51 protein-coding genes and 1 tRNA gene (1 of these 52 running past the window's edge) are annotated in these 57,671 nt (G+C 33.9%); 31 read left to right on the top strand and 21 right to left on the bottom strand.

The window, feature by feature from the left end; genetic code table 11:
• A protein-coding gene (locus C4S35_RS14385) for a T9SS type B sorting domain-containing protein (protein ID WP_104000847.1) crosses the window boundary here: on the top strand, nucleotides 1-3,379 show its 3' portion. The gene continues 908 nt to the left of window position 1, outside the view; the window shows 3,379 of its 4,287 coding nt (coding positions 909-4,287); the start codon falls outside the window, past its left edge; the stop codon is at nucleotides 3,377-3,379.
• A 227-nt stretch (nucleotides 3,380-3,606) separates the two neighbouring features.
• A complete protein-coding gene (locus C4S35_RS14380; protein WP_104000846.1) occupies nucleotides 3,607-5,997 on the top strand; it encodes a TonB-dependent receptor in 2,391 nt (796 codons plus the stop codon).
• A gap of 84 nt (nucleotides 5,998-6,081) precedes the next feature.
• Here C4S35_RS14380 and C4S35_RS14375 read toward each other — a convergent pair whose 3' ends face one another.
• Nucleotides 6,082-7,089: a 3-oxoacyl-ACP synthase III family protein gene (locus tag C4S35_RS14375; protein WP_104000845.1), complete on the bottom strand. Its 1,008-nt coding sequence runs from the start codon at nucleotides 7,087-7,089 to the stop codon at nucleotides 6,082-6,084.
• 303 nt (nucleotides 7,090-7,392) lie between these two features.
• Between C4S35_RS14375 and C4S35_RS14365 the strand changes: the two genes are divergently transcribed.
• Nucleotides 7,393-9,849, top strand: a complete 2,457-nt coding sequence (locus C4S35_RS14365; protein WP_104000843.1) for a S9 family peptidase — start codon at nucleotides 7,393-7,395, stop codon at nucleotides 9,847-9,849.
• Between the two features lie 215 nt (nucleotides 9,850-10,064).
• On the opposite strand, the gene C4S35_RS14360 is transcribed toward C4S35_RS14365, so the two are convergent.
• The 3 genes from C4S35_RS14360 to C4S35_RS14350 form a co-directional block, all read right to left on the bottom strand.
• The gene (locus tag C4S35_RS14360; protein ID WP_104000842.1) at nucleotides 10,065-11,012 is read right to left on the bottom strand and encodes an ABC transporter ATP-binding protein; all 948 of its coding nucleotides are present in this window, start codon (nucleotides 11,010-11,012) and stop codon (nucleotides 10,065-10,067) included.
• Nucleotides 11,013-11,117: 105 nt separating this feature from the next.
• Nucleotides 11,118-11,813, bottom strand: a complete 696-nt coding sequence (locus C4S35_RS14355) for a YiaD family glycine zipper/OmpA-like lipoprotein (RefSeq protein ID WP_104000841.1) — start codon at nucleotides 11,811-11,813, stop codon at nucleotides 11,118-11,120.
• An 18-nt stretch (nucleotides 11,814-11,831) separates the two neighbouring features.
• Entirely contained in the window at nucleotides 11,832-12,305 is a 474-nt protein-coding gene (locus C4S35_RS14350) for a lipocalin family protein (protein WP_104000840.1), read from the bottom strand.
• 185 nt (nucleotides 12,306-12,490) lie between these two features.
• Here C4S35_RS14350 and htpG point away from each other — a divergent pair, with 185 nt between their 5' ends.
• The 3 genes from htpG (at nucleotide 12,491) to C4S35_RS14330 (ending at nucleotide 16,472) form a co-directional block, all read left to right on the top strand.
• Entirely contained in the window at nucleotides 12,491-14,392 is a 1,902-nt protein-coding gene (gene htpG / locus C4S35_RS14345) for a molecular chaperone HtpG (RefSeq protein ID WP_104000839.1), read from the top strand.
• A 537-nt stretch (nucleotides 14,393-14,929) separates the two neighbouring features.
• Nucleotides 14,930-15,367, top strand: a complete 438-nt coding sequence (locus tag C4S35_RS14335) for a MarR family winged helix-turn-helix transcriptional regulator (protein ID WP_104000837.1) — start codon at nucleotides 14,930-14,932, stop codon at nucleotides 15,365-15,367.
• A gap of 1 nt (nucleotide 15,368) precedes the next feature.
• Nucleotides 15,369-16,472: a S41 family peptidase gene (locus C4S35_RS14330; RefSeq protein WP_104000836.1), complete on the top strand. Its 1,104-nt coding sequence runs from the start codon at nucleotides 15,369-15,371 to the stop codon at nucleotides 16,470-16,472.
• A 924-nt stretch (nucleotides 16,473-17,396) separates the two neighbouring features.
• Here C4S35_RS14330 and C4S35_RS14325 read toward each other — a convergent pair.
• The 6 genes from C4S35_RS14325 to C4S35_RS14295 all read right to left on the bottom strand — a co-directional run bounded on the left by C4S35_RS14325 (nucleotide 17,397) and on the right by C4S35_RS14295 (nucleotide 23,568).
• The gene (locus tag C4S35_RS14325) at nucleotides 17,397-18,362 is read right to left on the bottom strand and encodes a sodium-dependent bicarbonate transport family permease (RefSeq protein ID WP_104000835.1); all 966 of its coding nucleotides are present in this window, start codon (nucleotides 18,360-18,362) and stop codon (nucleotides 17,397-17,399) included.
• 36 nt (nucleotides 18,363-18,398) lie between these two features.
• Nucleotides 18,399-19,751: a dihydroorotase gene (locus C4S35_RS14320; protein WP_104000834.1), complete on the bottom strand. Its 1,353-nt coding sequence runs from the start codon at nucleotides 19,749-19,751 to the stop codon at nucleotides 18,399-18,401.
• A 3-nt stretch (nucleotides 19,752-19,754) separates the two neighbouring features.
• Nucleotides 19,755-20,714 (bottom strand): L-threonylcarbamoyladenylate synthase, encoded by a 960-nt coding sequence (locus tag C4S35_RS14315; RefSeq protein WP_104000833.1) that lies wholly within the window; start codon nucleotides 20,712-20,714, stop codon nucleotides 19,755-19,757.
• A gap of 3 nt (nucleotides 20,715-20,717) precedes the next feature.
• Nucleotides 20,718-21,554 (bottom strand): DUF6671 family protein, encoded by an 837-nt coding sequence (locus C4S35_RS14310; protein WP_104000832.1) that lies wholly within the window; start codon nucleotides 21,552-21,554, stop codon nucleotides 20,718-20,720.
• Nucleotides 21,547-21,849 (bottom strand): hypothetical protein, encoded by a 303-nt coding sequence (locus C4S35_RS14305; RefSeq protein ID WP_104000831.1) that lies wholly within the window; start codon nucleotides 21,847-21,849, stop codon nucleotides 21,547-21,549. Before C4S35_RS14305 ends, C4S35_RS14310 begins: the two co-directional genes overlap by 8 nt.
• Nucleotides 21,850-22,131: 282 nt before the next feature.
• On the bottom strand, nucleotides 22,132-23,568 hold the full coding sequence (locus tag C4S35_RS14295) for an NADP-dependent isocitrate dehydrogenase (RefSeq protein WP_104000829.1): 1,437 nt from the start codon (nucleotides 23,566-23,568) through the stop codon (nucleotides 22,132-22,134).
• 87 nt (nucleotides 23,569-23,655) lie between these two features.
• On the opposite strand from C4S35_RS14295, the gene C4S35_RS14290 reads away from it, so the two are divergent.
• Entirely contained in the window at nucleotides 23,656-24,573 is a 918-nt protein-coding gene (locus C4S35_RS14290; RefSeq protein ID WP_104000828.1) for a LysR family transcriptional regulator, read from the top strand.
• Nucleotides 24,574-24,774: 201 nt separating this feature from the next.
• Here C4S35_RS14290 and C4S35_RS14285 read toward each other — a convergent pair whose 3' ends face one another.
• Complete coding sequence (locus tag C4S35_RS14285) at nucleotides 24,775-26,325, bottom strand: DUF2254 family protein (protein WP_104000827.1); 1,551 nt, start codon at nucleotides 26,323-26,325, stop codon at nucleotides 24,775-24,777.
• Nucleotides 26,326-26,611: 286 nt separating this feature from the next.
• Between C4S35_RS14285 and C4S35_RS14280 the strand changes: the two genes are divergently transcribed.
• From C4S35_RS14280 to C4S35_RS14235, 10 genes are all read left to right on the top strand, one after another.
• Complete coding sequence (locus C4S35_RS14280; RefSeq protein WP_104000826.1) at nucleotides 26,612-27,013, top strand: DUF2721 domain-containing protein; 402 nt, start codon at nucleotides 26,612-26,614, stop codon at nucleotides 27,011-27,013.
• A gap of 117 nt (nucleotides 27,014-27,130) precedes the next feature.
• The gene (locus tag C4S35_RS14275; protein WP_104000825.1) at nucleotides 27,131-28,027 is read left to right on the top strand and encodes an EamA family transporter; all 897 of its coding nucleotides are present in this window, start codon (nucleotides 27,131-27,133) and stop codon (nucleotides 28,025-28,027) included.
• Nucleotides 28,028-28,094: 67 nt separating this feature from the next.
• Nucleotides 28,095-28,448: a DoxX family protein gene (locus tag C4S35_RS14270; protein WP_104000824.1), complete on the top strand. Its 354-nt coding sequence runs from the start codon at nucleotides 28,095-28,097 to the stop codon at nucleotides 28,446-28,448.
• Between the two features lie 3 nt (nucleotides 28,449-28,451).
• On the top strand, nucleotides 28,452-29,060 hold the full coding sequence (locus tag C4S35_RS14265; RefSeq protein ID WP_104000823.1) for an alpha-ketoglutarate-dependent dioxygenase AlkB family protein: 609 nt from the start codon (nucleotides 28,452-28,454) through the stop codon (nucleotides 29,058-29,060).
• 47 nt (nucleotides 29,061-29,107) lie between these two features.
• Entirely contained in the window at nucleotides 29,108-29,935 is an 828-nt protein-coding gene (locus tag C4S35_RS14260) for a sterol desaturase family protein (protein WP_104000822.1), read from the top strand.
• Between the two features lie 119 nt (nucleotides 29,936-30,054).
• A complete protein-coding gene (locus C4S35_RS14255) occupies nucleotides 30,055-30,333 on the top strand; it encodes a DUF2805 domain-containing protein (RefSeq protein ID WP_073210045.1) in 279 nt (92 codons plus the stop codon).
• A gap of 65 nt (nucleotides 30,334-30,398) precedes the next feature.
• Entirely contained in the window at nucleotides 30,399-30,743 is a 345-nt protein-coding gene (locus C4S35_RS14250; RefSeq protein WP_104000821.1) for a hypothetical protein, read from the top strand.
• A gap of 1 nt (nucleotide 30,744) precedes the next feature.
• Nucleotides 30,745-31,692 (top strand): alpha/beta hydrolase, encoded by a 948-nt coding sequence (locus tag C4S35_RS14245; protein ID WP_104000820.1) that lies wholly within the window; start codon nucleotides 30,745-30,747, stop codon nucleotides 31,690-31,692.
• A gap of 49 nt (nucleotides 31,693-31,741) precedes the next feature.
• Nucleotides 31,742-33,604 carry a M61 family metallopeptidase gene (locus tag C4S35_RS14240; RefSeq protein ID WP_104000819.1) on the top strand — a complete coding sequence of 621 codons (1,863 nt, stop codon included), beginning with the start codon at nucleotides 31,742-31,744 and terminating at the stop codon, nucleotides 33,602-33,604.
• Nucleotides 33,605-33,798: 194 nt separating this feature from the next.
• Nucleotides 33,799-34,509: a DUF4369 domain-containing protein gene (locus tag C4S35_RS14235; protein ID WP_104000818.1), complete on the top strand. Its 711-nt coding sequence runs from the start codon at nucleotides 33,799-33,801 to the stop codon at nucleotides 34,507-34,509.
• A gap of 149 nt (nucleotides 34,510-34,658) precedes the next feature.
• Here the strand turns inward: C4S35_RS14235 and C4S35_RS14230 are convergent.
• The 6 genes from C4S35_RS14230 to idi form a co-directional block, all read right to left on the bottom strand.
• Nucleotides 34,659-34,732, bottom strand: a tRNA-Thr gene (locus C4S35_RS14230).
• Between the two features lie 78 nt (nucleotides 34,733-34,810).
• Nucleotides 34,811-35,077, bottom strand: a complete 267-nt coding sequence (locus tag C4S35_RS14225; protein WP_029286506.1) for a hypothetical protein — start codon at nucleotides 35,075-35,077, stop codon at nucleotides 34,811-34,813.
• Nucleotides 35,078-35,145: 68 nt separating this feature from the next.
• Nucleotides 35,146-36,108 carry a type I phosphomannose isomerase catalytic subunit gene (locus C4S35_RS14220; RefSeq protein WP_104000817.1) on the bottom strand — a complete coding sequence of 321 codons (963 nt, stop codon included), beginning with the start codon at nucleotides 36,106-36,108 and terminating at the stop codon, nucleotides 35,146-35,148.
• A gap of 160 nt (nucleotides 36,109-36,268) precedes the next feature.
• Nucleotides 36,269-36,724 carry a peroxiredoxin gene (locus C4S35_RS14215; protein WP_104000816.1) on the bottom strand — a complete coding sequence of 152 codons (456 nt, stop codon included), beginning with the start codon at nucleotides 36,722-36,724 and terminating at the stop codon, nucleotides 36,269-36,271.
• Nucleotides 36,724-37,134 carry a 6-pyruvoyl trahydropterin synthase family protein gene (locus C4S35_RS14210; RefSeq protein WP_104000815.1) on the bottom strand — a complete coding sequence of 137 codons (411 nt, stop codon included), beginning with the start codon at nucleotides 37,132-37,134 and terminating at the stop codon, nucleotides 36,724-36,726. Before C4S35_RS14210 ends, C4S35_RS14215 begins: the two co-directional genes overlap by 1 nt.
• A gap of 73 nt (nucleotides 37,135-37,207) precedes the next feature.
• Nucleotides 37,208-37,735, bottom strand: a complete 528-nt coding sequence (gene idi / locus C4S35_RS14205; RefSeq protein WP_104000814.1) for an isopentenyl-diphosphate Delta-isomerase — start codon at nucleotides 37,733-37,735, stop codon at nucleotides 37,208-37,210.
• 168 nt (nucleotides 37,736-37,903) lie between these two features.
• On the opposite strand from idi, the gene C4S35_RS16230 reads away from it, so the two are divergent.
• The 7 genes from C4S35_RS16230 to C4S35_RS14175 all read left to right on the top strand — a co-directional run bounded on the left by C4S35_RS16230 (nucleotide 37,904) and on the right by C4S35_RS14175 (nucleotide 44,149).
• Nucleotides 37,904-38,032, top strand: a complete 129-nt coding sequence (locus tag C4S35_RS16230) for a hypothetical protein (RefSeq protein WP_279627802.1) — start codon at nucleotides 37,904-37,906, stop codon at nucleotides 38,030-38,032.
• A 152-nt stretch (nucleotides 38,033-38,184) separates the two neighbouring features.
• A complete protein-coding gene (locus tag C4S35_RS16155) occupies nucleotides 38,185-38,364 on the top strand; it encodes a GNAT family N-acetyltransferase (protein WP_244175294.1) in 180 nt (59 codons plus the stop codon).
• A 153-nt stretch (nucleotides 38,365-38,517) separates the two neighbouring features.
• Entirely contained in the window at nucleotides 38,518-39,078 is a 561-nt protein-coding gene (gene msrB / locus C4S35_RS14195) for a peptide-methionine (R)-S-oxide reductase MsrB (RefSeq protein WP_104000813.1), read from the top strand.
• Between the two features lies 1 nt (nucleotide 39,079).
• Nucleotides 39,080-39,700, top strand: a complete 621-nt coding sequence (gene msrA / locus C4S35_RS14190; RefSeq protein WP_104000812.1) for a peptide-methionine (S)-S-oxide reductase MsrA — start codon at nucleotides 39,080-39,082, stop codon at nucleotides 39,698-39,700.
• Nucleotides 39,701-39,842: 142 nt separating this feature from the next.
• A complete protein-coding gene (locus tag C4S35_RS14185) occupies nucleotides 39,843-40,055 on the top strand; it encodes an SHOCT domain-containing protein (protein ID WP_104000811.1) in 213 nt (70 codons plus the stop codon).
• Between the two features lie 798 nt (nucleotides 40,056-40,853).
• Nucleotides 40,854-41,105, top strand: coding sequence for a hypothetical protein (locus tag C4S35_RS14180; protein WP_104000810.1), 252 nt, complete (start codon nucleotides 40,854-40,856; stop codon nucleotides 41,103-41,105).
• Between the two features lie 557 nt (nucleotides 41,106-41,662).
• Nucleotides 41,663-44,149 carry a PAS domain-containing hybrid sensor histidine kinase/response regulator gene (locus tag C4S35_RS14175; protein ID WP_104000809.1) on the top strand — a complete coding sequence of 829 codons (2,487 nt, stop codon included), beginning with the start codon at nucleotides 41,663-41,665 and terminating at the stop codon, nucleotides 44,147-44,149.
• 145 nt (nucleotides 44,150-44,294) lie between these two features.
• On the opposite strand, the gene C4S35_RS14170 is transcribed toward C4S35_RS14175, so the two are convergent.
• Complete coding sequence (locus tag C4S35_RS14170) at nucleotides 44,295-45,857, bottom strand: NAD(P)/FAD-dependent oxidoreductase (RefSeq protein ID WP_104000808.1); 1,563 nt, start codon at nucleotides 45,855-45,857, stop codon at nucleotides 44,295-44,297.
• 276 nt (nucleotides 45,858-46,133) lie between these two features.
• On the opposite strand from C4S35_RS14170, the gene C4S35_RS14165 reads away from it, so the two are divergent.
• Nucleotides 46,134-46,367 (top strand): hypothetical protein, encoded by a 234-nt coding sequence (locus C4S35_RS14165; RefSeq protein ID WP_104000807.1) that lies wholly within the window; start codon nucleotides 46,134-46,136, stop codon nucleotides 46,365-46,367.
• 131 nt (nucleotides 46,368-46,498) lie between these two features.
• Here C4S35_RS14165 and recQ read toward each other — a convergent pair whose 3' ends face one another.
• Entirely contained in the window at nucleotides 46,499-48,694 is a 2,196-nt protein-coding gene (gene recQ, locus C4S35_RS14160; RefSeq protein WP_104000806.1) for a DNA helicase RecQ, read from the bottom strand.
• 85 nt (nucleotides 48,695-48,779) lie between these two features.
• Here recQ and C4S35_RS14155 point away from each other — a divergent pair, with 85 nt between their 5' ends.
• The 4 genes from C4S35_RS14155 to lptB all read left to right on the top strand — a co-directional run bounded on the left by C4S35_RS14155 (nucleotide 48,780) and on the right by lptB (nucleotide 51,754).
• Entirely contained in the window at nucleotides 48,780-49,745 is a 966-nt protein-coding gene (locus C4S35_RS14155; RefSeq protein WP_167386526.1) for a KpsF/GutQ family sugar-phosphate isomerase, read from the top strand.
• Nucleotides 49,745-50,575, top strand: coding sequence for a twin-arginine translocase subunit TatC (gene tatC / locus C4S35_RS14150; RefSeq protein ID WP_104000805.1), 831 nt, complete (start codon nucleotides 49,745-49,747; stop codon nucleotides 50,573-50,575). Before C4S35_RS14155 ends, tatC begins: the two co-directional genes overlap by 1 nt.
• A complete protein-coding gene (locus tag C4S35_RS14145; protein ID WP_104000804.1) occupies nucleotides 50,568-50,921 on the top strand; it encodes a carboxymuconolactone decarboxylase family protein in 354 nt (117 codons plus the stop codon). Before tatC ends, C4S35_RS14145 begins: the two co-directional genes overlap by 8 nt.
• Nucleotides 50,922-51,013: 92 nt before the next feature.
• The gene (gene lptB, locus C4S35_RS14140) at nucleotides 51,014-51,754 is read left to right on the top strand and encodes an LPS export ABC transporter ATP-binding protein (RefSeq protein WP_104000803.1); all 741 of its coding nucleotides are present in this window, start codon (nucleotides 51,014-51,016) and stop codon (nucleotides 51,752-51,754) included.
• Nucleotides 51,755-52,379: 625 nt separating this feature from the next.
• Here the strand turns inward: lptB and C4S35_RS14135 are convergent.
• Together C4S35_RS14135 and C4S35_RS14130 are read right to left on the bottom strand one after the other, a co-directional pair.
• Entirely contained in the window at nucleotides 52,380-53,237 is an 858-nt protein-coding gene (locus C4S35_RS14135) for a glycoside hydrolase family 25 protein (protein ID WP_104000802.1), read from the bottom strand.
• A gap of 8 nt (nucleotides 53,238-53,245) precedes the next feature.
• Nucleotides 53,246-53,956, bottom strand: coding sequence for a CDP-alcohol phosphatidyltransferase family protein (locus tag C4S35_RS14130; RefSeq protein WP_104000801.1), 711 nt, complete (start codon nucleotides 53,954-53,956; stop codon nucleotides 53,246-53,248).
• A 378-nt stretch (nucleotides 53,957-54,334) separates the two neighbouring features.
• On the opposite strand from C4S35_RS14130, the gene C4S35_RS14125 reads away from it, so the two are divergent.
• Entirely contained in the window at nucleotides 54,335-55,405 is a 1,071-nt protein-coding gene (locus tag C4S35_RS14125) for a PorV/PorQ family protein (RefSeq protein WP_482788921.1), read from the top strand.
• Between the two features lie 901 nt (nucleotides 55,406-56,306).
• The gene (locus C4S35_RS14120) at nucleotides 56,307-57,446 is read left to right on the top strand and encodes a lipoprotein N-acyltransferase Lnb domain-containing protein (protein ID WP_104000800.1); all 1,140 of its coding nucleotides are present in this window, start codon (nucleotides 56,307-56,309) and stop codon (nucleotides 57,444-57,446) included.
• Nucleotides 57,447-57,671: the final 225 nt, after the last annotated feature.

Below are 57,671 nucleotides of genomic sequence, written 5' to 3'. Positions count from 1 at the left end.
TTTAGATTCGGGAACTACTTTCGTATGGAAAAAACAAGGAGTAGCATTTTCACCACCACAAACAGGGGAAACATTAGACCTCAACACAGTTAACCCAATAGTTGGTTCTGGAATTCATAATTACAGTGTCACATACAAAGAACCCGGTTGCATCGAAGTGACGGATGATATCACAATAGAAATTTTTCCCAAGATTGGCGTAATTACAAATGTTCCTAACATTTACATGTGTGATTCAGGAGCTTCCTCTTATGATTTTGATCTTAATAAAAACAGTTCAATCATTCTGGCTGGAGTTAACCAATCTACTGGCACAGCTGGTGTTTTAGATGATTTACCTGCAAATACTATCATCACGTATTACTTTACTGATGCAGATGCTAGGAGAAATACTGCCGCAATATCAATTCTTCAGACTATTTCGAGTACGGAAAGTGGCAAACAAATTTTTGTCAGAATTCAAAACCCTAACACGTTGTGTTATGAAATTAGATCTTTTCAATTACTGATTGTTGCATCGCCACTAATTGCAAATATGCCTGCTGATAATACATTATGCTCCAGGAATTTATCTGAAACCCCTCTTAAAGCTAATTTCAACTTAACGTCGCAAATTGCGTCCATTACTGGTTCTCAAAACACCTCATACAACATCCTCACTTTTCACTCCTCAGAAACGGAAGCAAAAAGCAATACTAATATCCTAACTCTAAATTCGAGCAACCAATTATTATCGCCAAGTACAACATTATGGGTCCGATTACAAAACATTTCAAATCCCAGTTGTTATGTTATTACCAGTTTTAATTTGATTGTCACCCCTTTACCAGAAGTAGATGTATTACCAGATGTATTTGTATGCACCTCTTACAAACTCCCACCATTAACAAAAGCTGGAGCGCAATACTGGAGTGGAAGTAACGGAACTGGAACACAACTTTTTGCCAGCGATGTTATAAACACTACCACAATGAACCTTTATGTTTTTAATCAATCTGGAGTGTGTGTCAACCAAGATTCTTTTAATGTTACCATTGCTGATTTAGACACAATCACACCAGCTTCTGAAACCTATTGTATACAATATTCACTTCCAGCTTTACCGTATGCAAAATATTTCACTCAAAGCGGTGGCCCTACTACTCCGGGAAATATCCAGTTAGCAGCTGGATTTACAGTGAATACTACAGGATTAAACAGAATATATATATGGTTTGAAGATACCACTGTTACACCATCTTGTACAAAAGAAAACCCATTTGATATAACAATAATACCATTTAGTGTATTGCCGAATTATCCAAATCAATTTGCATGTACTTCCTACACGCTGCCCGTTGATCCAAATGGTGGTGTTTATTATACTGGTACTAATAAAAGTGGATCCCTTTTGTCTGCAGGAACAGTAATAAATACGACGACCATTATTTATGTGTATAAAGAGAGTGGTACGGTTCCAAAAAATTGTGCTGACGAAAAAACCTTCACGGTTTTTATTAGCGTGGGAAGTATTACACCTCCAACAGATGTAAATTCCTGTTCTGCCTACGGTCTCCCTGCATTGACCGTTGGAGAATATAGAACTGCTGCTGCCGGCAGAGGAAATATTGTTCCTGCTGGAACATTAATTAATGCAACTACAACTATTTGGTTTTATGTTACTGGACAAACGTGCACCGATAATTTAGACTTTACTGTTACGGTAAATATTGCTCCTTTACCAGTAATACCAGATACCACCCCTCACTGCGATGTCTATTATTTACCTACTGTGGCACATTCAGGCAACTATTACACCGGACCTTTAGGGACTGGACAACTTCGTCCAGTGGGATTTCCGGTTACCACAACTCAAAAAATGTACTTCTATGATAAAGCTGTAAGTGGACCTTGTTATGTTGAAGAAGAATTCCTAATTACCATTAATAAATCTCCTGTAATTGATGCAAAACCTGTAGAAGTTATTCGATGTGGTCAAAGTTATATTTTAGATGATTTAAGAAATGGGGAATATTACGAATTTGCTGGTGGTCCATCGCCAACTAATCCTGTTTTACCGGCTGGTACCGTTTTGACAACTTCAAAAATAATCTATGTTTATGTCGCAGCTACAGCACCTAACACCTGCGTTTCAGAATACAGCATAGACGTTTTGGTTACTTTTGTAAATGACAAAGAAGATCAATATGCTTGTAATAGTTTTAACTTACCAGCCATCGTAGGTATGGGAAGTTATTACACCGCTCCAAGTGGTCCAAATGGAACTGGAGTACGATTGCTCCCTCCTTATTCCCCAATAACTACCACGACAACGATATATGTTTACGTAGAGAATAACAATAGAGTTACTTGTACTGATGAAGACCCTTTTACGATAACCATTTATAATAGCCCAACGATAACAACTATTGCGCCTGTAACCAGATGCGAATCTTATGAACTGCCTTCCTATTCAACACCTGTAACAAGATATTTTACAAATCCAGGTGGCCCGGGAAGCAACAACACTGAAAAATTTCCGGGGGATTTCATCACTGCTTCAACCACTATTTATGTGTATGCCGAGTCAGGAACATCTGCAACGGTTATTTGTCCTGCTGAAAAACCAATGGTAATTACGATCATCGAAAAACCAAAACCAGTACTTACCGTTCCAGCTATTTGTATTGATATTGATACCGGAATCACGACTGATGCTTTTATTGAAAGTGGATTCACTAGGCCGCAATACTCCTTTGAATGGAAAAGAGAAGACGGGACCTTGGTAAGTACAAAAGAAAATTTTTCAACAAGTGAACCTGGCAACTACACACTCACTGTTGCCAATTTATCGATATTTGGTTGTACCTCAGACATCATTCCTTTTACAGTTATTGAATCTTCGAAACCCGCTTCCGTAACATTTACAACCAGCGGATGGTTTACGGATAACCAAACCATAACTGTAAATGCCATCCCATTTGTAGGAGATGGAAGTAATTTCTTGTATTCATTAGATGGAGGTTCACCTCAAAGCAGTAACGTATTTAACAATGTAAGTTCCGGACTTCACGGAATAACGGTTAGCGATGCCAATTGTGGAACCTACGCAAATCCAATAACAGTGAGACTGATTAACAGCCCTAAATTCTTCACTCCAAACGGAGATGGTTTTAACGACACTTGGAATATTACTGGAATACCAAATAGCGAAAATTTAAAATTATATATTTTTGATCGCTATGGAAAACTGCTAAAAGAATTATTTCCAAATGGCTCTGGTTGGGATGGAACTTTCAATGGTTATGCGCTACCAGCGGATGATTATTGGTTTTCTATCTCGTATACCGAAGACACTATCACTAAAGAATATAAATCTCATTTTTCCCTCAAACGATAAATACTACTGTATTCTTTAAAAGGGCTTTTCTAATCGAAAGCCCTTTTTTTTTGTTATTTAAACAAATAAAAATGCAGAATGTGTGTAACAAAATTGAGCCTCATCAGTCTATTATGTACATTCAAAACCAAAAAAATTTTATTTATGTATAAAATAGTACTTTGTAATACATAATATTAAAATAAATATTTACATTTGCATCATCAATCAATTAAATCAAATCAATTATGAAACTAAAATTATCTTTAATCTGCTTTATTGGAACGTTGTTTTCAATGCAGGCGCAAACTTCGGTCAAACCAGCAATTCTGGAAAACTCCGGAATTATCTCTGGAAAAATTACTGACAAAAAGACTAATGAACCGTTGCCGTATGTAAATATTGTGGTAAAGGAAAACAACAAAGTCGTTACTGGTGCCATCACATCTGACAAAGGAACTTTTCAAATAAAAAATTTAGCCTTAAAAGATTACATTGTTGAAATCCAATTTATGGGTTACAAAACAATTTCAAAATCAGCAAAATTATCAGAAAATAATAGCGTCAATTTTAATACAATTGCCTTAGAGGAAGATGCGGTTCAATTGTCGGGAGTTGAAGTAGTAAGTGAAAAATCAACAATTGTACAAAAAATCGACAGAAAAATTATCAACGTAGGGAAAGATTTAATTTCTGCCGGAGCAACTGCAGGAGAAATCCTGAATAATATTCCTTCAGTAAGCGTGGATCCGCAAACGAATGCCATCAGTTTAAGAGGAAATTCTAATGTCCGCATACTAATCGACGGAAAACCAACTACTATGGATGCCGCGCAGGTTTTGCAACAAATTCCATCAGCTTCTATAAAACAAATTGAATTAATCACCAATCCATCGGCAAAATACAATCCTGAAGGAATGAGCGGAATTATCAATATTGTTTTGAATAAAAACAGTAAACTTGGATTTAACGGAAGTATTAATAATGGCGTAACCTTTGGTAAAACTCCAAAAGTAAATTCATCTCTTGACTTAAATTACAGATCTGGAAAGTTTAATTTCTTCGGAAATTATGGCTTTAATCATGGCAAATATTCAAACAACGGCTTCATAAATAGCAAGGAGTTGAATAATGAAAATACGCAGATTTTTGACATGAATTCTAAAAACACGTCTCATTTAGCTAAACTTGGATTTGATTTCAATATTAATGAGAAAAACACATTCTCTTTTTATACCAATCAAAATATTTCTCGAGGCAAAGATTTTGGAAATACTAAAGTCGATTACGTTTCTTCAGCTTCCAATGACCGCTTCCAATTATTTGACAATAAAAGCGAAAACCACTCTGAAACTTATAATTTTGATTATAAATTAGATTTTAAAAAAGAAGGACATAATTTAGAATTAGAAGTGAATTACAATAAAAATGACAGCCCTGAAAAAGCATTCTACACCAATGAAAATGGCACCACAACCTCTTTTACAAATGATGTAAAAACGTTGGGTAAAAACACGATTATTAATCTTGATTACATAAATCCACTGACGGAAACCACTAAATTAGAGTTAGGATTGGAAAGCAGAAATGAAAGTACTGCTAATAGTTTTTTTCTAAACAATGCATACAATTCGGACTTTACTTACGAAAGAACACTTTATTCAGCGTATGCCACTTTAGGAAAACAATGGAAAAAATGGAGTTTTCAAGCAGGAGCACGTTTGGAGCAATACAATGCGGAGGCCTTATTTAAAGAAGCTGGTCAAGCAGATGGCAAATTCAAAGATGATATTTTAAGTATTTATCCTTCTACCTTTTTAACCTATAATCTAACTGATAAGAACTCCTTCAACCTAAGTTTTTCGAGAAGAGTTGACAGACCAAGCCTGTCGCAAGTAAATCCAATTAGAGAATTTAGTACCCCTACATTAGACTCCAGAGGGAATCCAGATCTTGTCCCTCAATTTACCAATTCCTATGAATTGAATTATACAAAAAAAACCAAAATAGGGTCAATTACTTCAGGTATCTTTTATAGAAGAATTCAAGACGAAATTACTCGAGTATTGTTTACCAATGGCGACAAACAAATATTATCCTACGATAACTTCGAAAACAATGATGCCTTTGGATTTGAAATCTCAGGAAATTTAGATTTTAAAAAATGGTGGAGTGCTAATATCAGTTTAGATGCTTACCAGAAAAAAGTAAAAGGAACGATTGAAGTTACTCCTGGTAATTTCGAATTTGTAAGTGTTAATGCCACCGCCTTCAATGCTCGAATTAGCAATACATTTAAAGCGACAAAAGACCTACGTCTTCAACTATCAGCAATGTATAGAGGGCGTGACCTAAGCCTACAATTTCAAAGAAATCCAATGTGGAAAATGGACATCGGAACAAGTTACAACATTTTGAAAGGAAGCGGAACTATCAGCGCCCGTTTCAGCGATATTTTTAAGACCATGCATTTCTCATTCGAGGGCGACAGACCGTATAAATCAAACGGTGAATTTAATTGGGAAAGCCAATCAGCATATATAGGATTCAATTACCGTTTTGGTAGTGGAAAAAATAAAGCAATTCAAAGAAAACAACGTGACAAAAATGAAACCCAAGGTAGTGGTGGGCTTTTATAAATTATTTGAAATAATTTGTTACAAAGAAAAACCCGGAGTTTGCCAACTCCGGGTTTTTTGCTTTAAAAATAAAATTAAGTTATACTACCATTTTATAATTGCACTTGCCCAAGTGAATCCGCTTCCAAAAGCAGCCAAAACCACGGTATCACCTGATTTTATTTTTCCTTTTTCCCAAGCTTCCGTTAAAGCAATAGGAATAGAAGCAGCTGTTGTATTTCCGTATTTTTGAATATTATTGTAGACTTGGTCATCCGTCAATCCAAATTTCTTCTGAATAAATTGAGAAATTCTCAAATTTGCCTGATGCGGAATCAACATATCAATGTCTGAAACCTGTAAATTATTCGCTTGTAAACCTTCATTTATTACTTCGCTAAAACGAACCACTGCATTTTTAAACACAAATTGTCCATTCATATAAGGGAAATAACTTTCGTCATCCGGATCATTATCAGCAAGAATATCAGTAACCCAACGGCCACCCATTCCTGGTGCTTTTACAATTAATTCTTCGGCATGTTGTCCTTCTGAATGCAAATGAGTCGATAAAATTCCTTTAGTCAAATCCTCTTCTCTGCTCAAAACTGCCGCTCCTGCCCCATCACCAAAAATTACGGAAACGCCCCTGCCTCGAGAAGTCATATCCAGTCCTGTCGAATGCACTTCGGATCCAATAACCAATACATTTTTATACATTCCTGTTTTAATATATTGATCTGCTACTGACAAAGCATATACAAAACCGGAACATTGATTTCTGACATCTAACGCACCAACGGTTCTTAAACCTAAATCACGTTGAACCAAAACTCCTGGTCCAGGAAAATAATAATCAGGACTTAAGGTTGCAAAAACCACAAAATCAATATTCTCTTTTGCAACTCCAGAGCGCTCAATTGCAATTTCAGCCGCCTTTACTCCCATTGTAGTGGTAGTATCTTCACCTTTTATTATGTGTCTTCTCTCCTGAATCCCTGTTCTTTCCTGAATCCATTCATCGTTTGTGTCAATAATTTTTGACAAATCGTCATTAGTGACCACATTTGAAGGAACATAAAATCCTAATCCTGCTATTTTTGAATGGTACATATTTTTGTTATTTTATTAAATCAAGGATGCAAATTTAAATATTCTTTAAAACATCAGGCCACAAATTACTACTTTTTTGGCAACTTATCATTTTTATCTGTTTTTTTAGGAGCTATTTCCAGCTATCCGCTACAATCTTTTCTAGTATCGTTAAAAAAAAGCGATACAAGAAAAGGATTTTCACTTTTATCTGGGCTAGGGCTCGAGGATAAAACAAACATTTGATTCCCAATGTAACAATATTCAATTATTTAAGACAAATCAGAACAATAACATTTCTATTAATCGATAACATTTCAACAAATGAAATTAAAAATTACCTTATTATTGTTTCTTGGCCTTGGATTAACCGCATTTGCACAAGAAAATTTGAGCTACCAAAAACCATCTAAATCCATTTTAGATTTAGCAGATTATGAAAGAGCTCCTTCGGTATCAATGGATACCAAAAAAGAATATATGCTACTAAGCTATCGAAATACTTATAAAACTTTAGATGATTTAAACCAGGAAGAATTGCGAATAGGCGGATTAAGGATCAATCCGGTAACCAATATTTCGAGTACTGTTACCTACATCACCAACATCAAATTACGAAAAATAAAAGAAAAAAATGAAATCCAAGTTTCAGGATTACCTGAAAACCCACGTATTAGTAATATATCTTGGTCACCAAATGACAAGAAAATTTTATTCTCTCATACTACAAATACGGGAGTGCAACTTTGGGTATTAGATGTTGCTGCTGCAAAAGCTACAAAATTAACAGAAGCCACAGTAAATGCTAATCTAGGAAACCCGTTCAGTTGGTTCAATGACAACGAAACTATTTTGGTAAAAATGCTGCCAAAAAACAGAGCCGCCTTATTAGATGCCAAAAAAGATTTGCCAACAGGTCCGATTATTTCAAATGCTAACGGTTCAAAATCACAAAACAGAACCTATCCGGACATGTTGAAAAACAAAAATGACGAAATCAATTTTGAAAACATCATTACTTCTGAATTGTATAAAGTAAACATTAACGGAACAGCAACATTATTCAAAACTGCCAATACGTATGCCGGAGAAAGTTTCTCTCCAGATGGCAATTATTTGATGCTGACCACTATTCAAAAACCATTTTCTTATATTGTTCCGTTGAGTCGTTTTCCATTAAAATCAGTAGTTTGTGATAGAAATGGTACGGAAATAAAAACAGTTAATGAAGTGGCTCTCAACGAAATTATGCCAAAAGGTTTTATGGCGGTTCGCAAAGGAAAAAGAGAAATGAGTTGGAGAAATGATAAACCAGCTACATTATCGTATGTTGTCGCTTTAGATGAAGGAGACCAAGCCAATAAAGTTGATTTTAGAGATGAAGTTTTTCTTTGGAATGCTCCTTTTAATGCCGCTGCAACCTCATTGGTAAAAACACCACAACGATTTAGTAATGTAATTTGGGGAAATGATAACGTAGCGATTGTTTCAGATGAATGGTATGATACTCGAAATACCAAAACGTATTTGATAAACCCATCCGATTTAAACCAACAACCAAAAGTAATTTCTGATAGAAATTCACAGGATATTTATTCTGATCCCGGGAATTTTGAAACCAGGAAGAACCAGTACAATAAATATGTGTTGGCTATCGAAAATGATAACGCCTATCGTATTGGAAATGGATTTACAAAAGACGGACAATTCCCTTTTATTGATGAATTTAATTTAAAAACATTACAGCCAAAACGCCTTTATACCTCAACTTATAAAGATAAAAAAGAAGATCTATTAGAGATTGAAGATTTCAAAAAAGGAGAAATATTAGTTCAAATTCAATCTAAAAATGATTATCCAAATTATTACTTTAGAAACATCAAACAAAAAAATAGTTTAACACCAATTACCACTTTTAAAAATCCTTTTGAAAGCATCAAAAATGTCAGTAAAGAAGTAATCAGATACCAACGAAAAGATGGTGTAGAATTATCAGGAACTTTGTATTTACCAGAAGGATATGATAAAGTAAAAAAAGAAAAATTACCACTATTGATTTGGGCTTATCCGGCAGAATATAAAGACAAAAAATCAGCAGGGCAAAGCAATCAAAACCCGAATGAATTTACGTTCCCTTATTATGGATCTTTTGTCTATTGGGTAACCAAAGGTTATGTAGTATTGGACGATGCTTCATTTCCAATTATCGGGGAAGGAACGACAGAACCAAATGATAATTTCATGTCGCAATTAGTTGATAATGCGGAAGCGGCAATAAATGCAGTGGATGCTTTAGGTTATATAAACAAGAAAAAAGTCGCTATCGGCGGACATTCGTATGGTGCTTTTATGGTTGCTAACTTATTGACGCATTCTAATCTTTTTGCTTGTGGTATTGCAAGAAGCGGCGCTTATAACAGAACCTTAACTCCGTTTGGATTCCAAAGTGAACAACGCAACTACTGGGAAAGACCGGATGTTTACAATACAATGTCACCTTTTATGAATGCGGACAAAATGAAAACGCCAATGCTTTTGGTTCACGGTGAAGCCGATAATAATCCTGGAACTTTTACTTTGCAAACCGAGCGTTATTTCCAAGCTTTAAAAGGATTAGGTGCTCCAGCCAGAATGGTAATTTTACCAAAAGAAGCGCATAGTTATGTGGCAAAAGAAAATATTTTGCATTTACTTTGGGAACAAGATCAATTTTTAGAAAAGTATTTAAAAAATAATGAGGAAGTAAAAACAGAAAAAACAAAAATTGCCAAAAGTTTATAATTTAAGTGGTTTCTTTTATCCTGTAATCATTATAACATATTGATAAAAAAGGACCTCTTTTATGAAAGGAAATAGAAATAACCCCAAAACTACTCGTTTTGGGGTTTACTCTTTTACTGCAACACCGTTATAAAAGGAGAAAACAGCTTCCACTTATAATCGTTATTAGAACTAAAATTACTGAACACTGATCGCAGAACACTGCTCGTAGCTTCCTAAGCTAACATCAATGTCACCTCTTGATTGAACTCTAATTCTGAATCATGTTCAAAGAAAATTGCTCTTTTTTCAAATGCCGCTTTAATTAAATAATGACTTCCTTTAAAGTAGGACTGTTTTACAACCGCTTTCATCATTCCGTTATCAACTACTTTTAACTGATGGGGATATAATAAAAGAAGTTCGTCATGGTCGTCCTCAAGTTCAATTAATTGCGATAATTTTATCTCATTAACTTCTCCAAAAAGAGAAGCAACATATTTATTCGCTGGATTTTCATACAAGGTTTTTGAGTTCCCTTTCGCAATTACAGCTCCATTTTTCATTACGATAGTTTCGTCAGAAAAAGATAATGCATCCGTGCTATCATGGGTAGCTGTAATACAGGTAATTCCCTTTTCTTTTAGGTAGCGGAATAAATTTCGGCGTAAAGAGTTTTTCCTGAAAGTATCAATTTGGCTAAAAGGTTCGTCCAACAAAATTATTTCTGGCTCTACCGCTAAAACTCTTGCTAAAGCTACTCTTTGTTGCTGTCCGCCGCTTAGTAATTTTGCTTTTACTTTTGCAAACTCAGTCATTTCTACCATTTCTAATAGTTCTTGAACCCTTGCTTGTTTAGCACTACTATTTGTATTCGACAAAAACTTGCCTACATTTTCTTCAACAGTTGTGTATGGCATCAAGTCAAAATCCTGCGCTAAATATTTTATGTAATCCTCACCTGGAACAAGATTGTGCTTAGGCCCCAGAATTGGTTTTTCATAATTCAAAATGGCACCTTGATCAACATCGTATAAACCGTAAATGAGTTTTAGTAACGTACTTTTGCCGCAGCCACTTTCGCCAATAACGGCTATATTTTGCCCTTTGCCAATTGTAAAACTAACATTCTTAATAACAGGATTTTCAATATAAGTAAAAGAAATGTTTTTAATTTCAAGCATCATTGTGATTTAAGAGCGCAAATTTACACTGTTTAATTTAAATAAAAAGCCAAAAAAAAAGCTGTTTCATTACGAAACAGCTTTTGTTTTTAGTATATTCTAACGTTAGTTTTTCACTTCCGCTTTTGCTTCTTGAATCATTTTTTCATTTGCAGTAATAGCAAACTCAACACGACGGTTTTGACTTCTACCGTCTACAGTTTCATTTGATGCAATTGGGTCAGCAATTCCTAAACCAGTTGTTTGAAATCTGGCAGAAGAAACTCCTTTGCTAGCTATATAACTTCTAACTGATGCCGCTCTCGCTGCAGAAAGTTTCAAATTATAAGTGGCAGTACCAGTATTATCAGTGTATCCGTAAATAATAATATCAGTATCAGGATATTCTTTAAAAACCGGAACTAATTTATCTAAATTAGCTTTTGCAGTAGTAGTCAAAGTAGATTTGTTTGTATCAAAACGTACTGCATTCTCATTCAAAACTAATTTGATACCTTCTCCTACACGAACCACCTCAGCTCCCGGAAGTGCAGCATCGATTTCTCTTGCTTGTTTGTCCATTTTATTACCAATAACACTACCGGCAACTCCACCAACAACACCACCTAAAACAGCACCAAGTGCTCCTTTTCCACCTTTTCCAAGGTTATTTCCTAAAATTCCTCCTATAACCGCACCACCAACAGCTCCTATTCCAGCTCCTTTTTGTGCGTTATTGGTGTTTTTTAATGCTTCACAACTTGTAAACATTGAACCCATAGTCATTAATGTTGCTAACGCAACTATCGAAATCTTTTTCATATCTGTCTTTTTAATTAATTAGTTTTTTTGAAATTGGTAAACTACATCAGTCATTTTACCAGCGACATCAATTTTATCAATTAATTGAAATGATGTTGGAGTTTGGTTTGCTAACATAAGAATGTATCCTTCTTTAACTTTTTTGGCTTTCAAACCTGCATTAAGAACTTTCAATATAAATTGTTTGTCTTTATTTACAAACCAAGTAATTGGTGAACTAAATGACGTACAACCTGCTTTTGTCAAAGCCATGGTCCCTTTGTTATTGTTTGAAACAAACTTCCACGTACTTCCTACAAAACAATCTGAATCAGCAATTTGTAATGAATTCACTTTTACATATTGAGAACCAGGATAGCTAACAGAATTGATTACCCAATTTCCTTTCATAGCAATTTGTGCTTTCGAATCTATATTTGTACTTGTTGCTGATGTTGACTTGCAAGCGAACATCAAAACAGACAATACACATAATAAAATAATTTTTTTCATCTTTTAAATATTTGATATTAATATTAATATTACTACAAAGATACAAAAGATAAAAAATAAAATAGTTTCAAAATTAAATCATTTTATATCATAATTAACAGTTCCGCCAATTTGTCACTTCATTTATAATTGGTATTCTATTTGAAAGAATAAATCAATCAGATTAAACTTAAATATTTACAAATATGACAACAGGTAAAATTAATGTTTCAGTAGAAAACATCTTTCCTTTAATCAAGAAATTCTTATACAGCGATCACGAAATTTTCTTGCGAGAATTAATTTCTAACGGAACAGATGCAACACTTAAATTAAAGCATTTAACCAGCATTGGCGAAGCCAAAGTAGAATACGGAAACCCAATCATCGAGGTGAAAATCGATAAGGAAGGCAAAAAACTGCACATCATCGATCAAGGTTTAGGTATGACTGCTGATGAAGTGGAAAAATACATCAACCAAGTTGCGTTTTCTGGTGCGGAAGAGTTTTTGGATAAATACAAAGATTCAGCTAAAGATTCTGGAATTATTGGTCATTTTGGTCTTGGTTTCTATTCTGCTTTTATGGTTGCTGAAAAAGTGGAAATCATCACTAAATCATTCAAAGATGAACCTGCTGCACACTGGACTTGCGACGGTAGTCCGGAATTTACCTTAGAGCCTGCTGATAAAACTACTCGCGGAACAGAAATTATCTTGCATATTGCTGAAGATTCTCTGGAATTCTTAGAAGATTCAAAAATCAATCAGTTACTGAACAAATACAATAAGTTCATGCCTATCCCAATTAAATTTGGAACTAAAACGGAGAAAATTGAACAAAAAAAGGGTGAAGAAGTTGCTGCGGAAGATAAAGACAAAATTTTTACTGAAGTAGAAGTTGACAACATCATCAACAACCCAAACCCGGCTTGGACGAAACAACCAACGGAGTTATCAGATGAGGATTATAAAAATTTCTATAGAGAAGTATATCCAATGCAGTTTGAAGAACCGTTATTCCACATTCATTTGAATGTTGATTATCCGTTCAACTTAACCGGTATTTTGTATTTCCCAAAATTAGGTTCTGATCTACAAATTCAGAAAGACAAAATCCAATTGTACCAAAATCAAGTGTATGTTACGGATAATGTAGAAGGAATTGTACCTGAATTTTTGACGATGTTAAAAGGAGTTATAGACTCACCGGACATTCCGTTGAACGTTTCTCGTTCTGGATTGCAAGCGGATGCTGCGGTGAAGAAAATCTCCAATTACATCACGCGTAAAGTAGCTGATAAATTAAAATCGTTGTTTACTGAAAACCGTGAAGATTTTGAACAAAAATGGAACGATATCAAAATCGTTTTAGAATACGGAATGCTTTCTGAAGATAAATTCTACGAAAAAGCAGGAGCGTTTGTTTTATATCCAACAGTTGATGGGAAATATTACACTCTGGAAGAATTAAAAGAAAATCTTGCTGCGAACCAAACGGATAAAGACGGAAAATTAGTAGTTTTATATGCTGGAAATAAAGAAGCGCAACACTCTTATATCGAAATTGCAAAAGACAAAGGATATGAAGTATTATTGCTTGATTCTCCTATTATCTCGCATTTAATCCAAAAAATTGAAGGCGATAACAGCAACATGACATTTGTACGTGTGGATTCGGATCATGTTGATAATTTAATCAAGAAAGAGGAAACTACTATTTCTAAATTATCGGAGGAAGAGCAAACCAACTTGAAAACCGTTTTAGAAGCCATTGTTCCGAAACAAAATTATTCGGTTCAACTGGAAGCTTTAGATAGTAATGCTTCACCATTTATCATCACGCAACCAGAATTTATGCGTAGAATGAAGGAAATGAGTCAGTCTGGTGGCGGTGGAATGTTCGGAATGGGAAATATGCCGGAAATGTACAATTTAGTAGTAAATACTAACTCTGAATTGGCAACAAGCATCCTGAACAACAAAGACAAAGATGCTCAGGAAAGTTTGGTCAAACAAGCGCTTGACTTAGCTAAATTATCACAAAACCTATTAAAAGGAGAAGCGTTGACTGCTTTCGTGAAAAGAAGTTTTGAGCTGATTAAATAAGCAGAGAACCTATTTTATGAAGTAAGTGTGAATCGCTATTCTAAACTTGCTTAGGAATATCCAAAATACTAAAGCTGTCCAACCTTGGGCAGCTTTTTTTTTGGAGCAAAACGATTGTTTTTCAGAATCACTATCGTCCCGCTATGCGCTACAATCTTTGCTTTTGGCTGACGCCAAAGCAAAGGATTTTCACTGCTATCGGGGCTATTTAGGATGTTTTTGTTTTCAAAATAATATTCATCAAAACCACTCAAACCAGTTCACTTATTAAATAATTATTTTAACTTTTTGTAAAGAATTGTTTATATATTTGAATTAAAATAAAGTATGACTGTTATCATACATACCCACCCAGAATTGGGTGGCTTTGTATGGTTTTGTCATACATATAAATGAGTTAGTGGCAAGCAATCTGCACAAGAAACATTATTTTAAAAACAAACCTTTTTTAAATCCAAAAATAAAAAACAGAAAATAAATTTTAAATTATTTTTTTATAATTGATATATCAATTATATTCGCATCAAATAATTTTAAATGAAACAAAAAAATCCAACAGGAACTGTTCTTTATACTATTGAACAAACAATAAAAGAGTATAGGAAAATTTCGCAGAAAAACATAGGGAAAATTGTAAGTGATATAACTGTTGACCAATGCTTATTACTAATAATTCTCGATAAAAATTCTAATTATTCTCAAAAAGAAATCGCAGAATTAATTTTTAAAGATAACGCTTCAATTACACGAATAATTGAATTAATGGTAAAGAAAAATTATCTAACAAGAAAAATAAACGAATTAGATAGAAGAAAATTTAACCTTGAAATCACAGAAAAAGGAAAAAAAACAATTGAATTATTATCACCAATTATAAACAAAAACAGACAAAATGCTCTTGACGGATTATCACAAGATGAAATGGAATTTCTTGACAAAATACTAACTAAAATAATCTTGAACTGTAAAAAATAAAATGGGAAAACTAAATCAAATAACTAAATCAAGCGTAATATTTCATTTTAACAAAATTAAAATCAAAAATGTAAAAAACTTATTTTTATTCTTTTTGTATTTTATGTCAACCTTTTCATTTGGTCAAAGTTTGGATACTATTCAACAAAACAGAGCAAATTTATTAACCGAAATTGGTGAAAAAATAAAGGATAATTACATATTCGCTGATATTGCACTTAAAACCGATTCTTTACTAAATTTGGAAATAAAAACAGCTAATTTTAAAAATTTAACTAACGAAGAATTTGCAAAAAAAATAACTACTTATTTAAGAACAGTAACTAAAGATAAACATTTTTTTGTTAAATATTTTAGTGATAATCAAACTAAACCCAACATAGTAAATGAAAAAGAACAACAAAAATCAGACAATTTTTCCAATAGCCTTGAAAATTTTGGTTTTGAAAATATAAAAAGACTTGATGGAAATATTGGATATATAAATTTCAAAGGATTTGCCGAACCAAAAGCAAGTGAAACTGCATTGGCATCAGCAATGAATTTTATTGCAAATACAAATTCATCAATTATTGACTTACGAGAAAATCGTGGTGGCGATGGTGGAATGTTACTACAATTTTGTAGTTACTTTTTTAATAACAAGATAAAACTATATGATGCATATTATAGAAATAAAGGTAAAAACATTGAAAATTGGACACGAAATAAAGTAAAAGGAACAAAATATCTCAATAAACAGGTTTATATTCTTACAAGTAAAAATACCTTTTCAGCAGCCGAAGGCTTATCATATTTTTTGCAATCATACGGAATAGCAAAAGTAATAGGAGAACAAACAGGAGGTGCAGCAAATCCTGTTGACCATTTTATTATTGACAATAAATATCTATTATTAGTTCCAAATGGCAAAATTACTGCAATGTTGACAAAAAATAATTGGGAGCAAATTGGTGTTATTCCAAATGAAATAGTCAAAAAAGAAAGTGCATTAACAAAAGCTCATATTATAGCTCTAAATGAGTTATTAAAAATTAGAAACAAAACAGAATTGAGCGAAACTGAAATACGTGAATTAATACATAAATTAGAAAAAGAATTGTAAATAATTTGCCAGCCACTAACAGCCGTTTTGAGCTAGTGTGTGATTTAGTGGAATTACCGTTTCGCATCATATTTTCTGCAAACCAAGATCGCGCTGATATACCACAGTCGTTAGCTCCCGATCGCGCCGATATACCACAATCGTTAGCGCAGTTTTGCAAACTGTGCCCACAATAGTGAGCAAACAATACAAATAACACAAAATATGTCGACAAAGTATAAAGCCACAACAACCGAAGATGCTTATTTTATTACTATGACTACAATGGGTTGGGTGGATATTTTTACAAGATTAAAAAAAAAATCCAGCTAGAGCGAGCGTCCCGCTCGTCAACATTCTCAAGAGTAAATAAATATAAATTGCAATAGGCACTAGCAGGAATTAATCATATCATACTAAAAAAAAATAAATTATGTCAAGAATTGTAATGGCAATAGGTTTAGTAATCGTTTTTATAGGTTGGATTTTATACCGACTAATAATTAAAAAAGACTTAAATAAAAATTTAAATAACGTATACCTTGGACTATTTTTTATAATAATATGGGCATTTTTTTATTTTTTTATTATTGAATATTTTTAAAAATCGTGTACTAATGGCTATGCATCCTCAGAAGCTCGATCTCACGGATTAGCAACCCTGCACACATAGAATATCTGTAAAGAAAAATCCGCAATTTAAAAATTTCAAAAAAAAAGGATTGTATATCATTTTTAATTGAGCACTGTAATGGGCACGGATTGCAAATTCGCGCTAACGGGAGTTTTAAGATGATTAGATAAAATTTCTCCCTAAACTTTAGAGAAAATAATTGAAACCTGCAAGCGCAAACTTGCAGGTTTTTTTGTTTAAAAAATTACCATGGTATGCACTTCTTTTAAACAACAATTAATATACTAAACTGCATTGGATAAAGCACCTTATTAAATGTGATACAACACAATTGAAAAATAAATAGGCATTCCAAAAGTAATGTTAAAAGGAAACGTTACCGCCAAAGCCATGGGTAAAAATATTCCGGGGTTCGCCTTTGGAACTGCTATTTTCATCGCGGCCGGAACGGCAATATAAGAAGCACTCGCCGCTAGGACAGCAAAAATAAAACGATTCCCAACATCATCGGTAACGAATTGACTTAAAAAAGCAACAATACATCCGTTTAGCAATGGGAAAACAACAGCAAAAAAGACGCTAAACCAGCCACTTTTGAAAAAATCATTTAATTTTCGTCCACTAACAATTCCCATATCCAATAAAAATAAAGCCAAAAACCCCTTGAAAATATCAGTGGTAAACGGCTTAATTCCTAAAGCCTGTTGCTCACTGGCCAAAAACCCAATAACCAAACTTCCAAGAATCAAGAGTACGCTTCCGTTAGTAAACGAGTGTTTAACAATTGTACTCATTTTAGTTTTCTGAACATGTTCTTTACTAAACAGCCGAATTAAGATTACCCCAATAATAATAGCTGGAGCCTCCATTAGTGCCATTACAGCAACCATGTGACCGCTGAAATTGTAGTTTTGAATTTCTAAAAAAGAGATGGCTGTTACAAAGGTAACTGCACTCACGGATCCATAAGCCGCCGCAATAGCGCCCGAATTCTCAATGCTGTACCTTTTCTTTAAAATAAAAAATGTATAGAATGGAATTAATACTGCAATCAATACCCCAAAAACGATCGACCACAGTATATCTAGAGTAAAGTGACTATGAGCTAATTCCTGTCCGCCTTTAAAACCAATTGAAAAAAGAAGGTACAGCGATATAAATTTAGAGGTATTCTCAGGAATTTCTAAGTCACTTTTGACATAGACTGCTATAATTCCCAAAACAAAAAACAACAAGGCCGGATTAGTTAAATTATCCAGTAATAAACTAAGATTCATATTTTAATTATTTTAAAATTATTTTACACATTTTGACTATCTTATTTTTTCAAATCGCAATCTTTTTCCTTTTATATCTGTCTTTACAAGTCCTTTTTCATAAACCAAATTTCCATTTACAAAAGTTGAAATAATGCTGCTTTTAAAAACCTGTCCTACAAAAGGAGACCACTTGCATTTATATAAAAGAGAACTTGTGGTTACCTCCTGTTTTTTATTTAAATCGACTATAACTAAATCCGCAAAATAGCCCTCCCTTATATAGCCTCGTTCTTTTATTTTGTAAATTTCGGCTACATTATGGCTCATTTTTTCTACAATTTTCTCCAAAGGAATTTCGCCACGATGAAATAATTCTAACATTGCTAAAAGCGCATGCTGCACTAATGGTCCGCCTGAATGCGCCTGAAAATAATTTCCTGCTTTTTCGGCAACTGTATGAGGAGCATGATCCGTTGCAATAATATCTATTGAATTATTGAGCAAATACTGCAGTAAACCTTTTCTATCATGCTCTGTTTTTATGGAGGGATTCCATTTGATCTTGGAGCCCAGTCTATCATAATCGGCATCTGAAAACCAAAGATGATGCACACAAGCCTCGGCGGTGATTCGCTTCTCTCTAATTGGCTTTTTATTATCGAATAATTTGGCTTCCGCCAAAGTTGAGATATGAAATAAATGTAAGCGAGTGTGGTATTTTTCAGCAATAGAAAGTACTCTCTTGGTAGCTTTTAGGCAAACTTCCTCATCCCGAATAAGGGAATGATAAAAAAAAGGAATTTCAGTTCCGTAAAGGCGTTTATAATCCTCCGTGTTCTTTTTTATCAGTGAATCATCTTCACTGTGCAAAGCCACCAACGTGTCGGTTCTTGAAAAAAGTTGCTCCAAAAATTCTGGATAATTGGCTAAAATCCCCTCATCATTATTAAAATAAAGCCCATCATCTGTAATTCCACATACATTTTCGGTATTTATTTTTAAAGCTTCTTCCAAGTTATTTTTTGAAATACCCATAAAAAACGAATAATTAGCAATTGATTTCTCCGCCGCCATCGTGTATTTTTCTTCTAATAATTCTTGTGTCAGCGTATTGGGAATCGTGTTGGGCATATCCATAAAGGAGGTGATACCACCAGCCACAGCTGCCACAGATTCCGTAAAAAGGGTGCCTTTATGGGTTAATCCGGGATCTCTGAAATGAACCTGATCATCAATCACGCCGGGTAACAGATAAAGTCCTGTTGCGTCAATTTCGATGATTTTTTTAGCTGGGTTTACGACAATCGATGGAGCTATCTTTTCAATTCTTTCTGCTGATATCAACACATCTAAAACACGTATTTGACCTTCGTTAACTACAGTTGCGTTTCTGATAATAGTATCCATATATTATTTTTTTGTGGCTCTTTGCAGTCGGTCGTTTATCGTTTTGCCTAAGCCAACATCTGGAAATCGTTCCGCTATAATGCAGTCGAGATGGCAATTATCCAATCGATGCAAAGCAGCATACAATTGCGACGCCGCTTCTGCTAAATTTCCTGTGGAAGATAAAATTTCCTGTTGCACAATTTTTGGATCATCAATCTCTTTTTGCAATACTAAAACTCCTATTTTTTGCTGCGGAAACGTTTTCAGCTTTTCCATCTCATCAGCTGTCAAAAAAGTGGTCGTCAAAGGCGCATAATGCTTAGAAAACATGCCTGGTGCCGCTGGAGCGATTTCATCGTGGGTAATCATTTTTACCGGTCCTACAATTGCTTCAATATCCTCCAAAGCCAAAGAACCCAAGCGGTATACAACAGGCTCACCGTTTACAAATCCTACGATGGTCGATTCTATTCCCCTTTCACAAGCTCCTCCATCCAAAACCAATGGCAACAAATCTTTGAAATAACCGGCTACATGTGCTGCTGTAGTCGGACTGATACAGCCAAAAGGATTAGCACTTGGAGCAGCTAAAGGATAGGCTAACTGATTCAGCAGCGCCAAAGTCAATGGATGATTTGGCACCCTGACCGCTACAGTATCTTTGCCACCAGTAACTAGATCCGGAATGGCAATTTGCTTTTTTAAAACCAAAGTTAAAGGTCCCGGCCAAAAAGCTTTCGCTAAAATTAAGGCTTTTTCAGGAACGGCTCTTGCTATTTCATGCAAATCATTTACCGACTTAATATGAACAATTAAGGGATTAAACAGTGGTCTTTGTTTCATTGTGAAGATACTTTTTATGGCTTTTGAACTGTAAATATTCCCTGCTAGACCATAAACCGTTTCGGTAGGAATTCCTATGATTTGCTCCTCATTTAAAAGGGCAACAGCTTTTGTAATTGAATTACTAATTATACTCATGTATTAAGGGTTACAGAAATCACAAAATTCTGGTTCTTCAGTTGTTTTTTGATGTGGATGCATTTTTTCGGAAATAAAAGAGCAGCTCTTGCACCCATAAATAAAACTCAAGGTAGATCTTGTGGGCGCTGAACACCAGGAACAAGGCAAGCCCTGTTTGACATTTGTGACACAAAAACCAGGTGTTTTACAGCTTGGACATTCGGTTTTTATAGTTTCCAATAATTTTTGCGCCGCTACTTTTATCACGCCCATACGAGTAGGGTTATACAGCGCACGCATGTCGGTTTCAGCATAAACACTCCCATGCATGTTCATTATCTGCTGAAAAGTATCCTCCAATTGACTCATTGTAGTGATCCCTTTACTTATCGCAGTTAAGTCATTCGCCTCGGTTCTCAAAATTACGGCATGTGACGGGAATTGAATTCTGTTTGCAAAATTCAAGAGCATTTCTTTATTATGGATTTTTTCTCCATAAAAATTAGTCTCCAAACTGAGTTCTCTGGCAATGATTTGTAAATCGTTTTTTTTATCGATGAAAATTAAAAACTCATCATCAGCCTGCGCAAAAAAAATAGAAGGATGTGAACCAAAAGAACCTTCGCTGGCTATTGCTAAATCGCAATCAAATTCCTCCATTGCCGTCAAACATTTAGCTCTAACCGTTGCTAACGCCGTGTTTTTTCGCTCCACTTCGCCTGAAAAAGTGCCGAAAATATCCGAATCATACTCTTCCGGAACAAAACAGTGAACACCTAAACCTTTTTCAAAAATTGGAGCAATCACCTGCTCTTTGTGATGTTTGGTTGCAATAAGCAATTTCCTGTCTTTAAACATCCACTTCTGTTTTGCTTTTGGGTTGGAGTACAATTTGAATTACACCTTCAATTTTTAGCTCCATATTTTTTAAGGATGCTTCGCTGATGAGATCTTTGATGTAAGCTGAAGCCTCAGAAAGAGTTTCGAGCCTCGTTTTTGAATGCGAATTGTCTTCATCAAATCGAATTTGATTACTAAATTTTTCTAAATTATGATAATTAATCTTATTATTGATTAACGAAAATAGTACTTTACCCGCTTCCGATGGTGCGAATTGACCTTCAACTAGCTTAAATTGATATTCTTTTTCCATAGCTATTATATAATAATTTTTGAGTTTTTGGTAATTTGTAAGTAGTAAAAAATATTCCGATTCCCAAAAATAAAGTAAAAAAGATGTTTTTGGGCTCAAGGATAGTCAAAAGGATTCCACAGATGAGCCATATCGCTCCAATGAACAAAATAATGTTTTTATTTTTCATAATAATTAATTTTTTTTTCTTAAATGAACAGATTAACAAAACCTACTCTTAATAAATTCTTTCCTCCATCTAATGGCATATCCTTTCTCAAATAAATAGTGGCTAAATCTTTCTTATTGGCCCTGACCCAATGAATATGCAATTTTACCATCAAACTTATATAAATTTTCAGTTTTAATACTATCAATATCCGCGTCTATAAATTGCTGTAACAATTCAATAATTTCATTCTTACTAACTATTTTGCCATCCTCAGCTTTAAAACGACATCTCCAGTGATCCGTACAAAATGTTTGTTTAAATCCTTCTGGCCAAACTTTGATTCCTCTATTGGTAATCATATTCAGTTTTAAGTTTACAGTTCCTATATTTTTAAGCATCTCTGCTAATACATCAGGTTCAGTTCCATTCCAATGCACAAAAACATCATGACCGACCAAATCTTTTTTGGCAGCTGGTCTTTTCTTATATTTTGGTAGATGTAGGGGTTGACCATTTTTATAATCTACCGCAAGAAGCTGTTTCGGTTTTTGCCCTAAATTTAAAATAACTGCATCCGCAAATTCTGCAGTTCCTACTTTTGCGCTACTTACCCCTTCTTTGTATATATCATAAGTATGGATACCATCTTCCAGAGTTTTCAACCATGCATTCTGTACTGTGCTAGCCACCTCGTTTTGCCCAATATGATTTAACATCAGTACTGCTCCTTGCAACAATCCCGAAGGATTCGCTACATTTTGTCCAGCTCTTCTGGGTGCTGATCCATGGATCGCCTCAAACATGGCACATTCTTCTCCTATATTCGCTGAGCCTGCCAATCCCACAGATCCTGCAATTTGTGCGGCAATATCTGAAATTACATCTCCATATAAATTTAGAGTCACTATGACATCGAAATCTTCTGGTGTATCACTCATTTTCGCGGCACCAATATCTATAATCCAATGTTCATTTTCAATTTCAGGATATTCTTTCGCTAATTCATCAAACACTTCATGGAATAATCCGTCAGTTTGCTTCATGATATTGTCTTTTGTAAAACAAGTGACTTTTTTCCTCCCATACTGTTTGGCATATTCAAAAGCATAGCGAACAATTTTTTCACACCCCGGACGACTGATAATTTTCAAGCACTGAACAACTTCATCGGTTTGTTGATGTTCAATACCTGCATATAGATCTTCTTCATTTTCACGAATAATGACAATATCCATTTTAGGGTGCTTTGTTTCCACAAAAGGATGCAAACTCATACATGGTCTAACATTAGAATACAATCCTAAGAATTTTCTGGTTGTAACATTCAGACTTTTATAACCCCCGCCTTGTGGAGTCGTTATTGGAGCTTTAAGAAAAACTTTATTGTTTATTATAGTTTCCCAAGACGATTTTTCGATTCCAGAAGTATTACCTTTTAAGTATACTTTTTCACCAACTTCAATTTCGTCAAATTCTAACTGCGCTCCCGCTGCTTTAATAATTTTCAAGGTAGCATCCATTATTTCAGGTCCTATTCCGTCTCCTTTTGCGATTGTTATTCTTTGCATCTTTTTATTTATTTGTTTGCACAAAGATAAAATGGCCTATCCATAAATTTTTATTTATATTTGTAATGATAAGCATAAAAATTATTTATGAACTATACGCTCCACCAACTACAGGTATTTTTAAAAATAGCCCAAAACAAGAGTATTACTAAGGCAGCAGTAGAACTGCATCTTACACAACCCGCCGTATCCATTCAATTAAAAAATTTTCAAGAACAGTTTGATGTTCCACTTACAGAAGTAATCGGACGAAAACTATACGTGACCGATTTTGGAAAAGAAATTGCCATGGCTGCGGAAAAAATTCTAAACGAAGTACATGCCATCAATTACAAAACAATGGCATTCAAGGGACGATTAGCAGGACGACTGAAAATATCAGTTGTATCAACGGGTAAATACGTTATTCCTTATTTTTTATCTGATTTTCTAAATCAAAATCAAGGTGTTGAATTACTTCTTGATGTGACGAATAAAACTAAAGTGCTAAAAAATTTAGAAAAAAATGAAGTAGATTTTTCTTTAGTTTCCGTTTTACCAGAAACCTTACAAATTGAAAAAGTAGAATTGATGCCTAATGCTCTTTTCCTTGTTGCCAACATTGATCAAAAAGTAGGGAACGGGATTCAAGATAAAAAAATAATTGAAAACTTACCAATAATCTATCGAGAGCAAGGGTCCGGAACTAGATATGTAATGGAAAAATTTATAGAAAATAATCAGTTAACTGTTCCAAAAAAAATGGTGCTTACTTCAAACGAAGCGGTAAAACAAGCAGTATTGGCCGGACTTGGATGTTCCATTATGCCCTTAATTGGTATAAAAAACGAACTCAATAATGGTAGCTTGCAAATCATTCCGGTACAAGGCTTACCAATTCGGTCCAACTGGAATTTAATTTGGTTGAAAGGCAAGAAATTTTCGCCTGTGGCCAAAGCGTATTTAAAATTTATTGAAGAAGAAAAAACAAGAATTATCGAACAAAAATTTAATTGGATTATTTAATAAACTACTTTAAATATTATAGGAATAAACATAATTTTTGAACAAGATAATTTTGCAGATTGAAACTCCTGCCTTGTTTATTTTCAGTTTTGATTATTTCATTTGCACCTTACAGTCGTTTTGACTATCGCGCCAATAATAAGATCATAAAATATTCACCAAATCATGCTTAACGCTGCTAACTTTCAATTTTGGAACTTTTTATGTTAATTCATTTCCATTTTTATAAATAGTTTCCTCTACAGTTTTGTAGGCTTTAAGATATTTAATTGCTTCAATTTCAGCAGTTGTAATTTCTAAATTATCGGAATAATGATTTATCTCGTAATGATCGAGAACTCCTTTTAGCTCTAGCTTTGCAATTTGCAATTTTGCTTTTTGCCTAAACTTGGACAATTCCTTCTCTACAATTACTAATTTTTCCTTTGAGATTTTTAGCTTTCCTTTTTTGTATTGTAATAAGTTATAAATTTCAAGAAGATCCATTTCTTCGACTTGTTGAATTAAAATTTTTAAATTAAAAGGATTGTCAACTAATGGTAAAATAATTCTGATTGATCTGATGATTCTTTTAACCACAGTAGGATCCTCCTTTCCCCACTGAAAAATCTGATCATAACAAAAGTCAATAAATTCTTCAAAATTAAATTCGTTTACTTGTATTTTTTTAGACTCCAAAGTCCTGGAATCAGTAGAAGGGAATTCTCGTATTGCTAACTCTTTTGCTATTTCCCCAATTTGGTCTATACAATTCAAACAGGTAGTTGGATCATTAACCGCAGGAGAAATGGCTTTTATGGCAATGTCTACCAATTTTCTCACACCAAAATTCACATCTTGAGTATGACTTCTAAACAATTTAACTCTAAAAGTATTGCTGACAATCGCTCCTACATCTTTCTTCAAACGAATTATCTGATTCATTTGGAGTTCCTCACTAAAAACTAATACCATAAGCGTAGTGGTATTTTTCATAATAAATTCCCCTACAATAGGTTTTTGATATGCGTTTTCAAAAAATAATCCCACATCAGAATTATTGATATATTCCGTTATTTTTTCCAATTTTTTATAATTCACCCTATCCAAATAGCCCGTTTCAAATGGACTTACGATTTTTATTTGAAATTTATTTTGGTTTATTTTGGAACGTTTGTAAAGCAGATTTTTTCCAACACTCCAATTTTCCTGATACAACACGTTGATCTCTTCAACCATTTCCGATTTAATTCCATTTGTTATACTGGAGACATTCATATTTATACTTAAATAGCTAATCATGTTAGGATAAGACCACACTAAACAATAAAAAGCAAGAAGAGAGCCTATAGTAAGTGTCAAAAGAAACGAAGTTTGGTAAAAAACGGAAGCCAACTGTGGTAAAATACACAACGAAATTGTACCCACAAATAATCCAATAAATCGTTGCATTTTAATATTATTTGATAAAAAATGCCTCAAAATTCGCGGTGAAAACTGAGAAGATGCGAGTTGCATTACAACAAAAATAACAGAAAAGGTAGTTAGTGAAATTCCAATAAGAATAGAGATTAAAATCGTAGAAACCGGAATCAGCCGATTATAAATTTCCATTTCATTGATTTTGAATTTCATTCCAAAATCAACATAATAATCAATCGTCAATAAAACAGAACCAATAATAAACACATAAATACCACTGGTAAATGTACCCATATGTTTTATCTGATGTTCCAATATATTCTTGATCCGCTGTCTTAATTTTTGTTTCATAATTTAAATTTCAATAGGTAAATTTAACATAAATACGTCTAGAATGTTAATCTTGATTTCTAATGTATATTTTCATTAGCTACATCAATACTAATTTTAATAAAAATGGAGCACGATCAATATTATTTAAATCCTTTATTAAAATTTCATGGATTAGGAATATCTTATTAATAGGATGTTATTTACTTTTGCTTTAATTAAGGTAGGCTCCTGTTTTGAACAAATTTACAAGATATAATTACCTTTGATTATTGCCTTTTTTAAATCAATTTAAATACAACAAAAAATGACTTTACATATAGAAACTCCTGCCCTCCTTTTCTCGGCTACTTCGTTAATATTATTGGCTTACACCAATCGGTTTTTGACCGTTGCCACTATTGTCAGAGGATTGAAAAAAACATATAAAGAGAAGGAAAACAAGATGATTTTATTGGAAATAAAAAACCTCAACTTGCGATTAACACTTATTCGTTACATGCAGATGGCTGGTGTTATGAGTTTATTTTTATCCGTTTTCGCTATGATGATGTTATTTTTAGAACAGCAGGTATCCAGTATTTATCTTTTTGGATTGAGTTTGTTTTCCCTGCTAATTTCTTTAGGGTTGTCCTTTTGGGAAATTAATATTTCAGTGGATGCATTGCGTCTGCATTTGAGTGATTTAGTCGAGAAAGGAGAAAAATAACACGAGAATTTTTCAAATTTATTTTTAGGATTAAAGTCCAAAACTCAAATCTTACTCCTAATTTATAATTCATACTAATAACTAAACCCTATCTTTGCCCGCTTAAAAATTTAAAAAATGACAAAGAATAGCGTATTAAAAGGAGTTTTCTTAGTGGGATTGGGCGCAACGAGTTATGGAATGCTGGCCACTTTTGTAAAGATAGCTTATGGTGAAGGTTTTACCACACCCGAAGTAACAACCGCACAATTTGTATATGGATTACTTGCCCTCTTGCTTATTAATGTCTTTCAAAAAGCCAAAAAAGGAAAGCAAGTAGTAAAAGCATCTAAGAAAAACATAGGTCAATTAATGCTAGCCGGAACTTCTTTAGGAATGACTAGTATTTTTTATTATTTGGCTATCAAATATATTCCAGTTTCGATTGCCATTATTTTGTTGATGCAAACCGTTTGGATGGGTGTTTTATTCGAAATGATTTTAGAAAAAAAAATACCTTCTACACAAAAAATCATATCGGTACTTATCGTTTTAATTGGGACTGCTCTCGCGACTAATCTTATACAAAGCAAAATAGAATTAGACTGGCACGGTATCGTTTTAGGGCTTTTCTCAGCCGTATCATTTACTACCACTATGTTTACCGCTAATCGTGTGGCAACCCACGTTTCCTCACCGCAACGCAGTTTGTATATGCTTTTGGGCGGAGCCGTAATTATATTTGGATTTGGGATTGCAACACAAACGACGCCTTTCAATTTTGATATTTTCATGAAATGGGGAATTGTATTGGCTCTTTTTGGAACTGTTATTCCACCTTTATTGTTTAATGCCGGGTTTCCATTAACCGGCATTGGATTAGGAAGCATAGTCTCAGCTCTGGAACTTCCTGTTTCTGTTATGATGGCTTATTTCCTTCTAAACGAAAATGTCAATGCAATCCAATGGTTTGGAATTGTCTTGATTATTTTGGCCATTATAATCATGAACGTGAACTTTAAGAGAAAATTATAATTCCTATTTTTAGAATAAAATCACCAACTACAATGATTTTTTTATAAATTCGTAATAAAACTATATTATGAATTTACCTTGGCATTTATATGCAATGGCTTTTATTTACTTCATCGCAGGATTAAACCATTTCAGAAATCCAAGACTGTATCTTAAAATCATTCCTTCCTATTTTCCAAATCCAAAATTATTGAATTCTATAAGTGGATTGGCCGAAATAATTTTAGGTATTGGACTCTGTTTTCCTATACTCTCCAATTATGCTGCATGGGGAGTTATCGCCTTATTAATAGCTGTTTTCCCCACACATCTCTACATGTATTTTAACGAGAAAGCAAGAATGGGTTTGCCAAAATGGGCTTTGATTTTGCGAATGCCTTTACAATTGGGATTGATTTACTGGGCCTATCTTTATACCTAAAAATTGAAATCACTGTTCGAAAACATTCCTGACCCCATTTTCCTTAATTTGCCTGACGCAGAGGTCATTTATTACCCTCATTTTTTTGACAAAGAAGAATCTGATTCAATTTACGCGGAGTTGTTAAATGAAATTCCGTGGCAACAAGATGACATTCGCGTTTTCGGTAAAACGTATCCGCAACCGCGATTAACAGCTTTGATTGGCAATGAAGGAAAATCCTATTCCTATTCGAATATAAAAATGCAACCGCACGTTTGGAATTTGCTTTTGCAAAAGATAAAATCAAAGGTAGAAAGTGTTTCCGATACAAATTTCACTACTGTTTTACTCAATTATTATCGCGACGGAAAAGACAGTAACGGCTGGCACGCCGATAATGAAAAAGAATTAGGAACCAACCCGATAATTGCTTCAGTGAGTTTTGGTGCCGAACGTACTTTTCAGTTTAAACACAATTCCTGTAAAGACCAGAAAAAAAGTATTGTTCTGGAACACGCGAGTTTATTACTAATGAAAGGAACAACACAGCATTTCTGGAAACATCAAATCCCTAAAACCAGTAAACCTGTAGGTCCCAGAATAAATTTGACATTTCGTGTAATCAAATAAATTTTATTTCACTAAAAATTATTAGATTTGAAATAAATAATCAAATTATGAATGATATTGTTTCTTATTTTTCCACGATTCCTTCCTCACACCGAAGTTTGATTCTGGTAAGTGGTATTACTATTTTTTGGTTAATCGAAAATGCTTTTCCGCTTTTCAATTTTACTTATAAAAAATGGCATCATGCAAGTATTAATATATTTTTGACGCTGACAACCATCATTATAAATTTCTTTTTGGCTTTTATTTTATTACAAACTGCAGATTGGACCATTGCAAACCATTTTGGAATTTTACAATGGCTACCGGAGATGCCTGTATGGCTTTATACCTTAATCGGATTGCTTTTATTGGATTTAATTGGTGCCTATTTAGTACATCTGGTGGAGCATAAAGCGAAATTTTTGTGGCGTTTTCACCTGATTCATCATACCGATACCTGGGTAGACACGACATCGGCTAACAGGCATCATCCTGGCGAAAGCATTATTCGCTTTACGTTTACAACTTTGGGTGTTTTACTTGTAGGAAGCCCCATGTGGATGGTTTTCTTATACCAGACCTTATCTGTTGTTGCCACACAATTTAATCATGCAAATATCTCGATTCCCAGAAAACTGGATACTATACTTAGTTATTTTATCGTATCACCAGATATGCATAAAGTACATCATCATCATGTTTTACCCTATACAGATAGCAATTACGGAAATATATTTTCTGTCTGGGACCGTCTTTTTGGTACTTTTATGACACTCCCAAAAGAAGAAATCATCTATGGGATAGATACACATCCAAAACCCGAAGAACACAATAATTTGAAAAATTTATTGAAAATCCCGTTTCAAAAACCGCACAAAATAGAAAAGAATTAAAAAGAATAAAAAAAATGTGCTTTTGACAGGAAGTAATTATTTTTTTTCTTAATATTGGATGATAATTAGAAATGTAATTTATTAATCATTAACAACTTATTTGAATTAATTTTCACGTGATGAAAAAGAGTAACCGCAAAGAATTGAACTGGGAACAAACAGAAAAACTTGTTACAATGGCCCTTGAAGAAAAAAATCCTTTTGAAATCATCAAAAAAGAATTTGGTTTGGTAGAAAAAGAGGTTTTAGAAATCATGAAAAAGAAGATGCCTGCAGAAAAATTTGAAATGTGGAAAAAGAAAGCTACTGCAAATAAACCAAAACCAAAACCCGTTAAAATAGATGATTTTGATGAAGATTTGGATGGCAAATATTACATAAAAAACAAACTTGATTAAAAATGAAACTCCTGTAATTCAGGAGTTTTTGTTTTTATGCCAACTAACTTTTCACAAACGCAATAATGGTTTCAGTAACATCAAACGAAAATGAATTTATTTTTGACATTCTCCGAAGTCATAAATTTTGGGCGTTCGAAAATAAGATTAGAGTTTCCAAAGATCAAATAATCCGAGCTTATCAAAGCAACGATGAATTTACTTTTTGGATCGGTTGGAAAATTCCAGGTATCCAATTACCATGGGTTATTACTGCTGGAACTTATATAAAAAAAGGAAAACGCAATTTTTGGGATGTCTGCAATAAAAAAAATGCAATTATTGTCGAACTCAAAGATTCCTATTACAATAAACTAATTATCGAAGTTGAAAATCCGGAAGAGGCAATAAGCTTATTAAACACTAAATAAAATGAAAAAATCAATATTCGCTTTCTTGATTTTGCTTTCAACCTTGGGTTTTTCTCAAGAAAAAACAGATTTGACCTCCGTTGACAAAAAAGAAATAATAATCAATCCCATATTAAAAGGAACGCTCTATTCCCCGCTTAAAGAGAATAAAAAAACAAATCTTATTATTCTGATTGCAGGGTCCGGTCCTACTGACAGAGACGGTAATCAGAAAGGAATGACCAACAATTCATTAAAATATTTATCAGAAGATTTGTCTAAAAATAACCAAGCTGTTTTTTCTTATGACAAAAGAATTATTGCACAAATGGCTGCTGGAACTGTAAATGAGGCTGCACTTTCATTTGATGATTTCATAAATGACGCCAAAGAAGTTATTCACTTCTTTAAAAAGCAAAAAAAATACAGCAAAATAATAGTTGTCGGTCATAGTGAAGGTTCTTTGATAGGGATGATTGCTGCTAACAAAAATGCCGATGCCTTTATTTCATTGGCTGGAGCCGGAAGAACTATCGATGCTGTTATAGTAGAGCAAATAGAAAAACAGGCTCCTTCTCTAAAAGACGAAGTGCAAAAAGATCTGGAAATCCTTAAAAGTGGACAAACATTCGAATTAAAAAATAAAATGCTGGCCTCCCTTTTTAGAGAAAGTGTCCAACCCTACATGATTTCCTGGATAAAATATAATCCACAAAATGAAATTAAAAAACTGGGAATTCCTGTGTTACTAATTAATGGAACTAAAGATTTGCAAGTTAGCATTTCGGACGCTGAATTACTAAAAAAAGCAAAACCAGAAGCTAAGCTTGTCATTATAGAAGACATGAATCACATTTTTAAAAATATAAAAGGAGACGATACAGAGAATATGAAATCATACTCTGATCCCAATTTGCCCATAACCGAAAAATTAGTAACCGCTATCAATCTTTTTATAAAATCATTATAAGCCGTAACAATTCTTCCAAAAAAAGACTAATCGCTAAAACAAAATAACAATGAAAAAAATAATCTTCGTTTTTGCCTTCGCTTCTGTACTATGGAGCTGCAAAACGGCAAGTACTTCAATTTCTTCTTCGACAAAAAAAGAGGTTTCAGTAAACATCAACCTGGTTGACATAAAAGATGATAAGGTCATGGTGACTGTAAATGCCCCTTCAATTTCTGAGGATGAAATTATGTACCAAATTCCAAAGACAGTTCCTGGAACGTACTCAGAAGACAACTACGGTAGATATATCGATGATCTAAAGGCATATGATAAGAAAGGAAATTTATTGACCGTAAAGAAAATTGATGTTAATTCCTGGTCAATTGCTACTGCAAAAACTTTAGACAAGATTACTTATTTGGTAAATGACTCATTTGATACCGAAACTGGGAAAAAATTTGGAGATGATGAAATTTTTTCACCTGCAGGATCTAATATTGATGCTGGTAAAAACGTAATGCTCAACACACATTGTTTTGTGGGTTATTTTACAAATTATATGTCTACACCTTATAAAGTTACGATTTCTCATCCGGCTACACTTTGGGGAGCTACCTCTATGACTGATCAGGACCCAAGCACTACATCGGATACATTTATAACTTCTCGTTATGCTGAATTGGTTGAGAACCCAATCATGTATGCTAAACCCGATTATACTACTTTTACAATTGATGGAATGGAAATTTTGATTGGCGTTTATTCTCCTACAGGTAAATATACTGCCGAAAGTATTACTCCGGAGATGAAAACAATGATGACAGCTCAAAAGAATTTTTTAGGCAAAATAAATGCTACTAAAAAATACAGCGTTTTGTTATACCTGTCTTCCATGCAGGAAAACGATGCTAAAGGATTTGGTGCATTAGAACATCCTACAGCAACTACAGTAGTATTGCCAGAGTTAATGCCAAAAGACGAATTAGTAAAATCGATGAAAGATGTCGTTTCGCATGAATTTTTTCATATTGTGACTCCATTGTCCATCCACTCTAAAGAGATTCAATATTTTGACTATAATGCGCCTAAAATGTCCCAACATTTATGGATGTATGAAGGCGTAACAGAATATTTTGCGAATCTTTTTCAAATAAATCAAGGATTAATTACCGAAGAAGAGTTTTATACCCGTATGGCAGAAAAAATTGCACGCGCAAATACGCTGAATGATACCATGTCATTTACCGTTATGAGTGCTAATGTATTGACGAAACCTTACAAAGACCAATACTTGAATGTATATGAAAAAGGAGCACTTATTGGAATGTGTCTGGATATCATTATTCGAGAAAAAAGTAACGGAGAAAGAGGAATTCTTGATTTGATGCAAAAATTATCAAATGAATATGGCCCTGCAAAACCGTTTAATGACCAAGAGCTTTTTGCAAAAATTACGTCATTAACGTATCCTGAAGTAGGAACTTTTTTAACGACTTATGTTTCTGGAACAACCCCAATCCCTTATTCAACGTATCTGGCAAAAGTTGGCGTTACAAATTCTATGGAAAAAGTAGCCGGTAACGTTTTCTTAAAAGGACAAACTCCATACATAACCGTAAATCAGGAAACCAAAGAAATTATTATTTTACCAAATATAGAGTTAAACGAATTTTATAAAAATCTTGGTCTAAAAGGCGGTGATATTTTAATGGCAATTAATGAAAAATCGTACACTTTGGATAATATTTATGATATGATTGGCGCAAGTCAAACTTGGAAAGAGAACGATGCTATTACCGTAAAAGTTAAACGAGATGGTAAAGAACAAGTAATCAAAGGAAAAGTAAAACTTCCTTATGAAGAAAAAGCCAGCCTCAAAGCAACAGATGCAAGTAAAACCAAATTAAAAGAAGCTTGGTTTAAAGGATAATACTTTTCAAGAATTCAATAAATCCCAATTTAGAAATAAATTGGGATTTTTTTTGTGAAATTTAGACATCTTACCAAATCATTCCAACAATTTTCTTTATTTTGCGCAAAATATAAACACCAATGAAATCGCCCGAATTCATAATAAAGAATGGCGATACCATGTTCCAAAAAAACAAATATTAATAACTCCACATGAAAAAATCTATTATTGCAATCGTTACACTTGTGCTATTTTCCTCTTGTAACAAAAATGAATCAAAAACTAATTTACATATTACCGGAAATATAAAAGGATTAAAAAAAGGGACATTGTACATTCAAAAAATTGTAGACACTACTCTAGTTGCTATTGACACGATCAATATAGACGGAAGTTCCGCTTTTGAAAGTGACTTAGAATTAAAATCTCCTGAAATGCTATACTTATTTCTGGACAGAGGAGTGAGCAATTCATTAGACAATAATCTTTCGTTTTTTGCTGAACCTGGAAATATAAATATTGAAACCAGCTTAGAAGGATATCTTTCCGGAGCAAAAATTACAGGATCTAAAAACAACGATTTATTTGAAGATTATAAAAAAATAAATTCTCGTTTCAATGATGAAAAACTCACTTTGATTGAGCAACGATTTAATGCCATTAAAAGTAACAACGCACAAAAAATTGATAGTATAAGTGCTAAGCAGGATTCCAATATAAAACGAAAGTATTTATTTGCTACCAATTTTGCGATAAACAACAGAAACTATGAGGTATCACCTTATATTGCCTTATCTGAAATCTATGATATTAATATTAAATACTTAGATACGATTCAAAAATCAATGTCTCCAAAAGTAGCACAATCACTTTATGGAAAAAAATTGACAAAATATGTTACCGAAATCAAAAACCAAAAATAAATGGATTCCTAATTCCTAAGTTCCTAAAAAAAAGGAAAACCGTCTCGATAAATAGGGACGGTTTTTTTATGCTGTGAATTAAAATTTATTGTTGCCTTTTATTATAAAAGCAAAAAACCACCTAACAAAAGTTAGATGGTTTTATTAAGAGCCGGCGGAGGGACTCGAACCCACGACCTGCTGATTACAAATCAGCTGCTCTAGCCAACTGAGCTACGCTGGCGACTCATTACGGGTGCAAATATAAGCCTGAATTTCTGTTTTCCAAAACAAATTCAAACTTTTTTTGCTTTTTTTTTAACTACAATTCGTTGATTTTAGCAATCAATTGATTAGCAGTTTGTTCCAATTCAACATTAATTTGTTTGAAGTGTGCTTTTTTATCCTCTACCTTTTTTGCGTTCACTTTTGTGATCAAAGCGTCAAAAGCAGCGATAGCTTCGTCAATTAAATCGTTAGTTTCTGTTGTTGGTTTTCCAGTTGTAGAAATTTCGAACAAGTAAACTGCTTCAATAATATCTCCTAAAACGTAGTTGATGTCTTTTTTTAAATTTTTAACGTTTGCCATTTTTATCTTTTTTAATTTGGATTTTTAATTTGCGTCTGCAAAAGTACACATTATCTTTCTATTACCGACTATGAAATGTAAATTTCTAAAATTGAAGCTTTTCCATTGAGAGTGAATGAATTCATTGCAGCAGGAAGTAAAACCGTATCTCCTTTTACATATTGCAATTTCGAATTGTCTTGCATAATTTCAAATGATCCTTCCACACACATATATACAGTAAAGGTTTCTCCCGTTTTAGAAACACTAATTTCTCCGTCTAAAGGAATAAAATTAGTAGTAAAATAAGAACAATCCACAACTTCATTAGATTCATTTACATTTTTGCTATATTCTTTCTTGGCCTCCATCCTATCATAGTTAATAGCTTCCAAAGCCAGATCAACATGCAATTCTCTGGTATTCCCGTTAGCATCTACTCGGTCAAAGTCATACAAACGATACGTAATATCAGAGGTTTGCTGAATCTCGGCAACAACTAATCCAGCACCAATAGCGTGAACTGTCCCTGTTTCCAAGAAGAAAACATCCCCTGCTTTTACTTTTACATCGTCCAGAATTGCTAGTAAGGTTTTGTTTTTAAGGTTTTCTAAATATTCGGCAGGATTCGACTTCTCCTTAAAACCGACGATAATTTTCGCTTCCTTATCGGCTTGCATGATATACCACATTTCCGTTTTACCAAAAGAATGGTGTCTTTTTTTGGCTAACGCATCGTTTGGATGTACTTGAATGGACAAATCTTCCCGAGCATCTAAGTATTTAAAAAGCAAAGGAAACTGTTTGCCAAATCGAGCATGTACTTTCGTTCCTAAAATCTCGTCTGGATATTTATCAATCAAAATAGTTAATGATTTTCCTTTCCATTCCCCATTAACTACTACACTTATATCACCTTCTACTGTAGACAACTCCCAGCTTTCACCAGTGATCTTTGATGTAATTGGCTTATGAAGTACCGTTTTTAGTTTTTCACCTCCCCAAATTCTTTCTTTTAAAATGGGTTCAAATTGTAATGGATAAAATTTCATCTTGTGTTTTTCTGTTTAACAAATTTGCAAAATAAATATTCATTTAAATCTGTTGGTTTTCAAATTACGGTTTAAAAAGAATAATTGACACTAAAGCTTCGTGGAAAGGTATTTAGGATAGGAATAAATTTAATTCTCAAAACAATTACTTGTCATTCTCTTATGCTAATTCTTTTATAGTTTTCAATGCTTTCGGAATGTGTTTTGCGGCCAGCATACTGTCAAAAATCATTTGAATCACTCCATTCTTATCGGCGACATAGGTCACTCTTCCGGGAACTAAGCCAAACAGTTGAGTGGCAACACCAAAAAGCTTTCTTATTTTTTTATCAGGGTCTGACAAAAGAATAAAAGGCAGTTTATAATGGTTTGTGAATTCTTGATGTGACGCAACACTATCGCCGCTGATCCCTATTACTTCTGCACCTAAGTCCTTGAAATCTTCGTATTGATCTCTAAAACTGCAAGCCTGAGCAGTGCAGCCTGGGGTATTGTCTTTTGGATAAAAATAAACAACAATAGGTTTTAGACCAACTAGGGTTTGACTGTCAAAATCGTTACCGTTACTGTCTTTTGCTTTAAAATTTGGAATTTTATCTCCTACTTTTAATTCCATTATTCTCCTTTATAGGTTACAAAATTACGAGGTGTTTCATACAGAATTACTTCTAAGTCGAATTGTGGTTCAATCTTTTTTCTGATTTTATTCCAAATTACCACTACAATATTTTCAGCTGTGGGATTTAAATTTTCAAATTCGGGAACATCAATATTGAGATTTTTATGATCAAACTGATTCTCCACTTCTTCTTTAATAATTTCGCTAAGGAATTTCACATCCATAACAAATCCGGTCTCTGGGTCAATTTCCCCCGTTACACTAACAATCAATTCGTAGTTGTGTCCGTGATAATTAGGATTGTTGCATTTGCCAAAAATCGCATCGTTTTGCTCGAAAGTCCAGTCTTTTCTATATAATCTATGTGCCGCATTAAAATGGGCTTTTCGTGAAATGGTAACTCTCATTTTTTTAAAGTAGATTTAGCTATTAGAAATTAGATTTGCTGTATTCAGAAATCTTAGTTTAATAATTTCCCTATTATAATTTATGGTCTTCAAGGAAATGATAAAACTCATCAAAAATTATTTTGAACCAAACAGTGTATAATTGCGGTTGAATTCCCATTTCAATTTTTACATCTTCTATTTTCATCCATTTCCAATCTTCGACTTCTTCCCGATTTATTTTTGGCTCATCATCATAATAACCAATCATAACATGATCAAGTTCATGTTCAGTCAAACCGTTATCAAAAGGTGCCTTGTATATAAAATGAAAAAGTTCTTTGAGTTCCGTTTTAAATCCCATTTCTTCAAACAATCTACGACTTCCTGCAGCAATATTAGATTCTCCCTCGCGCTGGTGACTGCAGCAAGTATTAGTCCATAATAATGGAGAATGGTATTTTTGACTGGCTCGTTGTTGAAGCATGATTTCATTTTCACTATTTAAAACAAAAACAGAAAACGCTCGATGCAAAATGGCTTTTTCATGTGCTTCAAGCTTTGGCATCAATCCAATCTGCTCATCTTTGTCATTAACTAATATTACATTTTCTTCTTTCATAGGAATTTTTAGCCTTACAAAAATACAAAAATATAATTATTGTAAGGCGCTTTAACGTTCTCTTTCGAATTGTTGAAGCAGAGTTGTCTTGGTATCACCTTTATAAAAAGCAATTTAATCCAATTTAAAGATTCTTTTGTACTTTTGATAACCAAGACAATTAATACAATGAAGAAAATAATTATAAGAAAAGCACGGCGTACTGATTTAAAAAAACTCCTTGCATTAGAACAAGGAATTACTGCAGCCGAACGTTTCTTCTACCCTACTTTAAAAGAAGAGAAAATTCAGTATTAAGATATTGAGAAAATGATTTTGGCTTCTCGTAGTGAAGTATTGGTTGGTGAAACGGACTAAATAATTATCGGTTCCGGATATGCGCGAATAAAGACCGCAAAGCCCTATTTGAATTACTAAACCCATGCTTCTTTAGATTTATATATACCGATTTGAATTACAGAGGGATAGGTGTTTATTCTAAAATCATAGAATCGCTAAAAGACTGGTGCCGTTCGCAAAATATGTTCGAACATCTATTAAATGTATACAACGAGAATGCTTCGGCAATTAAAGTGTATAAAAAAGTCGGATTCAAAAAACACTTAATAAATATGCGAATCGGTTCATAATGATAATTATTATTAACTAGAAATCCAAAAGTGATTTTTTTTCGTATATGACAATAGTTAAAACTTACTTAAATCACTATCACTTTGTAAAGCAGACGACTTATTGTAGTCAAAAACCACTTTACATTTGTAGTATCAAAAACAAACCTACGTATGAAAACAACAACCCTTTTTTTAAGTGTACTATTCTTACTCCCATTATTTATGTTTACTGCCTGTGGGCAAAATACAAACAAACAAAACAATCCTAAAAAAGCTATTAGTATGGAAACTCCAATCAAAAAACCCGGAAATCAGTATTACTCCAATACAGATACCACAAAACTTAACCTTACGGATGCCGAATGGAAAAAGGTCTTACCCGAAGATGTTTATGAAGTAATGCGACATGCCGATACCGAAAGACCTTTCACAGGAAAATATTGGAATATCGATGAAAAAGGAACTTATTACTGCGCCTCGTGTGGCAATAAATTATTTCGCTCCGGCGCCAAATTTGCTAGCAGTTGCGGTTGGCCAAGTTTTTTTGAACAAGACAATAAAAACAGTGTCATTTACAAAACCGACAATACTCTTGGGATGGAAAGAACAGAAGCCCTTTGCGGCAGATGCGGTGGTCATTTAGGACATCTTTTTGATGATGGTCCTGCACCAACCGGAAAAAGATATTGCATGAATTCTATAGCGCTGGACTTTATACCTGATACCAAATAATATGAAGAGTTTATTTTTAATTTGTTTACTGACATCGGTTAGTATCTTTGGACAAAACGTTACAAAAGCTGCAAAACAACCCAATTTTGATACAATTACTTTAGCTGGCGGATGTTACTGGTGTGTGGAAGCCGTTTATGAAAACCTAAACGGAGCGAAATCAGCGGTATCAGGATTTGCAGGTGGCAAAATTTCTAATCCCAGCTATGAGGATGTTTCCACCGGAAGAACTGGATTTGCAGAAGTAGTGCAAATCACATATGATAAAAATACCACGAGTCTAGACGAAATCTTCAAAGTTTTCTTTAGCGTTCATGACCCAACGACTTTAAACCGTCAAGGCGCCGATGTGGGGACACAATACCGCTCTGCCATTTTCTACAAAAATGAAGAGCAAAAATTGGCTGCTCAAAAGATTATCAATGCCTTGAAAAAAGCAAAAGTGTATGATAGCCCTATCGTAACAACTTTAGAACCGCTGACTAAGTTTTACAAAGCGGAAGACTACCATCAGAATTACTACGCTAACAATAAAAATCAGCCGTATTGCCAGATGGTTATTCAACCCAAAATGGAAAAATTTGAAAAGCTATTTAAAGATCGATTGAAAAAGAAAAAATAGAATTTTACAATAAACCGTCTCGAAACAAAAATCGGGACGGTTTTTTTTAGCTTTCTACTGCAAAATTTGAATACAATAAATTAATTTCCCAACTTAAATTTCGTATATTTATATTGATTTTCAACCATTTAAATAATTTATTATGCATTACGGACATCACTTTTGGGGAATGCATATGTTTTGGTGGGTATTTTGGATAATCATTCTAATATGGATATTCGCAACTCCGTATGATCTTCCCGGTCAGCGAACCAAAACCGAAAACCCATTGGAAATCCTAAAAAAAAGATTTGCCAAAGGAGAAATTACGAAAGAAGAATTTGACGAAAAAAAGAAATTCTTAAAGGAAAATTAAACTAAACTATCATCTAAAACAAGCTGCTTAAAGATTTTTAAACGAACTTATTTGTTTAAAAATTGATACCATTTATTTCAATCTGTTTTTTTAGGAAGATATAAAATATAGTTTTTCAAATGTCATGTACTCCTATAAATTGGACTCTTTATTTAAAATTAATTATAATAATAACCAATTAGGTGTAATCAACAAAGATTTTAATTAATCTTTAAAAAAATCGAACCACATAGAAACATAGAGAAAAAAGAATCGGATAGCCCAATTTTTGGGTTGCTTCGCCACTTCAACCTTTGCTCTCGGGTCGCTAAATTATATTTTTTTTGAATAAAGCGAAATGCCTTCCGAATTTTTAAAATCTATGTTTCAATGTGGTTAAAAATAAATTAAAATACAGTCAACAGCTTAATAATAAATCCATTGCTTACATTCATAATTTCAGTTCGTCCAGCTGAATTGGTATTTTATGTAGTAAAAAGGAACAAAAAATGTATCGAGAATCGTTTAATAATAATAATCCTGCATTTTCTCAAAAAAAAGATACTTCCCCTTTCTTTATTCTAAATTAAAACCATGACAAATATTTTATAAAACGATGAAAGCACCATTACTGTTCTCTTAGAAAAGCAGCAAGAGTCTTTTACTCGTGAAACTTTTCATACTCTTCAATTACAAATAAAAAAATTACATGCATTATTTAATTTAGTTAAATTTAGTTGCAAAGACTTTAAACAAAAAAAGACTATCAAACCCTTTAAACTTATTTTTTCTCAGGCCGGAAAAATAAGGGAACTTTAAATGGAAGAAGCCTTATCTGAAGGGCATTTTAGCTATGATTTTATTATTCAATACTGGAGTGATTTAAAAAAGATCTTAACGGAAGAGTTAAGTAATTTCTTTTTGATTATCGATCCGTCTTTTGCTAAAAAACTCCAAAAAAAATACCTAAAAATCATTTCTGTACTGGCCAAAGCGAATAAAAAAACAGCATATCGATACATGCAAAAAAAAGAGCTGAAATTGAAAAATTACTCCATAAAAAAGCTTTAAAAAACAAATAAATGGATGTCCTTCAGAAATGGTTAAAAAAATATCTGTTCAATCAAAAAAGTCTGAAGCTTAAAAAAAATAAACTCTTGCCCAAAAAGAATGCACTTTCTGGGTTGCTTAGAGAGTGGCATGACTAACAAACGATTATTCAACATTTAAAAAAAGAAAGAGATTCGGGCGAAATAAACCCAAAGGAAGGCAACCAGCTTGAGAATGTTTTAGCAACATTTACTTTTAAAAATCAACTATTATTTGATAAAATAAATGCAACTTTACGGAATATTCATTTTGGAAATGCTTGAAATAATTGAATAAAATTAGGTTGACAAGAACGCAGGCATCATTTTGCATAGAAATAACCAAATAGTGATTACATTTTATGTTTTATCATGCAAATAATAATTAGAAATAAAACAAATATTTTAATTTTGAATTCCTCAACTTTACAAGTTTTTTTAAATTTGAACAATACAGCAGGAAACCAATAGTTTTTGTGATCTTTTCAACGTATCACAGAACTAAAATGGATTTTTAGAACGAAATAAAATAGAATATTTATGTTTGAAAACGATTTTAAAGATTTATTTAATCTTTCTCCGTCACTATTAGTTGTTATAGATCTAAATTTTAATATTGTTGCAGCTACTGAAGTTTTCTTGAAAGCAACTATGACAGAACGGAAAAATATTTTAGGCCACAATATTTTCGAAATATTTCCCACCAACCCTGACGAGAAAAATGCTGACGGAGAAGAAAACGTACGTGCTTCTTTTTATAATGTGATAAAGAATAAGTTAACCGACACTTTGCCGGTTCAACGATACGATATTAAGAAACCAGAATCCGATGGTGGAGGGTTTGAAGTAAGATATTGGCAGCTAAGCCATTCCCCAGTATTAGATGCTGCCGGTAAGGTGAAATATATTATTCAGCACGGCGATGATGTAACCGAAAATCAAAAGCTTATTATTAATAACCAAAAATTAAAAAAGAATAATCAACTTCTTAAGGAAACCTATAAATATTCTAATTCCATAATTAATAGTATTCAGGAATCCATGATCATACTGAATAAAGATTTCGTTGTACAATCTGCTAATAATTCGTTTTATAAGAAGCACCAACTTTCTAAAGAAGAAACGGAAGGAAAACATTTGTTTGAATTGCAAAATGGTCAATGGAACATTCCGGAATTATGTGAATTATTAAACGTTGTATTCTCTAAAGATGTCCTCATTCAAGATTTAGAAGTGAAATGCATATTTCCGAATATTGGTGAAAAAATAATGATACTGAATGCAAATCCAATCATTAAAAAAAACCAATCCAAAGAATTAATTCTCTTAACTATTAAAGATATTACTGAGGTCAGAATATTGGCATCTGAGTTACAGTTAAAAGAAAAAAAAGTAATAGAAGAAAAGCATAAAGCAGAAAAAGAGACACTGAAGAAAATTGAAGATAGTGAAAAACGCTACAACATGATGTTGATGAAATCTCCATTTGCCATAGCAATATTAAAAGGTAAAGATATGATAATCTCCCTTGCAAATGAAAGTATCAAAGAAATATGGGGAAAAGGGAATGATGTGGAAGGGAAAAAATTTCTGGATGTTTTACCGGAACTCAAAGACCTTTTATACCCTGGATTAATAAATGAAGTATTTACTACAGGAATTCCTTTTTACGGAGATGAACTTCTGGCGCCGCTTTTCCGTAATGGAGTATTAATGAACGAGTATTTTAATTTTGTTTACCAACCGTATCACGAAGCTGACGAAAGTATTTCTGGTGTTACCATAATTGCCTATGATGTAACCCCTCATGTAATGGCCAAAAATGAACTAATTGAAGCCAAAATACTGGCGGACCAAAAAACAATAATTGCAGAGGAAGCTGTAAGATCAAAACAGGAATTTTTATCCAACATGAGTCATGAAATAAGGACCCCTATGAATGCCATTATTGGATTTACCAATGTGGTTTTAAAGACTAGTTTAGACAATTCACAAAGAGAATACATTAATGCAATTAAAGAATCAGGAGATGCATTGATTGTCTTAATTAATGACATTTTGGACATTGCTAAAGTAGATGCCGGAAAGATGATTTTTGAGAAAATACCTTTTAGTTTATCCAATTCTGTTGCTACAATGCTTCATTTGTTTGAACCAAAAATGAAGGAAAAAAAATTAGAATTGCATAATCAATATGATCCAGCTATCCCTTTAAATTTATTAGGTGATCCCATGCGATTGCGTCAGATAATTTTAAATTTAATGAGTAATGCTGTGAAGTTTACCTCAAAAGGAAAAATAACAATCCGTTTAAACCTATTGAAAGAAGATTATGAAAAAGCAACCATCGAATTCCTGATTGCGGACACCGGTATAGGAATTCCTAAAAATAAACTAGCAGACATCTTCAATAATTTTGAACAGGCAACAGCAGGCATTAGCAGCTCATATGGAGGAACGGGTCTTGGACTTGCCATTGCTAAACAATTAGTAGAAAAGCAGGGAGGAAAAATCAACGTAAATAGTGAAGAAGGGAAAGGATCAGCCTTTAGTTTTATTTTGCGTTTTGATAAAATAATAAATGCAGTTCCCGAAATCACAACTATAGATATACCAGAGCCGATTCAACCGGCGCCACTCGAAAAAAACAGTTCAGAAAATATAAAAGTATTAGTGGTCGAAGACATTGCGTTGAATCAACTTTTAATAAAAATAATACTGCTCGATTTTGGTTATGACGTGACGATAGCCGACAATGGTAAAATTGCCATTGAAAATCTTCAGGAAAATAAGTACGACATCATCCTAATGGATTTACAAATGCCGATAATGAATGGTTTCGAAGCGACAAAACACATTCGCAACATAATGAATTCTAACATTCCCATTATTGCACTCACCGCAGATGTTACCTCCGTAGATGTAGAAAAATGTATAGCAGCTGGAATGAATGATTATGTATCTAAACCTATAGATGAGAAAGTTTTACACGCTAAAATAATTGCCAGCTTAAAAGAATTCAATTAAATAATGCGAAACTAAATATTAATTGATCTCTTTCTTTTTACTATGCTTCTATGTGGTTAAAATAGTTATAATAATAATTGATAATAGTAAAGCAGCCTGTATCGGCTGCTTATTTTTAAATTAAATGGATAGTATTGATAAAAAATTATTTCCCAATACTATCTTTTATCATTAAGGCGCACTTCTCCCCATCTATTGCTGCAGAAATAATTCCTCCTGCATAACCTGCCCCTTCTCCACACGGATACAAACCTTTTATTTGTAAGTGCTCATAAGTCAATGGATCTCTTGGAATGCGCACTGGCGAGGATGTTCTGCTTTCTGGTGCATGAAGTATGGCTTCATTAGTTAAATAACCCTTCATAGATTTCCCAAATTCTGTAAAACCTTCTCGTAATATTTGGGTTAAAAATCCAGGAAAAACCGCTCCCATTTCCACAGAAGTGGTTCCTGGAACATAAGATGTTTTAGGAATATCAGAGGAAACCTTATTTTGGGTAAAATCAATCATCCGTTGCGCAGGAACTTTTTGGGTTTCTCCGGCTAAATGCCACGCTTTTTGTTCAATACTTTTTTGGAATTCCATTCCGGCTAAAGCACCAAATTTGGCAAATGGTTTAAAATCCTCCAGTTTTAATTCGATTACAATACCAGAATTGGCTGTTGCCTGATCCCGTTTTGATGGAGACCAGCCGTTTGTCACCACTTCACCCGGACTGGTGGCACAAGGCGCAATCACACCACCGGGACACATACAAAACGAATACATCCCCCTACCATTTACCTGCTTCACAATAGAATAAGGTGCCGGTGGCAAATGCTCTCCACGGTAGTCGCAACTGTATTGAATACTGTCGATTAAAGATTGGGGATGTTCGGCTCTCACGCCCAAGGCAAAAGGTTTGGCCTCGATAAAAATTTGTTTCCGGTCCAGTAATTCAAATATATCACGGGCAGAATGTCCTGTGGCCAATATTATTTTATTGGCAAGAATCGTATCTCCTTTTTGAGTGACGATGCCTTGCACTTCATTGTTTTTTACTAAAATATCGGTTAAGCGGGTTTCAAACAAAACGAGTCCACCGCATTCAATAATTTTCTCTCGGATGTCTTGAATGATTTGTGGTAATTTGTTGGTACCAATATGGGGATGTGCTTCGATTAAAATATCTTCTGAAGCTCCAAAAGCGACTAGTAACTCCAGAATTCGGGTTACATCGCCGCGTTTTTTAGAACGTGTGTATAATTTTCCGTCAGAATACGTTCCGGCACCACCTTCACCAAAACAATAATTAGAATCTTCGTTTACAAGATGATCTACATTGATAGCTTTCAAATCACGACGACGGCCGCGTACATCTTTTCCGCGTTCAATAACTATTGGTTTCAAACCCAATTCTATCAATTGCAAAGCGGCAAAAAGTCCGGCTGGTCCGGCACCAACAACAATGACTTCTTGAGCATTAGTCACATTTGGATAGTGTGGCAACTGAATTTTATGCTCTTGAAAAGCTTCACCATTTAGATAAATTGCTACTTTCAAGTTTATCTTTATGGCTTTTTGGCGCGCATCAATAGAACGTTTTAAAATAGAGATATGCTGGATTTCTTTTGGAGAAACCTTAATTTGCTTAGACAAATAATCTTTGAGCAACAATTCGTTTGTAGCTATTTCTGGTGATACTTGTAGTAGAAGTTCTTGAGGCATTTTTTAGATTGTTCGATTTTTAGAGTATTTGCTATTTTGCAACGCGCAACAAATAATCAACTACAAAAGTAGTATTTTGAACCGACTTCTTCTTATTGAAAGAAGAATCCATTTTCAAATTTTCAAATTAGCTCATTTTCAAATTAGACTTTGTAACTTTGCGCCTGTCAATCGCTGATAACTGAATACTGAAAATTACTGAACACTAAACACTGAATACAAATCACTGAATACAAATCGCTGATCACTGAACACTGAACACTGAACACTAAACAAATGTCTAGAAAAATAAAATTAATATGGGATTTTCGCGGACCCGCTTCTGCAAAAACAGCGGAGCACCACGAAATTCATTTGAAAGAATATATCGCTATCGAAAAACTCGACGTAAATATCACGGGTTTTGAAATTCAAGGTGAAATGCAAGCCATCGCTTTTATGGTAGTGACTGACGAAAACATGATTCAGGTTCGGGATACTTTAAAACCGCACCGTGGAGAACTTTTTTAGTTGGCAGTAATCAGAGCACAAAATCTCCTTAAAGCTGACTACTGATCACTGACTACTGATCACTAAAATCTAACACTGACCAATAAATACTAATCACTCAACGCTACAAACTGATCACTGATCACTGAAAACTAATTAGCCACTTCGCTGATAAATTTTATTCGCATCAAACGCAATTCGTCAAGATCATAATCTCCTTCAAATTCTTTAAGTGCTTCTTCGATATTATCGGAAAGGGATTCCATAAAATAGTCATGAATTTCTTCCTGTTGGTCATCGTCCAACATATCATCAATCCAATATTTTATATTTAACTTGGTTCCGGAATAGACAATTTGTTCCATTTCTTTAATCAAATCGTCCATCTTTAGCCCTTTTGCGGAAGCAATATCATCAAGTGATAATTTTCGATCTATATTTTGAATGATATATAGTTTATTGACAGAATTGATCCCAGTAGATTTAACCACTAAATCATCGGGTCTCGTAATATCATTATCTTCTACGTAACGGCTTATTAATTCTAGGAATTCCTTACCATATTTTTTTGCTTTTCCTTCCCCAACACCATGAATATTGATCAATTCGTCCAGTGAAATTGGATATTTCAACGCCATGTCCTCAAGGGAGGGATCTTGGAAAACGACAAAAGGAGGAACTCCGAGTTTCTTAGCTACTTTTTTACGTAAATCCCGTAACATTCCCATCAATATTTCATCAGCAACTCCCGTAGATTTTGCTGCAGTCACAATGGCTTCGTCTTCGGTTTCATTGTATTCATGGTCTTCAGACATCATGAAGGATTCACGGTTTTTTATAAAATTCAATCCTTTATTGGTGATTTTAACGATTCCGTACGTTTCAATGTCTTTGGATAAATATCCAGCCACAAGAACTTGTCTCAGCAAGGCCATCCAATATTTCTCGTCATGGTCTGAACCGCATCCAAAAAAAGATTGCGTATCGGTTCTATGTGCTTTTATAACGGCATTGACACGACCAATCAATGTAAATACCACTTCTTTCGATTTATACAAATGTTTAGTATCCCTAACTACTTCCAATAGTTGAACCACTTGATCTATGGCCTCCACCTTTGTCTTCGGGTTTCTGACATTGTCATCCATATCAGCCCCTTCCCCATTTACATCGTCAAATTCTTCTCCGAAGTAATGAAGTAGAAATCTTCTCCTGGACATAGACGTTTCGGCATAAGCTACCACTTCCTGCAATAAAGCGAATCCTATTTCCTGTTCAGCAACGGGTTTACCCGACATGAATTTTTCTAATTTTTCTACGTCTTTATACGAATAATAAGCAAGACAATGACCCTCGCCTCCATCGCGACCGGCGCGACCGGTTTCCTGATAATAACTTTCTAATGATTTAGGAATATCGTGATGAATAACAAAACGAACATCCGGTTTGTCAATTCCCATTCCAAAAGCGATGGTTGCTACCACCACATCAACATCTTCCATAAGAAACATGTCTTGGTGTCTGGCACGGGTTTTTGCATCTAATCCGGCATGATAAGGAACAGCACTGATACCGTTTACTTGTAAAACTTCGGCAATGGCCTCCACTTTTTTGCGGCTCAAGCAGTAAATAATTCCTGATTTGCCTTTGTGCTGTTTTATAAAACGAATAATATCGGATTCAATATTTTTTGTTTTAGTACGTACTTCGTAATATAAATTAGGTCTGTTGAAGGATGCTTTAAAAGTAGTTGCATCAGTCATATCTAAATTTTTCAGGATATCTTCCTGCACTTTTGGTGTGGCCGTGGCGGTCAGGCCAATAATCGGGACATCTCCCAGTTGCTTAATGATGTGTTTCAGATTCCGGTATTCCGGTCTGAAATCGTGACCCCATTCTGAGATGCAATGGGCTTCATCAATAGCTACAAAGGAAATAGTAACCGTTTGAAGAAAAGCAACATACTCTTCTTTCGTTAAGGATTCGGGTGCAACATAGAGCAATTTTGTTAATCCGGAAGTTATATCTTTCTTAACTTGCGCAATCTCAGTTTTAGTAAGTGAAGAGTTTAAAACGTGGGCTACACCATTTTCAGTAGATAAACTCCGGATGGCATCCACTTGATTTTTCATCAAAGCGATTAAAGGGGAAACCACAATAGCAGTCCCTTCCTGAATCAAAGCTGGTAATTGGTAACAGAGTGACTTTCCGCCTCCAGTAGGCATAATCACAAAGGTGTTCTCCTTATTCAGGAGCGTATTTATAACTTGTTCTTGTAGTCCTTTAAATTGGCTAAAGCCAAAATATTTTTTTAATTCTTGGTGTATGTCAATTTCGTTTGAATTCATTCTTGATTATGTGGTATTTTGTATAAATTTGCAACACATAAAGATACAAATTTCTTTTAAACTTACAAATTTTAAACATTCTGTTTTGATAACTAAAGAAAATATCTTGGCGAGTGCCAAAAAAACCATTATATCTGAAAGTGAATCCATTGCGAAACTCACTGATTATCTTGATGAAAACTTCAGTAACGCCACACAAAGCATCTATAATTCCAAAGGAAGATTGGTAGTTACCGGAATAGGAAAAAGTGCCATTATTGCTCAAAAAATGGTAGCTACATTCAATTCTACCGGGACACCGTCACTATTCCTTCATGCCTCAGAAGCCATTCATGGTGATTTAGGCATGGTTCAAAAAGAAGATATTATAATCTGTATTTCAAAAAGTGGCAATAGTCCGGAGATAAAAATTTTAACTCCTCTTTTGAAGCGCTTTGGCAATACGTTAATTGCTATCACAGGAAACATGACTTCTTTTCTGGCTAAAGGCTCTGATTTTGTTTTGAACACCACAGTAGATTCCGAAGCTTGTCCAAACAATTTGGCACCAACAAATAGCACTACCGCACAATTAGTGATGGGTGATGCCTTGGCGGTTTGTCTGATGGAGATGCGCGATTTTAAACCAGAAGATTTTGCGGTATACCACCCTGGAGGTGCTCTGGGCAAAAAATTATTACTGCGTGTCAAAGATATGTTGGAACATACTTTGAAACCAATGGTAAGTCCGGAAACACCTATCAAAAAAGTAATTTTCGAAATTTCAGAAAAACGTCTTGGTGTAACCGCTGTTGTCGAGGATAATACCGTAATCGGAATTATCACCGATGGAGACATTCGAAGAATGCTGAATGACAGAGATTCTTTTGCGGATTTGACTGCCAAAGATATCATGACTAAAAACCCAAAATTGATTTCATCAACTGCAATGGTTGTTGAAGCCCTGAATATCCTTGAAGATTTTTCCATAACACAATTGGTTGTCGTTGACAACGGCGAGTACAAAGGCGTATTGCACTTACATGACATTTTAAAAGAAGGGATAGTATAATGGCAAAAAATAGTAAAGAGAAAAAAAATTTAAACGAAATGTCTTTTTTGGACCATCTCGAAGAATTAAGATGGTTACTGGTTAGAAGTACATTGGCTGTAATAATAATGGCTTGTATAACGTACTTTATCAGTGACTACCTTTTTGACATTGTCATATTTGGACCCACACGGCCCACCTTTATAACCTATACTTTTTTTTGTGACCTATCACATTCTCTCGGTTTTGCAGATAGTATTTGCATCACTGAAATGCCGTTTATCATTCAAAATACGGAAATGGAAGGTCAGGTAAATATGTTTGTCTGGATGTGTCTTTTGGCTGGTTTTATTCTAAGTTTTCCTTATATTTTATTTGAAATCTGGAAATTTATCAGTCCTGCATTGTATGAAAAAGAAAGAAAAAATGCTAAAATATTTATATTCATTTCCTCTTTACTTTTCTTTTTAGGGATTTTATTTGGCTATTACGTGGTGATTCCAATGTCAGTCAATTTCTTGGCTACATTCACAGTAAGTGATATAGTAAAAAACCAATTTACTTTGGATTCCTATTTAGGCATGGTAAAAACGTCAGTATTAGCAAGTGGAATATTTTTTGAAATGCCAATAATTATTTATTTCTTAACAAAATTAGGTCTGGTAACTCCTGTATTTTTGAGGAAATACTGGAAATACGCTGTGATAATAATACTTATTGTTGCCGCGATTGTTACGCCACCCGATGTGGTTAGTCAAACAATTGTAGCAATCCCTATGTTATTAATTTACGAATTAAGCATTCTAATTTCAAAACTAGTAGTACGTAATCAAAAAAAAGCAAATGACTGATATTATAGAAGAATTCAACGAGTACCGTTCTAAAATGAACGCGAAATTATTGGCCGACAATAATAAAATTGTGAAAAGAATTTTCAATTTGGATACCAATGCTTACGCAGCGGGAGCATTGGACGTAAAAACCAAAGAACTACTGGGATTAGTGGCTTCGGCAGTTTTGCGTTGTGATGACTGTGTCAAATACCATTTAGAAACCAGTTTCAAAGAAGGCGTAACTAAAGAAGAAATGATGGAAGCTATGGGAATCGCTACACTTGTTGGAGGAACTATTGTGGTACCTCACTTGCGCAGAGCCTATGAATTTTGGGAAGCACTGGAAAAAACTGAAGTGAAATAATTGTTAAGAAATACAATCGTTTCATTTATTTGACACAAGTAAACAGTTGAATGATTAACGAATTAAACAGTTAAGCGATTAAACCAAAGAATATGAAATTAAGAGCCGAAAATCTTGTAAAAACCTATAAAGGTCGAAGTGTAGTAAAAGGCATTTCGGTGGAAGTGAATCAAGGCGAAATCGTGGGTCTTTTAGGACCTAATGGTGCCGGTAAAACAACTTCTTTCTATATGATTGTTGGGTTGGTAAAACCAAATTCAGGCAACATATTCTTGGATGATTTGAACATCACCGATTATCCAATGTACAAGAGAGCCCAACAGGGGATTGGTTATCTGGCACAAGAAGCATCGGTTTTCAGAAAATTGAGTATTGAAGATAATATTTTGAGTGTTTTACAATTAACCAAACTTTCAAGAGAAGAGCAGGTTGCCAAAATGGAAAGCTTAATTGAAGAGTTTAGCCTGGAACACATCAGAACCAATAGAGGTGATTTACTTTCGGGTGGAGAGCGACGTCGTACCGAGATTGCCCGTTGTCTTGCCACTGATCCAAAATTTATCTTACTCGATGAACCTTTTGCGGGTGTTGACCCTGTTGCTGTAGAAGATATTCAACGGATTGTAGCCCAACTGAAAAATAAAAACATCGGTATTCTTATTACGGATCACAACGTACAAGAAACATTAGCAATTACAGACAAAACCTATTTAATGTTTGAAGGTGGAATTCTAAAAGCCGGTATCCCGGAAGAATTGGTCGAAGATGAAATGGTACGTCGTGTTTATCTTGGACAAAATTTCGAATTGAGAAAGAAGAAATTGGAGTTTTAAAGGAAGTACTCAGTGATCAGTTCTAAAAAAAGTGATCAGTATTCAGTGATCAGTTGTAAAAAAAGTGATCAGTGATCAGTGGTCAGTGGTCAGTTCTAAAAAAAATGGTCAGTGATCAGTTTTAAAAAAAGTGTTCAGTGTTCAGTGTTCAGTGGTCAGTTCTAAAAAAAATGGTCAGTGATCAGTTTTAAAAAAAGTGATTAGTTTTCAGTGATCAGTGGTCAGTTCTAAAAAAAAAGTGTTCAGTGTTCAGTGATCAGTGGTCAGTTCTAAAAAAATGGTCAGTGATCAGTTCTAAAAAAAGTGATCAGTAATCACTGAATACTAAAACCTGAACACTGATCACTGAATACTGAATACTGAACACTGAACACTGAATACTGAACACTGACCACTGAACACTGACCACTGAACACTGATCACTGACCACTAAAATCTGAACGCTGAACACTGACCACTAAAACCTGATCACTGATCACTGAATACTGAACACTGAACACTAATCACTGATCACTGAGTACTGACCACTGATCACTGAACACTGACCACTAAAACCTGAACACTGAATACTGATCACTGAACACTGAACACTGATCACTGAACACTAAAATCTTATCAATGAAGACTATTCAACAGTAATAAACTGCAACTGCTGCAAATCACCATTATAAATATTAATATCCACATTCCCTTTTATCCCGGGCACAGTAGCTTTCTCCGTGAATTGCCAAAACAGCCAATCGGCATCAATTTTTTCTCTGTAAAAATTATAATTAGCAATCCAAAAGAGATAATCGCTGAATTCTTCTTTTAAAAAATCGTTGTAATATTTTTCACCGGTATAGATAATCGGCTTCACTTTATAATGAGATTCCACTGTTAATAGCCATCGTTTCAAACCAACTTTCAAGCTGTCTAACGATTGATTTTTAGGTAGTTTTTCAATATCTAAAATGGGCGGTAGATCTCCTTTATGGAGCGTAACTGTATGAATAAAAAGCTTCGCTTGCTCGAGGGAGTTTTCGTTAGGACGGTAATAATGATATGCACCCCGAATCAATTTATTTTCTTTGGCGCCAAGCCAATTCCGCTTAAACTGACGATCTTTCCTGTCCTTTCCTACGGTTGCACGAATAAACACATAATCCAAAGGATATTTTTTTTCTAAAGTATCTACATAAGACCAACGGATATTCCCTTGGTATTCAGAAACGTCTAAACCGATACTTTTCCCCTCATGATTTTCTAAAACCTGAAAATTCCGAACGTCCGAAATACGTTTGGCTTTGTCTTTTAAAGATTTATCTGATTTGAAACTGAAATAATAAGCCAACCCATTACGATAATGATAACCAACGCCAAGAAGAAATAAGACAAAAACCGCAACAAGTGAATAGCGCAGAAACTTTCCAGAAAAAGCTGTAGCTTTCCTTTTGGGTTTACGAACTACCGCCGTTCTTTTTCGTATCACTTTTTTTCTCATTCAAAAAACTACTTTTTTGCCATTTTATTACTCACTACCGATAGCAAAACATAAAGAATTATCAGCAAAGGAATTCCTAAATATTGGAAGAAAACCAATAACAATAGAGAAAGGGATAAAAAGACAATTTGAAGGGCATTGTCTTTAAAGTTAAACTTTTTAAGCTTTAGTGAAAATAACGGAATCTCCGCATTTAGAATATAAGCGCTTAATACCGTTATGGCAAGCAAAACAAACTGGTTTGTCAAAATTTCCAGCGTGAATAGGGAATCTGAATATTTTAAAACCAAAGGCAAACTCAAAATAAAAAGTGCGTTGGCAGGTGTTGGTAAACCAATAAAAGAATCAGTTTGACGTGTATCGATATTAAAATTAGCCAAACGATAACAAGAACCCAGCGTAACAATGAATCCAAGATAAGGAATTATAGGGTTGGCGGACAGCTCATTTTGACTGCTTGACAACAAAAAAAACATAACAAACCCGGGCACTACGCCACTGGTAACCATATCGGCCAAAGAATCCAATTGCAATCCCAACGGACTAGATACTTGGAACAATCTGGCAAAAAAGCCATCAAAAAAATCTAAAAATATCCCAAGACAAACAAAATAAAAAGCCATTTCAAAATCCAGGTTAGCGGCAAAAACGATTGCTACACAGCCACAAAAAAGATTGAGTAATGTAATTAAATTCGGAATGTATTTTTTAATATTCATAGGTATAAAGTTTTGGGATCTAAAGTTGGTAAATTTAGTATAATAAGTGCAGGAAAAGCACCTTTTCTAATAGAGATTTTTAACGGTAATGGTTTGCATAACCCTTTCAGTGTTTAAAACTAGATAAGGGGTGTTTCTCAAATAATAACAATACTATTAATATTACTAACCCGTTGGGTGTAATTATTCAAAACATCACTTCGTTCTAAAACTTCGGAATTTTGTGGAGTAAAACGGAACAAAATGTATCGAGACCCGTTTTTAAATGTGTATTATTTCATTCATAAATTTATTTAGTCAAAGGAAGAAATAAGTTCAGTAAAAAATTATATTTTTGATAAAAATTAAACAGACCTTCCGTTTGTAAAAAAAGTCCATTTGAAAAAAGCTTTCTTATTTCTATTGCTTTTGGTTGGCACTGCTAATTACAGTCAGGCCGTTAGAAAGTACTCCAACGAGTTTATGAATATTGGCGTTGATGCTGCTTCATTAGGTATGTCAAATACCGTTGTGGCTTCTACCAATGATGTCAATTCAGGATATTGGAATCCCGCGGGCTTAATCCATCTGGAGGACAATCAAGTTTCGTTAATGCATGCTAATTATTTTGCTAATATTGCCCAATACGATTATATGGCCTACGGAAGCCCAATTGATGACCGAAGCGCATGGGGAATTTCTTTAATTCGTTTTGGTGTGGATGATATTTTAAATACAACAGAATTAATTGATAGCCAAGGCAATATTGACTACAATAGGATTAGTCTTTTTTCTACTGCCGATTATGGTTTTACGTTTTCCTATGCCCGAAAATTGCCGGTTCCCGGATTTCAATACGGCGTGAACGCAAAAGTAATCCGCAGAATTATAGGGAAATTTGCTAATTCTTGGGGATTTGGTTTTGATGCAGGAATACAATTCGAAAAAAATAACTGGCAATTTGGTTTGATGCTTCGTGACATTACCACAACTTATAATGTGTGGAACATTGATGAAGAAGAATACAAAAAAATAGCCAATACTATTCCGGACAAAAATCAGGAATTACCGCAAAGCACAGAAATTACTGCCCCAAAAGCGCAATTGGGAATTGCAAAAAAATTCATTATTCATTATGATTATAGCATTTTGGCTGCTGCCAATATGAACATGCGGTTCACCAAAACCAATGATATAATCTCGACCGATTTCGTAAGCATCGATCCAGCCATAGGATTTGAATTTGGCTATACGGATTTGGTCTTTTTGCGTGCCGGTGTCGGAAATTTTCAAAACATCCAACAGTTAGACAATAGGGAACAAATAGGATTTCAACCTAATATTGGACTGGGATTTAAATACAAAGGCATTCAGGTTGATTATGCCCTGACTGATTTAGGGAATCAAAGTGCCGCTTTATACTCCAATATTTTTTCAGTGAAAGTAGATTTAAGCCTTTTTAGAAACTAATTTGTTATACTGTTTTAAAAACAACAGCAAAATCTATCGCAAATTAGAGAATTAAGAAAAGAAAAAAAATAGCGAATAAGTTACAAAAATAGTAAAATTCATATATATTAATCCGTTAAGTCCAATTATTCAAAAAGAGTTCGAGGCTTAATTTTTTGTTTCTTTTGAAATCAAAGATTCACGAACTCCAATAAATTATTAACTCTTACGTAATCAAGAGAAAAGAAAAAATTAATGAATACCAAAAAACAATAATATCCGATGAATATTTTTTTTTACTTTTTTCATCAAGACAAATCGAAGATTCAGACACCGAGCGAAGCGAGCACTAATGATAATAAAGTTAAGTGAGCTAAAAAGTAAAAATTGTTTAAAATAAAAAATAGCAATAGTAACATCTTATCCTCTACTCGCCCTTATATTTTTATAACAAAAAATCACGGTAAGGATTTCAGCGTAGGCCGAAGGGAGTGACCCCCGAGTCGAGTGTGAAACACGAGCGGCCGGGGTCGCGATAGTGAAATTTGTCCGATGATTTTTGGGATAAAAATATTAAGGCTTGATTTTTTTGTTTCGTTTTTGATCAAGCAAAAAAGAAAATTAGGAAGTCATAATTTTTTACTTCAAAAAAACGTTTATGATAGTGTTTTTTTTTATGAAATAAAACGCAACAAAAAATGTATCGAGAACTGTTTTTAATAATTACGCTATCAAAAGTAAAACGCCTAAATTTTCTTTGAAACCAAAAAGTATATGTTTCTATTAGTTTTAAAAAAAAAACCTATGGATTAACTTTACACAAAACAATTAGTAAAATTCCTCTTGACTTTTGGTGAACTAAAAAATCCGTGTAAATTTGTTCCATCTTTTCCATACGTGCCATATTTAATACTATTCCCAAATGACTCCATCTTCTATAAAGAAAATTTCCTTTTTCATACTCTTTTATTTAACGATAAATTTAAGTTTCGGGCAAAACCTTCTTTTATCCAAAGAAGCAAATGTAAGTGTAATTACTTGTGGAACGGGGAATGAATCTTATTCGCTTTTTGGACACACAGCAATCCGAATCAGCGATCCTTTCAATAATGTAGATGTGGTATACAATTATGGCGCTTTCGACTTTAACACACCTAATTTTATTCTAAAATTCATAAAAGGAGATTTACAATATTTTGCTGTAGCGCATTCTTATACTGATTTCATCAATGATTATCAGTACGAAAAAAGGTCCGTTTACGAACAAAAGTTAGACATTCCTTACACACTAAAACAAAAATTATTTGATAATTTGAATACTTCTTTAGCTTCAGGAGAAAGTCATTATACGTATAAATTTATCGATAAAAACTGTACTTCTATGGTGGTCGATATGATCAATAAAACATTAGACACCACGGCAATTGTAAAAAATACAGATACCGATATAACGTACAGAACTATCCTATTTCCTTATTTCGATAATCATTTTTATGAAAAATTAGGCACCAGTATCATTTTTGGAAAAAAAGTAGACGGCTTAGGAACACAGATCTTTCTGCCGTTTGAATTACAAAAGAGTCTAAAAAAAGTGCGCTACAAAAATCACCTGTTGGCTAAGGGAAATAAAACGATATTGGAGTTTAGCAAAGAAGTTTCGGCATCCTGGTGGAATAATGTTTACACCTATATTTTGTTTCTTGGATGTATTATCGGAATTAACAAGAAACCGCTAGCCGCTTTTTATCTTACCAACATGGCTTTATTAGGTGTCTTTTTCGTCTTTGCAGGTTTTTATTCGTTTCATAAAGAACTGGCATACAATTACAACATATTGTTGTTCAATCCAACCTTGTTGTCCTTGCTGTATTTTTATCAGACCAAAAATAAGAAGTGGCTTTATAATCTGGCTTTATTCAACCTTGTATCGTTAGCAATTTATCTGGTCATCCTAATTAATAAAGCGCATTTATTGATTGTATTGCCTCTTGTTATTACAAGCGGTGTAGTATTAGTGAGACTGGCAATTCAAAATAGGAAACGCATTCCAATCATCATTTAATCAAAACCAAAAGTGATATATACCTGTAATCCCACTCCTCAATTCCCCTCTTCAAATCGAAGATTCAACGACTCCAAAATTAATAATAACGGGAGTTATAGGGGTTAGGGGTGTGTTTTTCAGCTAAAGATCTGTTCTTTAAAACATATCATAAAAACCAAAAGTTATTTACACTTGTAATCCCACTTCTCAATTCCCCTCTTGAGAGGGGTTAGGGGTGTGTTT

This window comes from Flavobacterium urumqiense, assembly GCF_900108015.1.
Taxonomy (GTDB): Bacteria; Bacteroidota; Bacteroidia; order Flavobacteriales; family Flavobacteriaceae; genus Flavobacterium; species Flavobacterium urumqiense.
The sequence above is the reverse complement of the archived record's forward strand: the minus strand, read 5'-3'. Positions and strand labels throughout refer to the sequence as shown.

Bases quoted from the DNA above. Each gene is read 5' to 3' on its own strand.
- idi (WP_104000814.1), bottom strand. From the start codon at position 37,735: ATGAAAGAAGAAAATGTAATATTAGTTAATGACAAAGATGAGCAGATT.
- C4S35_RS14280 (WP_104000826.1), top strand. From the start codon at position 26,612: ATGACTTTACATATAGAAACTCCTGCCCTCCTTTTCTCGGCTACTTCG.
- C4S35_RS14240 (WP_104000819.1), top strand. From the start codon at position 31,742: ATGAAAAAAATAATCTTCGTTTTTGCCTTCGCTTCTGTACTATGGAGC.
- msrB (WP_104000813.1), top strand. From the start codon at position 38,518: ATGAAAACAACAACCCTTTTTTTAAGTGTACTATTCTTACTCCCATTA.
- C4S35_RS14335 (WP_104000837.1), top strand. From the start codon at position 14,930: ATGAAACAAAAAAATCCAACAGGAACTGTTCTTTATACTATTGAACAA.
- C4S35_RS14270 (WP_104000824.1), top strand. From the start codon at position 28,095: ATGAATTTACCTTGGCATTTATATGCAATGGCTTTTATTTACTTCATC.
- C4S35_RS14245 (WP_104000820.1), top strand. From the start codon at position 30,745: ATGAAAAAATCAATATTCGCTTTCTTGATTTTGCTTTCAACCTTGGGT.
- C4S35_RS14310 (WP_104000832.1), bottom strand. From the start codon at position 21,554: ATGTTTAAAGACAGGAAATTGCTTATTGCAACCAAACATCACAAAGAG.
- C4S35_RS14375 (WP_104000845.1), bottom strand. From the start codon at position 7,089: ATGTACCATTCAAAAATAGCAGGATTAGGATTTTATGTTCCTTCAAAT.
- C4S35_RS14165 (WP_104000807.1), top strand. From the start codon at position 46,134: ATGTCTAGAAAAATAAAATTAATATGGGATTTTCGCGGACCCGCTTCT.
- C4S35_RS14295 (WP_104000829.1), bottom strand. From the start codon at position 23,568: ATGCAAAGAATAACAATCGCAAAAGGAGACGGAATAGGACCTGAAATA.
- C4S35_RS14225 (WP_029286506.1), bottom strand. From the start codon at position 35,077: ATGGCAAACGTTAAAAATTTAAAAAAAGACATCAACTACGTTTTAGGA.
- msrA (WP_104000812.1), top strand. From the start codon at position 39,080: ATGAAGAGTTTATTTTTAATTTGTTTACTGACATCGGTTAGTATCTTT.
- recQ (WP_104000806.1), bottom strand. From the start codon at position 48,694: ATGAATTCAAACGAAATTGACATACACCAAGAATTAAAAAAATATTTT.
- C4S35_RS14220 (WP_104000817.1), bottom strand. From the start codon at position 36,108: ATGAAATTTTATCCATTACAATTTGAACCCATTTTAAAAGAAAGAATT.
- tatC (WP_104000805.1), top strand. From the start codon at position 49,745: ATGGCAAAAAATAGTAAAGAGAAAAAAAATTTAAACGAAATGTCTTTT.
- C4S35_RS14145 (WP_104000804.1), top strand. From the start codon at position 50,568: ATGACTGATATTATAGAAGAATTCAACGAGTACCGTTCTAAAATGAAC.
- C4S35_RS14175 (WP_104000809.1), top strand. From the start codon at position 41,663: ATGTTTGAAAACGATTTTAAAGATTTATTTAATCTTTCTCCGTCACTA.
- C4S35_RS14290 (WP_104000828.1), top strand. From the start codon at position 23,656: ATGAACTATACGCTCCACCAACTACAGGTATTTTTAAAAATAGCCCAA.
- C4S35_RS14180 (WP_104000810.1), top strand. From the start codon at position 40,854: ATGGAAGAAGCCTTATCTGAAGGGCATTTTAGCTATGATTTTATTATT.
- C4S35_RS14170 (WP_104000808.1), bottom strand. From the start codon at position 45,857: ATGCCTCAAGAACTTCTACTACAAGTATCACCAGAAATAGCTACAAAC.
- C4S35_RS14330 (WP_104000836.1), top strand. From the start codon at position 15,369: ATGGGAAAACTAAATCAAATAACTAAATCAAGCGTAATATTTCATTTT.
- C4S35_RS14185 (WP_104000811.1), top strand. From the start codon at position 39,843: ATGCATTACGGACATCACTTTTGGGGAATGCATATGTTTTGGTGGGTA.
- C4S35_RS14350 (WP_104000840.1), bottom strand. From the start codon at position 12,305: ATGAAAAAAATTATTTTATTATGTGTATTGTCTGTTTTGATGTTCGCT.
- C4S35_RS14285 (WP_104000827.1), bottom strand. From the start codon at position 26,325: ATGAAACAAAAATTAAGACAGCGGATCAAGAATATATTGGAACATCAG.
- C4S35_RS14260 (WP_104000822.1), top strand. From the start codon at position 29,108: ATGAATGATATTGTTTCTTATTTTTCCACGATTCCTTCCTCACACCGA.
- C4S35_RS14250 (WP_104000821.1), top strand. From the start codon at position 30,399: ATGGTTTCAGTAACATCAAACGAAAATGAATTTATTTTTGACATTCTC.
- C4S35_RS14135 (WP_104000802.1), bottom strand. From the start codon at position 53,237: ATGAGAAAAAAAGTGATACGAAAAAGAACGGCGGTAGTTCGTAAACCC.
- C4S35_RS14255 (WP_073210045.1), top strand. From the start codon at position 30,055: ATGAAAAAGAGTAACCGCAAAGAATTGAACTGGGAACAAACAGAAAAA.
- C4S35_RS14365 (WP_104000843.1), top strand. From the start codon at position 7,393: ATGAAATTAAAAATTACCTTATTATTGTTTCTTGGCCTTGGATTAACC.
- C4S35_RS14380 (WP_104000846.1), top strand. From the start codon at position 3,607: ATGAAACTAAAATTATCTTTAATCTGCTTTATTGGAACGTTGTTTTCA.
- C4S35_RS14275 (WP_104000825.1), top strand. From the start codon at position 27,131: ATGACAAAGAATAGCGTATTAAAAGGAGTTTTCTTAGTGGGATTGGGC.
- C4S35_RS14315 (WP_104000833.1), bottom strand. From the start codon at position 20,714: ATGAGTATAATTAGTAATTCAATTACAAAAGCTGTTGCCCTTTTAAAT.
- C4S35_RS14130 (WP_104000801.1), bottom strand. From the start codon at position 53,956: ATGAATATTAAAAAATACATTCCGAATTTAATTACATTACTCAATCTT.
- C4S35_RS14305 (WP_104000831.1), bottom strand. From the start codon at position 21,849: ATGGAAAAAGAATATCAATTTAAGCTAGTTGAAGGTCAATTCGCACCA.
- C4S35_RS14355 (WP_104000841.1), bottom strand. From the start codon at position 11,813: ATGAAAAAGATTTCGATAGTTGCGTTAGCAACATTAATGACTATGGGT.
- C4S35_RS14210 (WP_104000815.1), bottom strand. From the start codon at position 37,134: ATGAGAGTTACCATTTCACGAAAAGCCCATTTTAATGCGGCACATAGA.
- C4S35_RS16230 (WP_279627802.1), top strand. From the start codon at position 37,904: ATGAAGAAAATAATTATAAGAAAAGCACGGCGTACTGATTTAAAAAAA.
- C4S35_RS14215 (WP_104000816.1), bottom strand. From the start codon at position 36,724: ATGGAATTAAAAGTAGGAGATAAAATTCCAAATTTTAAAGCAAAAGAC.
- htpG (WP_104000839.1), top strand. From the start codon at position 12,491: ATGACAACAGGTAAAATTAATGTTTCAGTAGAAAACATCTTTCCTTTA.
- C4S35_RS14120 (WP_104000800.1), top strand. From the start codon at position 56,307: ATGACTCCATCTTCTATAAAGAAAATTTCCTTTTTCATACTCTTTTAT.
- C4S35_RS14360 (WP_104000842.1), bottom strand. From the start codon at position 11,012: ATGCTTGAAATTAAAAACATTTCTTTTACTTATATTGAAAATCCTGTT.
- lptB (WP_104000803.1), top strand. From the start codon at position 51,014: ATGAAATTAAGAGCCGAAAATCTTGTAAAAACCTATAAAGGTCGAAGT.
- C4S35_RS14235 (WP_104000818.1), top strand. From the start codon at position 33,799: ATGAAAAAATCTATTATTGCAATCGTTACACTTGTGCTATTTTCCTCT.
- C4S35_RS14320 (WP_104000834.1), bottom strand. From the start codon at position 19,751: ATGGATACTATTATCAGAAACGCAACTGTAGTTAACGAAGGTCAAATA.
- C4S35_RS14325 (WP_104000835.1), bottom strand. From the start codon at position 18,362: ATGAATCTTAGTTTATTACTGGATAATTTAACTAATCCGGCCTTGTTG.